Source organism: Silvimonas sp., from assembly GCF_031291215.1.
Classification (GTDB): domain Bacteria; phylum Pseudomonadota; class Gammaproteobacteria; order Burkholderiales; family Chitinibacteraceae; genus Silvimonas; species Silvimonas soli.
Genome location: NZ_JARLJK010000144.1, coordinates 1 through 56,912, shown reverse-complemented (window position 1 = coordinate 56,912; position 56,912 = coordinate 1). Strand labels below are relative to the sequence as shown.

Below are 56,912 nucleotides of genomic sequence, written 5' to 3'. Positions count from 1 at the left end.
AACAAGGGATTACCGGACAAGCGACTGGTGTACCAGGCGTAGCGATACACGTCGCTGCGCGTTTCCAGGATATTAGTCATCTGGGCCTGCTGCGCCAGTGCCTTGCTCAGGCTATCAATCTGCAGCCCGTCGTTGCCGGTATGAAAGTTGTCGAATTCGGTGACCCAGATCTGCTTGCCGTATTTGTCCATCCGGTCCAATGCCGCCGCCAGTCCATAGTCATACCAGTGAAAAGCCAGAAAATCGATCTTGGGATCGCGTTGATACAGTGCCCGAAAATCTTCGTAAAAACTGTCCAGCCAATACACCGGATCGCCATAGTGCAGCGTGTTGCCGTTAGTCATGGCCGGCCCGACCAGTTTCACACCGGTTTTGGCCGCAATGTTCTCAAACCGTGGCCACACCGCCACGGCTTGCCACGGCGTCATATTGGCTTGTGTGGTGCGGTTGGGTTCGTTGAGAACCAGCAGGAACTTGACCGAAGGGTGAGCCAGCAACCAGTTGATCACGTCGGCATCGACAAAGTCTCCGGTCTTGATCATGGGCACGAATTCCATGCCGTACATGGCCTGGTAGTCTGAAGGGAGATTACTGGTGGGGGTGAGATTCCAGTTGTACCACCAGCTCACGCCCGGCGAGACTGCGGCCAGATCGAGCATTGAATAGCCGCCGAGATTGTCGGCAATACCGCGTTTGGTGCTCTTGGTGGCGTTTTTCGGCACAGGCGTAACCGCGACGACTGGCTGTTGCGGCAGCACTGTGGTGGTCTGTTTGATGCTGGCGGAGGCAGTGCTGGGCATGGCGGAACTGCTGTTGTCCTGGCCATCGCCACAGCCGCCCAGCACCAGCGCGGCACCCAGTGCCAGCAGGGAGCCCAGGCAGCGCAAGCTGTCTCGTTGTTTCTGGATTGGCATAACCGGATTCCTCTTTTGCGAGCACGATGTGTGCGGAACCCCCCCAAAACAGCGGCACAGTGCAGCATCAAGCGCAGGCGGACATGCCCGGTACACCATATTGCCGATGCAGTTGACTGTGCTTATTCAGATCTTTATCTGGTTGTAGACCAACGTCATATTGGCGCGTTCTGCCAACAACGACAGGGCGCGCAAATTACCGACAAGCGTGGCTTTATGCAGAGTAGTCGAGTATTTGATCCTGAAGCCGCTGATCCGTGCCACCCACGTCAGCGCCTGTTTACCAAGGTTGGGTGAGGTACTTGCTACCCAAGTCGCTCAATATGCCACTGCCTGCCAGCAAGCTGTCGAAATGCGGATCTGGATTAATGCGCCCAGTGAACCAGGCATAGCGGAAAACATCGCTGCGTGTTTCGCAGGTGGCAACCATGTCGGCCATTTGCGCCTCTTGTTTGGCCAGCGTATCAATCTGCGCGCCGTCGTTTGAGCTATGCCAGTTGGCAAATTCGGTCACCCAGAATGGCTTGCCGTATTTGGTCAGCCGATCCAGCTGCGCGCCCAGGCCGTAGTCGTACCAGTGAAAAGCCAGGTAATCGATCTGCGGATTGCGATTGCCATTGGCCGCCTGGTAGGCCGCGTAAAACGCATCCAGCCACACCACCGGATCGCTATATCCGGCCATGGTGCCCCAGTTCATCGCCGGGCCAACAAGCTTGACGCCGGTCGCGGCGGAGATCGCCTCATACCGCGGCCACAATGCCGCCGCCTGAGCGGGCGTCATATTGGCTTGATCGACCAGATTGGGCTCGTTAAGCACGAGCAGATATTTGACCGACGGGTGTACTTGCAGCCAGCTAATGACATTGGCGTCGACAAAGTTGCCGTTCCACAGCATGGGATAAAAATCCATGCCATAGCGGGCTTGGTAATCCGTGGGAATGCCGCTGTTGGGAGTCTGCCCCCAGTTGTACCACCAGCTCGCACCCGTCGCGACAGCCGCCATGTCTTGCGACGAGGCCAGATCATAAGCAATACCGCGCTTGGCGCTTTTGCTGGCTGGCGCCGATGTTGGGGTGGGAGAGGGAGTTGGGGTGAGCGCCGGTGCGGGAGTGGGCGTGATTGGGACTGCATTCGAGCTATTGTTGCCAGTACTACCTGCAGACCCACCGCCGCCGCCACAACTTGTAAGACCGAGGCAAACGCTTACAAGCAGGAAGGCAAATGCGCGCCTGCAGTCACCAATCAAATTGAAATTAGGCATATGTGCTGTTTATTCCTGCTGCGGCGCTTTGCCGCACCCTGTCTGCTGTGGTGGGAGATAGAACCGTTCCCGATCGTTGTTGAATACTGATCGGAACGCATCCTGACATTTACCAGGCAGGGGCGGCAAGGCATAGCGCACGTGCAGTCATTTAGTCGCGATAAACGGTAAACAGAGCACAATTGCACTCAAAGTACACAATACTGCATCTTCGTCAGGCTCTTAGCGATAACAGGAAATCGTCACCATTGCGTGTTCCAGATTCCCGGAAATTGCGCTTTGCGAAACCGGCTGAGTTGCGGTGGCGATGAGTGGATCGATGTTGTATGCCTTCAGAAAGGCGATGATTTCGGTGTTTTTGATAGCTGGACTTTGATGGTCGGTACTCGATACATCTATGGTGTGCGAAGCGGTTTCGGTATTCGTGTTCACTCCAACCATGCCAATCAAGTGCCCGGCCTGGTCTAGTACGGGGCCGCCGCGGGCGCCCGGGACGATTTTGCCTGAGAGTTCAAACATATGCGGATCATTGCCTGCCGCCTTGCCCTGAACCTGCGCCGGACTAAGCAAAAAGCTATCTGTGGGCTGGTTGGGCAGCATGTAGCCCCCAACAAAAACCGGCTCACCCAAGACTGGTTCGTCTGAGCGGAACTTTATCAGCGAACCTGTACCCCAGCCGTCGCGCAACAAGGCCAGATCGCTGGCACCACTCAAGGCAACCTGCAAAGCGGCGCGCTGATTATTGATCATGACCTGACTGCAATCGTGTACCAGGTGTTTGCTGGTCACAATCAGGCTGTTGGCAACCCGAAACCCGCTGCCGGACGCGATAGATCGGCTTCTAACTTGATAGGTTTGCGTGGTCCGGTAACTGGCCCATGCGCCAAAACGGGAATAGGCATAGTTGGTTACCGTGCGTGTGGAACTTACAGTGCCACCCTGATTGCCATTGCCTGAGTAAACCTGGCCACCGCTAGAAGGATCAACATTGGAAAACGTCACATTCCCGGCTGCATCCTTTGATTTATAAACCTCGGCCGGGCAATGGGCAGAGAGGATCAAGAGGGCTAGAACGCCAGGCAACCGGATTTTCATGATTGATTTTATTATTGAAATGAGGGCTGCCATCATTTCAAATGGTAAGAATTGCGTCAACTTCATGATGGAAATTGACATAATCAAGATACATATTTGCAACGCAAATGCGGCTTGGGGTAATTGGGTTTAAGCCGTCTGGTTCCAGGCTGGAGGTTGCGAATCGCGGCAGCTGTGTTTGATTGGCGTGCCGGCTACGGGCACCGCAACATGAAATACCTTTCCCTTGGAGGGAATGAAGCCCTGGCTGCAGGGCAACACAGCATTACGCAGTACTAAAGCGGTCAGAGCGGGAGAGCCCACCCGCATCTGACCACACGGGCCAATCACAAGTGGAATTTACCCAGTTCGTTACGCAGGCTCTCGCCAATATTCAGCACTTCACGACTTTCGGCGTGGGCCGAAGCGGACATGTCGTTTACCTGATGCGCCAGCCGCTGGATGGATTCCACATTGCTGCTGATGCCAGAGATGGTGCGGCTTTGCTGTTCTGCGGCGGCGGCCACGTGCACGTTCATGTCGTCAATGATGTCGATATTGTCGCGGATGCGCTCCAGCGAAACGCCGGCTTCTTGCGAACGTTGCACGGTGTCATCCACGCGGGCGTGGCTGCGGTCCATCGCTTCACCGGCATTGCGCGCGGCCGATTGCAGTTTGTCGACCATCTCGGCGATTTCGCTGGTGGAAGCGCCGGTCAGTTGGGCCAGTTTGCGCACTTCATCGGCCACCACTGCAAAACCCCGGCCCGCCTCGCCCGCACGTGCGGCTTCGATGGCGGCGTTCAAGGCCAGCAGATTGGTTTGTTCAGCGATATTGCGGATCACGTCCAGCACGCGCGTGACGGCATTGCAGTCGTTGCGCAGATCAATAATGCGATCCCGCGTATCGGTAATCTCGGCACCCAGCTGGCCGACTTGTTCAACCGTGTTGGTGACCACGCTAACGCCGGATTGGGTCTGTTGCTTGGCCTCATGCGTGCTGGTGGCCGAACGCGTGGCGCTGCTGGCCACGTCTTGCGCCACTTTGGACATCTCGGCCAGCGATTGTGCGGTTTCTTCTGCGCCTTCCAGCTGTTTGCGGCTAGCGGCGGAGACTTCGCTGGTGCGTGCGGCCAGGCCATCTGCAGCCACTGACAACTGCTTGGCTGAACCCACCACCGTACTGAGCAGGGTGTGCAGGTTTTCCACAAAGCGGTTGAAACTGCCCGCCAGTTCGCCCAGTTCATCGTGACTGGAAATCGTCAGCCGTTTGGTCAGATCGCCACCACCGGCCGCAATTTCGCCCAGCGCGCGGTTGATGCGTTTGACCGGGCTGGTTACAAAGGTGCGCATCATGATGGCCAGGCTGAACATCACCCCTGCCAGCACACACAACACGGCGCCCACCACGTACAGCGAGGTAACGCGGATTTGCTGACCGACCGAATCGGTACGGAAATCCACCACCACCTGACCCAACGCATTGCCATCTTCGCCGACCAGTTTGATGGTCTGGCTTTGCAGCAAGCTGTCAGACACCGTTTGCTCTTGCTTGATCTCACCCAGCACCTTGCCGCGTTGATCTGCCACGTGCAGCCGGTAAACGTGATTCTGTTTGATGAACGACGCCAGAATCGCGCTGATCTGGCCGTTGTCGTAGGTGAACACCGGATCACGCAAGACGATGCCCAGCACGTCCGAGCTTTCGCCGATTTTTTCCTGCAGGTCTTGCTGCGCCTGGTGTGAAACCAGCGCATAGCTTACCCCCAGCACCAGGATGGTGATGACCAGCACCACGACGCTCACGGTGCCGATCAGGCGGGTACTGATTGATCTTGTTGTCATGCCCATAGACTTCCCCTCACTGGTAGTTGCAACTGTCACCTGCTTGCACAAGCGCTACGCTGCTTAGTATTTGGTGATATCCAGCCACAGTTCGGGCCGATTGACCGGGGTTTCCGGCGACATGTACGGATTGGGAATACGGAACACCAGCCGGTCTTTCAGATGCCCGCGTGACAGCGCATCGGACACCAGCGGGTTGCTGTAAAACAGCTTGTCGTAGCTGCCATCCTTGATGGCTGCTTCCATGCCGCGCGTGATGGCATCCGCCAGCGGTTTGTTGTCTTTGGCGACAAAGAAATACATGGCAAACGGGTAGACCAGCAGGATGTGTTTTTCCACTTCCAGATTCAGGTCTTTGTATTTTTCCACCTCGCTCCACGGTTCGTGGATGGCGCGGGGAAAGTAATCAAAGCGCTCGCCTTCCAGCATCGGGAACATGCTGGCGTATTTGACCGGCGTCACCACTGGGAGATTGGCCGATTTGAGCACTGCGGTATCGCCCCAGAAACGGCCCTGACCGGCTTTGAGTTTTTTCAGGTCGTCCAGCGTTTTCACCTGATCAAACTTGGGTTGATCGCCTTTGCGGATGATGAAAATCCGGTAGCCGAGCATGCCTTTTTCCAGCGGGATGCGGATCGGCGTCAGTTCTTGCTCGTACGAAGGTTGAGTGCCGGCCCACATCACCGACATCTTGCCTTCCTTGAGGTATTCGACCGAGCGCGCTTCTTCCGAGAACTGCGGCAGCGCCTGGAAAGTGGCATCCGGCATGGATTTGGACAAAGCCAGCTTGAGCACCGACAGCGCCAGTTGCTCTTTGGGCTCGGTGGCCGGATTGGTGATGATGACTTGTGCGGCGAGCTGGGGTGCCAGACACAGCAGTCCCAGCAACAAAAGCGCCCTTGCGGCGCGCTGGATATGCAAACCCATCAGATACTCCCCCATTGTCCTGCACTTGTTATACCGGACCGGCGTGTGCATCAGTCCGGGCAATGCAGTGTTACATGCACTGATACATTGCCGTTATAGGGTATGCCAGTTAGCTAAGCCACCTGACTTCGGCCCCATTGAAAGTACATACAGCCCAACCCTCAGGATTCGCTGCGAAAACCGGTTTTGACGTGGCTGCCGTCGCAGTACGGTTTGTTGCCAGAGTGGCCGCAACGGCATAACCAGGCATCGGTGACCCGGTTAATGGTTTTGCCGGTGCCGGTCACCACTTCCAGACAGCCGGTGACATGCAACGGGCCATTGGGCGTGGGTTCAATTTGCAGATCACCGTTGCGTTGCGCCAGCAGTTCGCTGGTCGCGGCGGGTGCTTCACCACTGGCAGTAAACCCGGCCCCGGCATGGTTGCCGTCACAGAATGGCTTATGGCTGGAAGCCCCGCAGCGGCACAATGTGGCGCGATAACCTTGCGTCTGACCGTTGATATAAATTGGCCCATGCATCGCCAAAGGGCCGTTCTCGCGCACCCGTACGGTGTTCACCAGCGGCGCCGCCTCCAGCAAAGTGCCGTCCAGACCTTGGCACTGAATGGCGCCGGACGGGCAGTTGCGGGCCAGCTCCAGTAGTTCGGCCGTGCTGGCCTGGTCAGGGTGTATCCATTCTCCGGCCACATTGGGCACAAAGACATCTGGCCTATCCAGTACGCAGTGGCGAGAGTGAATGCAACGCTCGCTATCAAACTCGATAACGGCACGGCTACCGCGAACGATTTCCTTGCTCATGTTGGTCTCCTGCTAAACCAAGGCGCGTGGGCGCGGTCGAACTGGTTTATCTGCCCTGATAACGGTGTTTGACCGGATTTACTGGCGAGCTTCAAAACTCATTCTAGGCGGCAACGCGCGCTTTGCCGGGAAGTGGCCTGCAGGCTGCTACCTGGCCACCTCAGCCGGGTGGCAAGGGAGAGCCATGCTGCGGGTGGTGTGTTCACAACATATTGATAAATATCAACTTATATCGGAGCCCGTTCGCAGAAATTTCTCATAAGTCTCATAATTCATGCACTTACCTTTTGTACTTTCACACGTTCAACAGGAGTGCATCATGGGCAACTTATCCGCCGGTACCACCCTTAAATCCCGAACCAAACCCGCCCCCTTGCCAGTCAACATGGCAACCCGGCCCGGCCGCCCGTCCTTTGCCCAACGCAATCCGGCCGCGTTCTCGTGGCTGTTGCAATTACAGGAACACAAATAAGTTCTACGGCACGGTGACGCCGGTTTGTTCCATCTGCCACCGAATGTCTCGTTTACCGAACGCCTGACCGCTTGCCGCTACTCAGACTGGTGCTCGCAAAGTAGGCTATTGCGCAGTATCGAGGGTGGTACATACCGGGCCTCGCGCTGGTGTGTACCCGGACAACGAGACAATAACCACTGGCACTGACCAGGGAGGCGGATGGAAACGCAAAATCAGACAACGCTACGGGTTGTGGTGGATCACGAATGGCGACGCTGGATTGCCGAAAACCTGCTGCTGGGCGGTGCGCCGCAGGATTTGATCCAGGTGATGGTGGCGGCCGGGGCCGACCCGGAAGACGCGCTGCGTGAGGTTCAGGCTGCGCTGGCCAGCCCGTATCTGGCGGGCGCCGAACGACTGAAAAACCGCCTCGCCAAGCACGATTGGGTGCTGGACAACCAGCGGCGGCTGGAGCAACTACGCTCGCCGGAAATCCCGCGGCGCCATCGACTATCCTGCGCCGAATTTTTCAATGATTACTACACCGCCGGGCGCCCGGTGATCATCACCGGCATGATGGATCAATGGCCCGCCATGCAGAAATGGAGCCTTGATTACTTTGCCGATCGCTGTGGCGAGCGCGCGGTGGAAGTCCAGTTTGGCCGCAACAGTAACGAGCACTATGAACTGGACAAACGCCGGCACGAAAAGAGCATGCGCTTTGCCGAGTTCGTACAACTGGTCCGCACCCACAGCCCGACCAACGATTTTTACATGACGGCCTATAACGATTCGCACAACCGGCAGGCCCTGGCCGAATTGTGGCGCGACATCTTGCCGTTGCCGGAATATCTGAATCCGGGCTCAACGGATCAAGGTTTCCTGTGGTTCGGCCCGGCGGGCACCATCACGCCGTTTCACCATGACCTGACCAACAACTTCATGGCCCAGGTGATCGGCCGCAAACGCATTTTGCTGGTGCCCGCCAACGAAATTGCCAGCATGTACAACCATGAACACTGTTTCACCTATGTTGACGCCCGCAATATCGACTACAACCGCTTCCCCGCCATGCGCAATGTGCAGGTGCGCGAGTGCATTCTGAACCCGGGTGAAATCCTGTTCCTGCCGGTGGGCTGCTGGCATTTTGTGGAAGGGCTGGAAGTCTCGGTAACGATGTCGTTCATCAACTTTCGCTGGGGCAATGATTTCACCAGCACTTACCCGGCGGCGCGTACTTTCTAGCGCATCCTGGCCTGGTCGCGACCGATCGTCGCGCCCTGCCGGATACGCAGGGGCGGCGATTTGCTTTATGGTGGACAGCTTGTTGTCCACCTGTGAGTAGTGCAAATGACTAGCAGCAATACCAACGAAGCGGAAGAGATCGTCGGCGGGCAGCTTGCGGCGTACAACGCCCGCGATATCGACGCCTTTATGGCGTACTGGCATGACGATGCTTTGTATTACGAGCACCCTGCAACATTGCTGGCCGAGGGCGCTGCGGCGATTCGCCAGCGCCACGAAATCCGTTTTGCCGAGCCGCTATTGTTTGGTCAATTGCTGACGCGGGTGTCGGTAGGCAATCTGGTGGTGGATCGTGAAGTAGTCCGGCGCACGTTTGCGGGCGGTGTGGGTACGGTGGACGTGATTGCGATTTATGAAGTGAGCGACGGCAAAATCGCCAAGGCGTGGTTCAAGCTGGGCACGCCAAAGCTGGATACGGTGACTGATCACTGAAGCAGCCAGACGATTGATCGTCCGCCTGGCATTTCGCTGTCCGATACCGCTGATAACAGCTTGAAATTGCCCACATTGCCGCCACAGTTAGCTGAACCTTCAAGGAGCAATCAAGCCATGGCAGTTTCGATGTATCGCCTTTCCATTCCGGTGTTTCAGCGCGGCCTGCGAGTGCTGTCCAGCTATCTGGATAAAGCGCTGGCCCACGCCCAAGCCACCGGCTTGCCGCCGGAAATGCTGGTACATGCCAGGCTGGCGACCGACATGCTGCCATTGGCCGGGCAGATTCAGCGAGCTTCAGACACTTCCAAAAACGCCATTGGCCGCCTTGCGGGCGTTGAAGTGCCGCGATTTATTGATTGCGAAAACAGCTTTGCTGAACTGCAAACGCGCATCCAGAAGACCTTGGCGTTTTTTGACAGCATTGCGCCCGAACAAATGGAAGGCACTGAAGCCACTGAAATCACGCTGGATTTCAGCACCATCAAAACCACGTTCAGCGGCGATGAGTATCTGGTGACCTTTGTGTTGCCCAATTTCTTTTTCCATATCGCGACGGCACACGACATCTTGCGCCAGCACGGGCTGGATATTGGCAAGACCGACTACCTGGGACCTTTTGGCGAGTAAGCACGCTAGCTGCCGCCGGGTTTGATTGGCAGCACCCCATCCCGATTAAGCTACGGTGAAATAATCGCCAGGGCTCGATCGGGATTTTCATTTGCGGCGTTATCGGCAAGGCAACGCCATCAACGCGTCACACTGGCTGGTTCGCCGCACTGCGCCCGTTCGGTCGCAAAGTACAACAGCGCAGCAATGGGCAAGGTTAAACCGATTGCCGAGGCCAGCGCCCAGCCACCGTGGGCAAAGGCCCAGCCTCCAGCAGCGGAGCCCACGGCGCCGGCGCCAAAAAAGGTCGCCATGTATAAACCGTTGAGCCGCCGGCGGTATTCCGCGCCCAGTGCAGCTGCTTTGGCCAGAACGCGCGGTACATCCTCGGCGGAGCGGGCGATATAGGCCAGTGCCATGGCAGAAAAACCGCTGCTTTCACTGGTGTCACTATGGGCATCCATCGCAAATGCCTTGCGCGACTGGATTCCCGGCACTACACCTCCAAGATCGAACTTGGCAAAGCCATCGTGACTGCTGTCCGCTTTGGGCCAGCCCAGCGCTTCGTAAAAAGCGACGGTTTTGGCGATAACGGCTACACCCAGCGAGATGAGATTAAGGCGGGGACGCATGGCGCTGCGGTCTCTGGTGACTAAGGTAGCCGATAAAGTACACGATGCCCGCGCCGGTCAACACCGTAACGAGCGGCGGCGCGGTAACCGTTGTATTTGTCTGCGCTTTGCCCTGGCGTTGATGCATTTGAATGCATAGGCAACGCCGACAATGTACGACTTGGGAGCACCGCAATGACTGAAGCAGAATCACCTGTCCTGCCGATACTGGCGGCATACAAGGCTGCGGTATACGCCAAAGATGTCGATGCCTTTCTGGCCATTTATGACCAGGACATCAGCATTTTTGATATGTGGGCCGAGTGGGAATATCGCGGCATTGTTGCCTGGCGCAAGATCGTTCAAGGCTGGTTCGGCTCCTTGCAAGAAGAGCGGGTGCTGGTCGATTTCTCCAATATCCAGACAACCTCAGACGCAGACATGGCAATGGCCTATCTGTTCGTCTCATACCAGGCAATCGCGCAAGACGGCACCCGATTGCGCGGCATGCAAAACCGCATGACGTTGGCGCTGCGCCGCAGGCAAGGCGTCTGGCAGATTGTGCACCAGCACACTTCGTCGCCCATCGAGTTCGAGACCACCAAGGCCATCTTCCTGCCTTGAGTTCGCACAGGTTTACCTTTATTCCCAACACGTGGGGTCACGTCCGCGTTGGGCAGGTGCACACCCGAAGTGTTGAAAAAATATGTAAAGTTAGCGAACCAATGCACTGTTCGCTAACATGATGAAAGCAGTAGTCTGACAAGACATATTGCATGTGCTGCACATATGCGGTGCCCAAGCCTTCGATTGGATTGATTCGGCAAAATAATTTTGCGATTTTCAGGTCAGGTTTGATTATGAGATGTGAAATCTGACGGCAGGTATTGGATAGTAGCGGCACAGTACAAGATCAAAACAAGATTAGAGGATAAAACGAAATGACATTGCGCCAGAAAGCGTGGGGATTAACCGCGATAGTGTTGGTGTTCTTGCTGGGCACCATGGTCACCGGGCTGTACGTATTGCGCAGTGCCAGCAATATCGACAACAAGGCGCGCATCCAGCAGTTGGTGAAAAGCACTTACAACACCATTGTGCAGCTGGAAAACCAGGCGGCCGCGGGCAAGATGAGCGAGGCCGATGCCAAAGCGCTGGCGACGCAGATTCTGCGGGAAAACAAATATCACGAGTCCGAATACGTTTACGTCACCGATGACAAACTGGTGTTTGTCGCCACGCCGCTCGACCCGCAGCTGAATGGCACCAGCTTTAACGATTTCAAAGATGCCAAGGGCAATAGCGTGGGTGCCATTGCGGCCAAAGCGCTGGACCAATCCGGTGGCGCATTTACCGAATACTGGTGGGATTCCACACGTAACGGCAAAACAGTAGACCTGTTGTCGGTGGCAGTGCGCACGCCGCATTGGGGCTGGGTAGTGGGCAGCGGCATCAGCTTTGCCGAAGCCGATGCCCGCTTCTGGAGTAACGCCCGCTGGCAGGTGCTGGTGTGTCTGGTGCTGGCCGGGATTGTCGGCGCCATGCTGGTGCTGGCTGTGCGCCGTTTGCTGCAAACACTGGGCGGCGAGCCCGAGCAAGTGGTGAATCTGGTGACGCGGGTGGCGCAGGGTAACCTGGCCGCAGATCGCAGTACGCACAATGCTTCTACAGACAGCATTCTGGGCGCGGTTGAGAAAATGCGGGCATCGCTCGGCTCGGTACTGGCCGAAGTCCAACGCGATGCGCGCCAGCTGGAACAGCATTCGGGCCTGATCGCCAATGCCAGCAAGGAGATTTCCTCCGCTGCCGGTCGCCAGTCCGACGCTACTGCCTCCATGGCCTCGGCCATGGAAGAACTCACGGTCAGCATCAATCATATTTCGGATAACACTGCCGATACCGAGCGCACCTCGCAAACGGCGACCGAACTGGCTGGCGAAGGCGTGGTGCAGGTCAACACGGCGTCAGTTGCCATGCAGGAACTGGCAGAAAGCGTGTCCAGTGCCTCGGCACGTATTCGCGACCTGGATACCAAATCGCGCGAGATTTCGTCCGTTGCGGCCGTGATCAAAGACATTGCCGGGCAAACCAACTTGCTGGCGCTGAATGCCGCCATTGAAGCGGCGCGTGCGGGCGAACAAGGTCGTGGCTTTGCCGTGGTGGCCGATGAGGTCCGTAAACTGGCCGAGCGCACCAGCGCAGCGACCGTGGATATCGGTCACATGCTCGAGTCCGTATTGTCCGAAACCGACGCCGCTGTGGCTGGTATGGAAGGTGCCTTACCGCAAGTGAACAACAGCGTAGCGGCGGCCAAAGCAGTGGCGGAGTCGCTCGGGCGCATTCATGAAGGTGCGCAGAACACCCTCAAAAGCTTGAGCGAAATGGCCATATCCACGCGTGAGCAAAGCAACGCCAGCACCAGCATTGCGGTGCGCGTGGAAGACATTGCGCAGATGGTGGAAGAAACCACGGCGTCGATTCACCGTTCCAGCGAAACCGCTAACGAAATTGCCCAGATTGCTCAGCGGTTGAACACGATGGTGCAACGCTTCCAGCTTTAATCTGATCAGTAGCTGGCAAAACAAACGGGATGCTCAATGGGCATCCCGTTTGTTTTTCAGCCATCCACCCGGTCAGGGCGAATGGCGAGAACGTCGACCTAAAAGATCAGAAGTGGCTGGCCACCACCGTGTACAAACGGTCCAGAATCAGCGCGCCAAACACCCACGCCAGATACTTGATCGAATACAAAAACAGATTGCGGGCGACGGCGTCATCGGCGGTGCGATACAGCTTGATGGAGCGAGCCAGAAAACCGCTGTTGAACCACACCGCAATGGCCAGATAGACCCAGCCGCTCATGCCAATCACAAACGGCAGCAAGGCCACGGCGAACAGCATCACTGCGTACAGCACGATGGTCTGGCGGGTGAACGCCGCGCCATGGGTGACGGGCAGCATCGGCAGGCCAGCTTTCTGATAATCCAGCTCGCGATACAGTGCCAGCGCCCAGAAATGCGGCGGCGTCCAGGTGTAGATCAGCAAAAACAGCACGGCGGCTTCGGCGGGCACGCTGCCAGTGACCGCCGCCCAGCCCAGCACCGGCGGCATAGCACCTGCTGCGCCACCAATTACGATGTTTTGTGGCGTGGCCGGTTTGAGCCAGCGGGTATACACCACGGCGTAGCCAAAGAAGGTGGCCAGTGTCAGCCACATGGCCAGCACATTACCGAAAGTCAGCAACAGCCACAGGCCCGAGAGCGTTAGCGTGGCGGCGTATAAACCGGCCTCCAGCGGTGTGAGGGTGCCTTTAACCAGCGGGCGACGCTCCGTGCGGCGCATGACCGAATCCCGATCGCGCTCCACCAGACAATTGACTGCCGCCGCCCCCATGGCCACCAGCGCAATGCCTAGCAAGCACATCACCACATTGGGCAAGGCCGACCATTGCGGCGTCGCCATCAAGGCACCCGCTGCCGCACAGAACACAATCAGACTGACGACTTTGGGTTTCCCCAGTCGCCAGAATTCAACGACCCGCGAAGGCGTGACGAGCGTTTGCGTAGACATGTTGCGTCCTTTGCCCGCTACTACGGGCGATCACACTGACGAGGGAAAACAGCAAAAGCGCAGCGCCACCGTTATGGGCGACGGCGAGCGGCAGAGGCAGCGAGAACAACACATTGGCAATACCGAGCAACACTTGCAGCGTTAGCGCCGCCAGTAACAGCAACGCCAGCCGCCGCTGATATCCAGCCAGTTTCAATGCCAGAACCACGGTGAGCAGCGTGACGATCAACGCGCCGACACGATGCAACCAGTGAATCGCCGCCAGGTTGGCGATGGTCAGCGGCGCGCCTTCGGCCGTCAGCCCCAACTGGCGATCCGGTCGCAACATTTGCGCCAGGCCATCCGGGGCCGCAAAGCTGCCGCGGCAGGTCGGGAAACCATCACAGGCCAACCCGGCGTAATTGCTGGACACCAACCCGCCCACCGCCAGTTGCGCCAGCAAGGCCGCCAGCGCAATCCACGCCAGCGTGCGAGTAGCGCCTCTGATATTGATGCTCGGGAGCGTGCCTTTCACCGCAATCGCACCCAGCAAGGCCAGCATGGTCATGCCGCCGAGCAAATGCGCGGTGACCACAGCGGGCATCAGTTTGAGCGTGACCGTCCACATCCCCAGCAGTGCCTGAAACACGATCACCAGCAAAGGCGCAAAGACCAGCAAGGCCGGAATGCGATATTTGCGGCGATTACGCGCCAGCAACACGGTGAGCGCCAGCACGATCACTACCAAGCCACCGGCTACGTAACGGTGGATCATCTCTTTCCAGCCTTTTTCCGGCTCCACCATCGCGCCGAATGTGGCGGCGGCGTGCGCCAGTTCGTGCGGTTTTTCCGGCACGGTCAGATGACCGTAACAGCCAGGCCAATCCGGACAGCCCAAGCCCGCATCAGACAAGCGTACAAACGCGCCCAGCATCACCAGGGCGAAAGTCCAGATCACGGCTAGCCAGACCAGATAACGCAAACGTGAGTTCGCCATGATCAGCCCAGCGCTTCGTTGTTTTTGAGGATCTTGCCGATCTCCGCCATCGCTTTTTTGCGGCCTTCGTTGTCGTCGATCTGGCCGGGGCGATACCGCATCACCAGATTGCCGTGCGGGTCGATCAGATACAGGCCGCTTTCCTGCAAATGGGTGGTTGGCGCCAGCACCGCCACGTCGCTATCCAGCGCCGGGCAAACAGTGGTGGAACCACGCTGAATACGATGGCTTTCCTGACCTTGTGCCAGGCGCATCTGGCGGGTGGCAAACAGCAGTTGTTTCTGGTTGTCGGTGCAGCCGGATGGATCGGCCGCCACCAGCCGCCAGAAACCGTTGGCCGGGACCACTGACTCGGTCGCCAGCAATTCGCCATAGCTTTTGACGTGATTGGGTTGCCACCAGGAATAAAACGCCTGCGCGGCGAGGATGGGGGCGAGCGTAATGCCAAACATCGTGAGAAGTGTTTTTTGCCCGCTATTCATATTCGTATGTCTCCGTGCGATCTTGTTGATCTTGTTTTATTTGGACTGCGATTGCGGTTGAGTCGAACGGCGAAAATGTCGCCACAGAAAGATTCCGGCAATGCTCATGCCCCACCAGGTCAGCATGTAACCGATATGGCGGGCGGGGTTGAAGTCAGGCGTGGCGCTGTCGTGGGCCAGGCCATCTTGCGCGGGCGAGCGCAAACGGCCGTACCACAGCGGCTTGGGTAGATGCGACCACTCGGCAAAGCGGGCGGCGGTGATGTTCTGGAACAGATTGCCTTGCGGCGGGGTTTTGGCCAGTTCAAAGAAGCGCGGCCAGGCGAGCACTTCCACTTGGGGCGCAATCAGCGCGGGGGCGCTTTCGACGGTATTGTGTGCTTTCCAGCCGCGATTGATCAGCGCAATGCCGCCATCATCCAGCTGAAACGGAGTGATGACTTCCACGCCAATCTCGCCCTGGTAATCCCGGTGATCCAGATACAAGGTCTGGCCGGCGAGCCAGTGACCTTTGAGAGTGAGGCGCCGGAACAACGGTGGTTCATCGTTGCTGCCCCATGGCAAAGCGGGCGCAGCGATGCTGGCGGCGTAGTGATCGGCCAACCGTTGCTTGTAAACCGCGCGAGCGGCTTGCCAGCAACCGAGTGCCACAGTCAGCAACACCAGCCCGGCCAGACCGAGCAAAGCACCGCGTCGCTGGTGGGCGACCGGCAGCTTTATGACGTTTGTGCTACCGTTGCCAATATCAGGAGGAGATGCCATGAAAATCGTCATAGTGCTGTTTTTGCTGATCATTCTGGTTGCACTGGGCCGTGCTTTGCTGCAACTGGTACGCGGCCCGGCAGGGTCTGAAAAACTGGCGAAATCGCTCACTTTGCGGATCGCGGTTTCGGTCGCACTGTTTATCCTGTTGTTGCTGGCGTGGTACTTCGGTTATCTGCAACCCCACGGCCCTGCTGTGTGAGGGATAGGGAAAGGCATCCCTGCCTTTCCCTTCTCCTCTTATAAGCCCCTGCACTGCACCCGCCTGCCGTACAACTGGTTGTGTGAGGTACCTCGCCGCCTTTATCCCGATAAATCGGGGCAAGCCTCACAAGCAATAAACAAACACGAACAAACCCAGCCACACCACATCTACAAAGTGCCAATACCAGGCGGCGGCTTCAAAGCCGAAATGATGCGCGGGGGTGAAGTGGCCCTTGAGCACGCGGCCCAGCATGGTGGACAGCATCAGCACGCCCACCAACACATGCATGCCGTGAAAGCCGGTCAGCATGAAGAAGGTCATGCCATACGCGCCAGAGGCCAGCGTCAGGTTCATCTGCGTATAAGCGTGGTGGTATTCAAAACCCTGCAAGAACAAAAAGCAGATACCCAAGGCCACGGTGAACGCCAGGCCCAGCGCCATTTGCGTGCGGTTGTTCTTGAGAAAGCCCCAGTGCGCCCAAGTCACGGTCACGCCAGACGACAACAACAAGCCGGTGTTGATCGCCGGAATGCCAAAGGCTTCCATGGGTGTGTAGCCGCCGGTCTTGGGGCCGCTTACCGCGGGCCACGCAGCGTTGAACTGCGGCCATAGCAAGGAGTGCGTGTCCGAGAACCAGCCCAGTTCCGGTACCGAGATCACCCGGGTGTAGAACAGCGCGCCAAAGAACGCGGCAAAGAACATGACTTCCGAGAAGATGAACCAGCTCATGCCCCAGCGGAACGAGTGGTCCACTTGCTGGCCGTAATCGCCGTGTTGGGACTCTTGAATGACATCATGAAACCAGCCGAACAGCATGCGAATCAGGATCAAAAAGCCCAGCAGCAGGACCCATTTGCCGAACTGCATGTTGTTGATCCAGAACGCGGTGCCGCAGGTCATGCAGAACAGCGCGATAGAGCCGGTTATAGGCCAGCGGGAAGGCTGCGGCACGAAGTAGTGCGGATCGTGGATGCCGTTTTCTACGTTCATGTTTCTCTCCAGGGCTGCCACCGAAGTGGCCTTGCGTGGTGCTTGTGAGTGGCGGGTTAGCCCGCCTTTTATTGGGTTGCAACCATGGGTTGCAGCCTCCTCCAGTAATGCGTTTGCCGGTATTTCTGTCTGCTTTCAACTCATCATGTAGCCCGGATGAAGCGTTAGCGAGAATCCGGGGCTGCGACGTTTACCATTCATTGCGGTGCGATTCTTTTACGCATTGCTCCCGGATTCCCGCTGCGCTTCATCCGGGCTACGAACTCTCGGGCTTGAATGTCCACTACGTCCTGCTTGTCACCAGAAAATGCACCAGCGTAAATACGCCCAATGCCAGTAATAGCGCCAACACAATCGCCGTCACAATCAGCTGCCGGGGCTTGAGTTTTTCGGCCTCGGCGCCTTTACGGCCACGGACGCCAAAAAATGCGGCCAGCACGGTTTTGATGGTGGCGATCATGAGCCACTCACCTTGCCGTCTGCCGAGCTATCTGCGGCGTTGAACAGCGTGTACGACAAGGTGATCGGCCCTAGCGACTCGGGTAGTTCTTTTTTCAACAGCATCACCACCGTGACATCGCGTGTTTCATGCGGGGCCAGATCGATGGCATCAAAACAGAAACATTGCAGCTTTTGCACAAACCGTACCGCGTTGCTGGGCGCGTAGCTGGGAATCGCCCGTAACTGCAACGGCTTGTCGGTCGGGTTTTCCAGCCGGAAATGCGCTTTCACCAACTGGCCGGCTTTACCGCTGGCGGTGTGATCCAGCGGAACCAGCTTCGCCAACACGCCAGGCGCTTCATTGGCATCCAGATCAATGCGTTGCGACCACGCTGGCACCACGTCGTTTTCATTGACGATGCGGTCTTGCTGAATGCCCACGGCGCGGCAGAACACCTCATACATCGGCACCATGGCAAAGCAGAACCCGAACATCGCCAGCACGATCACCCCCAGCTTGATCGCCGTTTTGCGATTGCCTTGCCGGGTTTGATTGAGCGTGGCGGTATTCATGGTGTCAGTTACCAAACAACCAATGCCGCACCATGATCCCGGCAAAAAACACCAGGGCAATGCTGGCCAGGATCAATGCCGTCCGGATGTTGCGACGGCGCTCAGGTTGTTCGTGGGTCATTGCGTTCTCCATCTCATTCATCCCCGCTCAGCGCCGTAGGGTTTGCAAGCTTCGCTTGCGAACGCGTTCAGTTGCTGTTGCCCTCATGGTGCGCATGAATGCGCACCCTACAACTACACATCCTCACGCCTCAGTTATGTTCCAACCCTTGCGCCACCAGACCACGCTGGACCAGTGCTGCATCCGGCGGGGTTTCCCAGGTGTGGTGCGGAGCGGGCGAGGCGACTTCCCATTCCAGCGTGGTGCCGCCGTCCCATGGTTTGGCCGGAGCAGGGCCGACGCCGCCACGAATGGTGTGGATCACGTTGTAGAGGAAGAAAATCTGTGCAAAGCCGAACAGGAAGGCGCCGACCGAAGCCACTTCATTAAAGAAGGTGAACTGCAGCGCGTAATCCGGAATCCGCCGTGGCATGCCGGCCAGTCCCAGAAAGTGCATCGGGAAGAAAGTGATGTTGAAAGCAATCATCGACCACCAGAAGTGGATCTTGCCCATGCGCTCGTTGTACATATAGCCAGACCATTTGGGCAGCCAGTAATAGGTGGCGCCAAACAGGCTGAACAGCGCACCGGCCACCAGCACGTAGTGGAAGTGCGCCACCACGTAGTAGGTACCGTGCAACTGGATATCGACCGGCGCCAGCGACAACACCAGCCCGGACATGCCGCCAATGGTGAACAGGCACAAGAAGCCAATCGCAAACAGCATCGGCGTTTCCAGCGTCATCGAGCCCTGCCACATGGTGGCGATCCAGTTGAACACTTTCACGCCGGTCGGCACGGCAATCAGCATGGTCATGAACATGTAGAACAACTGCGCCGTGGCCGGGAAGCCCACCGCGAACATGTGATGGCCCCACACCATAAAGCTGAGAATGGCGATGGCACACACGGCGTAGACCATAGACACATAACCAAACAGCGGCTTGCGGCTGAAAGTCGGCAGAATCTGGCTCACCACGCCGAACGCGGGTAGCGCCATGATGTAGACCTCGGGGTGACCAAAGAACCAGAACACGTGCTGGAACAGGATCGGATCACCACCGCCAGCGGCGTTGAAGAAGTGCGTGCCAAAGTGTCGATCCGTCAGCAGCATCGTCACCGCACCAGCCAGCACGGGCGCTACGGCAATCAGCAAATAGGCAGTGACCAGTGATGTCCAGGCGAACATTGGCATTTTCAGCAGCGTCATGCCCGGTGCGCGCATGTTCAGGATGGTGGTGACGATGTTGATCGAGCCCATGATGGAAGACAGCCCCATCAAGTGAATGGCGAAGATACCGAAGTCCATCCCCGCACCCAGTTGCACCGACAGCGGCGGGTAGAAGGTCCAGCCCGCGCCGGGGCCGCCGCCTGGCACAAACAGCGAGATGATCAGCAACAGCGCCGCCGGTGGCAGCAGCCAGAAGCTCCAGTTGTTCATGCGGGCAAACGCCATATCCGGCGCGCCGATCATGAGCGGAATCATCCAGTTCATCAGCCCGGTAAACGCCGGCATGATGGCGCCGAACACCATGATCACGCCATGCAGCGTGGTCAGCTGGTTAAAGAACTCCGGTTGCCAGAACTGCAAACCTGGCTGGAACAACTCGGCGCGGATGCCCAAGGCAAAGGTGCCGCCCAGCAAGAACATGCTGAAGGCAAACCACAGGTACATGGTGCCAATGTCTTTATGGTTGGTGGCGTACACCCAGCGACGCCAGCCTGCTTGCGCGCCGTGGTGATGATCTTCATGGCCGGTGTGGCCATGCGCGGTGTCATGAGGAGCGGCATCGCGCGGTAGAACGTGTTCAGTGGTCATGGTGTTGTGTCCCTGATTCCCTGATTACTTGCGGGCCGCTTTGACTTCAGCCGGCAACACAAAGTCGCCGTCCGTATTGCCAAAGCTGTTGCGTTCGTAGGTGATGACGGCGGCGATCTCGGTGTCGGACAAGCCCGCCCACGAAGGCATCGCATTTTTGCCAGTCAGCACGATATGGATGTGCCCGTCTTTCGGTCCGGTGGCGATCTTGCTGCCAGCCAGTGCCGGGAACGCGCCACCGCCCTTGCCGTCAATCTTGTGACACGCCGCGCAGTTGGATTCGAACACCGTTTTGCCGCGAGCCATCAACTCGTCTTTGGTCCACTTCTTGTTCGGGTCATCCGCTGCTGCTTTGGCTTTTGCCTGTTGTACGCCTACCCACGTCTTGAAGTCGGCGTCGCTCACCACTTTCACGACGATCGGCATATAGCCATGGTCACGCCCGCACAGCTCGGTACATTGGCCGCGATAGGTGCCAATGTGGTCGGCAGTGAACCAGGTGTCACGGATAAACCCGGGAATGGCATCTTGTTTGACACCCAGCGCCGGCACATACCAGCTGTGGATCACATCGTTGGCGGTGGTCAGCACACGTACGCGCTTGCCGACAGGCACCACCACCGGTTCATCCACTTCCAGCAGGTATTGCTGGTTTTTGGCGACGTCCCCGGTGTAGTTGTCGATCTGCAACCGCGGCGTAGCCAGATGGCTGCGAAAACCGAAACCGTAGTCCAGATAGTCGTAGCCCCATTGCCACTGGTAGCCGGTGGCCTTGATGGTGACGTCCGGGTCGCGGGTGTCTTTCTGGTCCAGCACCAGTTTGGCGGCAGGCCAGGCCATAACGGCCAGGATCAGCGCCGGAATGATGGTCCAGGCAATTTCGACGGCGGTGTTTTCGTGGAAATGTTTGGCAGCGTGGCCAGTCGATTTCCGGTGTTTGAAAATCGAGTAGAACATCAGACCGAACACGATCACGAAGATCACAACGATGATCAACATGATCCACGTGTGAAGGTCGCTGATGCGGCTGGCGATGGAGGATTGCGGAGTCTGGAACGTGTACAAACTTTCAGCAAATGCAAACGCCGGCGTACAGGCCAGCGCGACACAAAGTCGCCTGAGCAGCATCTAAAACCTCCAGTAGTGCGTTTCTCGCCTGATGGCAGATGAATGGCAAAGCAACTGAAGGTAATGAGTGTCTCAGTAGAGCAACAGCTCACTGCGCTGTTACCGAACTTTAAAACGGGCACTACTACCGATGGTTCGTGCTTGCGTTCACTTGCGGACAGGCTCTTGTAGGTACTGACTTTGTTTTCAGCCAGCTTTCCCGGGTTTTGTTTACAAAAGGTAGCAAATTTTTAATCTGCCGCAAACCATTGATGCAAAACGCACCTTTTTGCTGCACCGCTCATCGGACAAGTGTCTCTTTTTGTGCGGGGTTGACGTAATCATGAATTACGGGTGAAGGGAAATGCCCGCAAAGAGGAGACAAAAATCATGGACTTGCACTTGCACGGACTCGACGATCATTTCTCCATGCCCGAAACCGGCAAGGTGGGTGCGTTGCGGTCTTTTTACTGGTTAAAACAAGGCTGGATCGACTTCAAGGCGCACCCGCTACCCAGTTTAGGTTACGGCGTCGTAATTGCACTGATTGGTTTTCTTGTGATGAAAATTGCGGCGAACTACGCCTATTTGTCGTCAACTGCGATTACCGGTTTTCTGCTGCTGGCACCGTTGGGTGCGGCGGGCATTTACGAACTCACGAAGGAACGTGAAGAAGGACGGGAGACCTCCTTTGCGCAATCCATTCGTGATCTGCTGCGCAACGTGGGCCAGATTGCCTTCATGGGCGTCATTCTGGGTTTTATCGCCATGTGCTGGGAGCGCATTTCGGCCATTCTGTTTGCGCTGTTTTATGGTGGTGAAGCGGTTGGCATGCAGTTCTTCACCCATGCGCTGACCTCGGAATACCTTGGGTTCACCATTGCCTGGTCGCTGACCGGCCTGGTGCTGGCCTGTGTGGTATTCGCCATCGCAGCCGTGTCGATTCCGATGCTGGCTGATCGTGAAGTCGACAGCATTACCGCTCTGGTGACGAGCGTACGGGTGGTGGCAGAAAACATCCCTGCCATGCTGGTCTGGGCCGCGATCATTGTGGTGCTGACCGCCATCGGATTCGCCACTTACCTGGTAGGTCTGGTCGTGATTTTCCCGCTTTTGGGGCACGCAACCTGGTGTGCTTATCGCGATCTGGTGCACTGATCTGGTGCGTTTTTGAGGCGGGTTCACCGGGATTTTCCCGGTTGGCTCGCGACTTCACGCGGTAACTAGTGTCATGAAGATGGAAAACCGTGGTAAGCCTGCTGGCAGCCACGGTTTTTTGCATTTGCTCCTGCCGCTGCTAGTCTGGTTTGATAACCATCAACAAATATTGCCCAATAGGGGTTATTCCGAATGGTGTCGTAGCGCTGCGTGTCTACGATTTGCGCCCACTGTCCTTGTTATTGGGGCTTTTCTTTTTAAACCGGAGGTGGAGCTAACATGAAGCAGATCAAAGCAGGTATTGCACTTGCATCGGTGCTGGCACTGAGCGCAGGTGGCGTAATGGCCGCAGGCAAAACACTGATTTACTGCTCGGAAGGCAGCCCGGCGGGCTTTGATCCGGCGCGCTACACAACCGGTACCGACTTTGATGCCTCGGCTGAAACCATCTACAACCGTCTGGTTGAGTTTGTGCCGGGTTCCACCCAGATTCGCCCAGGCCTGGCGGACAAATGGGAAGTCAGCAGCGATGGGCTGACTTATACATTCCAGCTGCACAAGGGTGTGAAGTTCCATACCACCAGCTATTTCAAGCCCACGCGTGACTTCAACGCGGACGACGTGATTTTTACCTTCGCCCGGCTGACCGACAAAAACCTGCCTTTCAACAAGGCGACTAACGCCTCATATCCTTATGCATCTGACATGGGTATGGATACCAACATTACGAAGGTAGAGAAGGTTGACCCGTACACGGTCAAGATCACGCTGAAGAAGGGTGACGCCGCTTTCCTGCAGAACATTGCAATGTCTTTTGCCTCGGTGGTGTCGGCTGAATACGCTGACCAGTTGCTCAAGGCAGGCAAGGCAGACCAGATCAACACCCAACCGATCGGTACCGGCCCGTTCATCTTCAACGCTTATCAAAAAGACAGCGTGATCCGTTACAGCGGCAATACCGAATACTGGCGTAAAGGCGAAGTGAAGCTGGACAAGCTGATCTTTGCCATTACCACCGACCCGTCCGTGCGCTATCAGAAGCTGCAAAAGGGTGAGTGCCAGATCATGTCTTACCCGCGTCCGGCTGATCTGAAAGCCATGCAAGCCAATACGGCGCTGAAAGTGCCAAGCCAGGCTGGTTTCAATCTGGGTTATGTGTCGTACAACGTAACCCACAAGCCGCTGGACAAGCTGGAAGTGCGCCAGGCGCTGGATATGGCCATCAACAAGAAAGCCATTATCGACGCCGTCTATCAAGGTGCTGGCCAGCTGGCTACCAACCCGATGCCGCCGACCCAGTGGTCTTACAACAAGACCCTGAAAGACGCGCCGAACGATGTGACCAAGGCCAAGGCGCTGCTGGCCAAGGCGGGTATGCCTAACGGTTTTGAAATCACCCTGTGGGCCATGCCGGTACAACGCCCGTACAACCCCAACGCCAAGCTGATGGCCGAAATGATCCAGAATGACTGGGCCAAGATCGGCGTCAAAGCCAAGATCGTGACCTACGAATGGGGCGAATACATCAAGCGCGCTCACGCTGGTGAAGACGATGCAATGCTGATCGGCTGGACTGGTGACAATGGTGATCCGGACAACTGGCTGGGAACATTGCTGGGTTGTGAAGCGGTGGATGGTAACAACTTTGGCAAATGGTGCGAAAAAGACTTCAACGATCTGATCGTGAAAGCCCGTACCGAACCAAGCCAGGCCGCACGGACCAAGCTGTACGAGCAAGCCCAGGTGATTTTCAAGCAGCAAGTGCCGTTTACCCCGGTGGCCCACTCGACTGTTTATGAGCCGATGCGCAAAGAAGTGGATGGCTTCAAAATCAGCCCGTTTGGTCTGAATTCGTTCTACGGTGTGAGCCTGAAGTAACGGCTTTGGGTAATACGCGACAGGCCGGCCCGGTGCTTCTGCGGGGCCGGCTTTGTCGTCCATGGGCCGCCCGAAAAACCTGTATAAATGAATTGAACAAACTCATATGACAGCGGGCGGCCAACCGGCTATAACCCGACGTTCTGGTTAGTCAGCGATGTTGAAAAAACGCTTTGTGCTGGCCGGATTTCCGGTTTCTGTATTTTCTGTATCTGCGAGTACGCACACATGATCCGATTTTTGCTGCGTCGCATAGGCGTGGTGATTCCGACTTTTCTGGGCATCACCTTGCTGGCGTTTTCGCTGATTCACCTGATTCCGGGCGACCCGATTCTGGTGATGATGGGCGAGCGTCACGTTGACCCGGTGTTCTACCGCGAGGCCATGCAGCGCCTCGGGCTGGATCAACCGCTTTATCTTCAATACTGGCATTACCTGGTCCATGCCGTGCATGGTGATCTGGGCCTTTCGGTACGCTCTCAAGTGCCGGTGATGCATGAGTTTCTGACGCTGTTCCCCGCCACGGTGGAGTTATCCATTTGCGCCATGATCTTTGCACTGATCGTGGGCCTGGCCGCGGGCATCATCGCCGCAGTACGTCGTGGCACGGTGGCGGACCATGGCGTGATGGGCGTGGCGCTGGCCGGTTACTCCATGCCTATTTTCTGGTGGGGTCTGATCCTGATCATGCTGTTCTCGGTGCAACTGGGCTGGACGCCGGTTTCGGGCCGCATCGATCTGCTCTATGACGTGCCGCCAGTCACCGGCCTGATGCTGGTCGACACTTTGCTGGCGCACGACATGGACGCCTTCAAATCTGCGCTGGAGCATTTGATCTTGCCGTCGATTGTGCTGGGTACGATCCCGATGGCGGTGATCGCCCGCATGACGCGTTCATCCATGCTGGAAGTGCTGCGTGAGGATTACATCCGAACCGCGCGCGCCAAGGGTTTGTCGATGACCCGCATCGTGCTGGTTCACGCACTGCGCAATGCACTGATGCCGGTGGTGACGGTGATTGGTTTGCAGGTCGGCACATTGCTGGCCGGTGCCGTACTGACCGAAACCATCTTCTCCTGGCCGGGTGTGGGTTCATGGCTGATCAACGCCATTGGCGCCCGCGATTACCCGGTGGTACAGGGCGGCATCTTGCTGATCGCCACACTGATCATTTTTGTAAACCTGCTGGTTGATGTGCTGTACGGCGTCATCAACCCGCGCATTCGCCACGCGAGGTAACAGGGCATGGCCGAAACAACAACTCAAACCGTGGCAGAAACCGCAGCAGCGGTGCCGGTGGCAGAGGTACTGCACCACCCCACGCCAATCCGCGAATTCTGGCTGGCCTATAAAGCCAATCGCGGCGCGCTGATTGCGCTGATCTATCTGGTGATTCTGGTTCTGGCCGCTGTGCTGGCGCCGCTGATTGCACCGCACAGCCCCAGCGAACAATTCCGCGATTTCATGCTGACCCCGCCGTCGTGGACGCACGATGGCCATGCCACGTTCTTCCTCGGTACCGATGAATTGGGTCGCGACATCCTCTCGCGCTTGATGCACGGCGCCAGGTTGTCGCTCATGATTGGTCTGGTGTCGGTGGTCGTCTCGCTGATCCCGGGCATTGCGCTGGGCTTGCTGGCGGCGTTTTATCCGGGCTGGCTGGGCACGGCCATCATGCGCTTGATGGATATCATGCTGGCGCTGCCGTCTTTGCTGCTGGCCATTGCCATTGTGGCTGTACTCGGGCCGGGGTTGGTCAACACCATGCTGGCGCTATCGATTGTGACCTTGCCATCGTATGTGCGGCTGACGCGTGCGTCGGCCATGACTGAACTGGGCAAGGATTACGTGGTTGCGGCGCGGTTGTCGGGCGCGGGCAAGCTGCGGTTGATGTTCAACACTGTGCTGCCCAACTGCATGGCCCCGCTGATCGTGCAGGCCACGCTGGGTTTCTCTTCCGCCATTCTCGATACCGCTGCGTTGGGTTTTCTGGGCTTGGGCGTGCAACCGCCACTGCCGGAGTGGGGCACCATGTTGGCCGCCGCGCGTGACTATATCGAGCGCGCCTGGTGGGTGGTGACCATGCCTGGTTTGTCCATTCTGATTACCGTGCTGGCGCTCAATCTGATGGGCGACGGTCTGCGCGATGCGCTGGACCCGAAACTGAAGAGGCTCGCGTAATGGCACTGCTTGAAATCAAAAATCTGTCTGTTGAATTTGGCAGTGCGGCCAACCCGTTCCGCGCCGTATCCAACGTGAGCTTGAGTGTGGATGCGGGCGAGATCGTCGGCATTGTCGGTGAATCCGGTTCCGGCAAGAGCGTGACCATGCTGGCGCTGATGGGGCTGATCGACGCTCCGGGTCGCGTTACTGCGGATTCACTGGTGTTTGATGGCAAAGACCTGCTGAACATGAAGCCGCGCGACAAACGCAAGATTGTCGGTCGCGATATCAGCATGATCTTCCAGGACGCCCTGTCGAGCCTGAACCCGGCCTACACGGTGGGTTATCAGATTATCGAAACGCTCAAGCAACACACCGAACTGCGGGGCGAAGCGCTCAAGAAACGCGCGCTGGAGTTGCTGGAACTGGTCGAAATCCCCGACGCCAAATCGCGCCTGACCGCGTATCCGCATCAGTTGTCCGGCGGCATGAGCCAGCGTGTGATGATCGCCATGGCCATCGCCTGTAATCCCAAGTTTCTGATTGCGGATGAACCAACCACCGCGCTCGATGTGACCGTGCAGGCGCAGATCATGGAACTGCTGGTGAATCTGCAAAAGAGTCAGGGCATGGGTCTTATTCTGATCACCCACGATCTGGCCGTGGTGGCCGAAGTGGCGCAGCGTGTGGTGGTGATGTACGCCGGTGAAGTGGTCGAACAGAGCCCGATTCCGACCATCTTTGACTTGCCGCGCCATCCATACACTCAGGCGTTGCTGTCATCCATTCCAGAACACAGCCAGGGTGCGGCGCGTCTGAACACGCTGCCCGGCGTGGTACCCGGTCAATATGATCGCCCGGCTGGCTGTTTGTTGTCTCCGCGCTGCCCGTATGTGCAAGACCGTTGCCGTGCCCAGCACCCGGAGCTTATTCCCGCCCAAGCTGCGTTAACGCGCTGTTTCTTCCCGCTTGATGACGCAGGAAAACCGATTTATGGCTAATCAACTCACTCAAACCTGGCATCAATCGCATCCAGGCGCACCCGCCCCCACTGGCGAAGCGCCGATTCTGATCGCGCGTGAACTCTCGCGGCATTACCAGGTATCACGCGGCTTTTTGCGCGGTCACGCGACAGTGAAAGCCCTCAATAGCGTGAGCTTCGAACTCGCAGCGCATCGTACGCTGGCGGTGGTTGGCGAATCGGGCTGTGGCAAATCCACGCTGGCGCGGCAGCTGACCATGGTGGAAACGCCGTCGGCCGGATCGCTCAATATTGCTGGGGTGGAAGTCGCAACTGCCGACAAAACCACCCTGCGTGGCCTGCGTCCACGGGTGCAGATGGTATTCCAGAACCCATACGCGTCGCTCAATCCGCGCAAGAAGGTGGGCACGCAACTGGAAGAACCGTTGCTGCTCAATACCAGTCTGGATGCCAAAGCGCGTGAAGCCAAAGTGCGCGACATGATGCGACGGGTTGGTTTGCGCCCGGAACACTATCACCGCTATCCGCATATGTTCTCTGGCGGCCAACGCCAGCGTATCGCCGTCGCCCGCGCGATGATCCTCAACCCGGCAGTGTTGGTGGCCGATGAGCCGACCTCGGCGCTGGATGTCTCCATTCAGGCGCAGATTCTCAATCTGTTTATGGATCTGCAAGAAGAGTTCGGCACCGCGTACGTGTTTGTCAGCCACAACCTGGCTGTGGTGGAGCACGTAGCTGACGATGTGATGGTGATGTACTTCGGTTCTACCGTGGAATACGGTGCCAACGCGGCGGTCTTTGACAACCCGCTGCACCCGTACACCCGCGCGCTAATGCAGGCCACCCCGGCCATCCGCCATGAAGATCGGCAGACGCGGGTGAAGCTGACCGGCGAGTTGCCCTCGCCAATCAACCCTCCTGGTGGCTGCAGCTTTCATACCCGCTGCCCCTATGCCCAGGCGCGTTGTAAAGCAGAAGTGCCGCTGCTGCGCCCGTTTGCCGGTCGGCAGATTGCCTGTCATCGGGTAGAAGAAATTTCTGCGGGAACGGCTAGTCCAAACACATAAGGGTGGAGGCGTTGAACAAGAGCTATAAAACTAAAAGTCATGTAGGTGTTGACGCATTGCAATATCCATGACATACTCTTCTTCTCTGTCGCGGGATGGAGCAGTTGGCAGCTCGTCGGGCTCATAACCCGAAGGTCACAGGTTCGAGTCCTGTTCCCGCAACCAGTATTATCAAGCACTTAGCCCAGCCCTCAAGGTTGGGCTTTTTGCTTTCTGGCGTTCATGTAGGCACTGTGTAGGCTTTTCACGGACCCCACAAAGCGTAGCCCGACCCGGGCACCAACAAAAAGTGCCACGTTAGTTTGGTGGCTGGGGTGAGATAGCAGGGGTCAGATTAAACGGTCAGTACATGACCGAACCAGCGCCCGTAGTGTGCGTAGTTCATCCTGTATCGCCCGTGAGCGCATGCCGTGTTTCCAGGCATTGCAGGCACTGACCTGTTTGCCGGTCACTGTCTGTGGCCCTGTGGCGTGTTGCCATGGCTTCCACTGCCGTATCAACGCAGCCCGCAAGGCCCGGTGTTCCGGGGTTCGCTTGTAGCTCACGCCCACCTCCTGATAGTTCGTTTGATACTTTTTCTGTTTTTCCGTGCGCGAACCCTTCGCCACCATCAGCGCCAGCATGGGCGGGTTCAGTCGCAGCGGTGTCGTGGGGTGGGGCGTTGTTTACCTGTTGCGGGCCGTGGGCGATGTTAGCCTGTTTCACGAACGCTACCGGGCGCGGGTTCTTGATGTCGGCCAGTGCTTCCAGGGTGGAGCGGCATTGTGACTGTGCCTTAAGTGCCAACCGCATCAGCGTGTCCATCTGCTGCATCAGCGGGTTTTGCACGGCCTGCAGCGCCAGCCGGTTGAAAACCATGTCCAGCGTATTGGCCTGGGTAACCAGCATAGTTTCAATGCCCGCCGTATCGCCCGCTTTCACCGCATCGGCCTGCTGCTGCAGCGCCCCCATATAAGCGGTCAGGTCTGTATCGCTGCCAAACATGGGTAGACTGAACTCGCGGCCAGTCATTGAACCCCGGACTATCGCACTGGAGGCGGTTCGTGCCAGCGCAGCGATATCCGTTTCGCCGGGCTGACGCACCATCTCCAAGCCGTTTTTGCGAGCTGCGGGTCCACTGCTGCATCCGCTAATGGTCGTTCCGGAAGTCTGCGCGGGAACATCGCGCGATACGCCGGGTTTGCTATCTGCAGACATGCGATTGCCCCTCATTGCACAGGGCAGGAAGCTACTTTGCCCTGATTGTAAAAAATGCAATTTCTATGATGCTTGGGGTGCGACGAGTGTTGCCGGTTTATGAGCGCCATTCTAAATGCTGCGGCTGCTCTGAGGGCTCCCGAACCGGCATCAACACTAGATTGCCGCAATAGCCTCATATTTCGACGGTGCCTTCAGACTTAGAACATGACGGATTAGACGCGGAGCTGCACTGCCGCTCATCACCACCCTGTTGAGGCAAATATTTACAGCGCTGCGATAGTGCAGCGATATCACTGTATCGTCGCTGTTTAGGTGGTAAAACCACACGAATTTCAAAGACGTTAACAATGCAACGATTTACATACTTGACCATGGCAGCTGTTCTGGGCCTGCTGCTGGCAATGGTATCAGCTGCATACGCGGCCCCTGACACTGAATTTGGTTTCACACCCCCGAGCGAATCAGAGTTGAGCCAGCGTGTCACAGCCGCCGAGCGTGAACGTTACGCTGCGGAGTCGCGCTACGTGTTGGTCAACGACGAAAACGGCCCGCGCATGGCGCGCACTGCGTCCGGCAGCGAATCAGACCCCGACCCATTTGCCGAAGCGACAGACAAGTTCATGAATGAAGATGGCTACCCTGCCCGAATGGCTTCGCGGGCTCTTGAAGCGCAAAAATACGAGGAAAATGCCCAGGCCGCTAAAGACGCGATAGATAAAATCATCAAGAAAGAGATTGAAGAACAGACGGGCCCGGAAGCACAAAAAAAATATGCCGACAATGCCGCCGCCGTCGCGGCGATAGCCGCCCAGCATAAAGCCAATACGCCTTATCCCTGGGTTTGGGTGGTGCTAGGGCTGGTAGTGGCGGCGGCGCTGTTTTTGGCATTCATGTATATTTTTATGGTGCGCGTATTCCCCGTGCTACTGGTCTTTGCCATACCGCTATCAGCCATCTGTCTGCCATTTCTAATCTTGTGGGCTTTCTGGCACTTCGTTCTGTAGGTTTTCTGGGCCAGTCGCATTAAAGCTACTATCTGCCTCTTTGGCATGCGTCGAAACCGGGGGCTTATCTGCCCTGCCTGTTCGGGCTTTATAAGCAGAGCGAAAAGCGGAACGGCCAATCTTAGTCCCCGAAATTCCCGCCCCCCCTTCAGGGGCGGGAATTATTTCGGTTTTCGGTGATTACGCCGAAACGCACCGAAATTAACCGTTTCGAGCGTTTTCGGTAATCCGGCAAAGCCACAGCCAGTTATCGTTAGAGGCCGACGTCCTCCCGGATTAGCGCGCCTTTGCTCAGAGTTCTGTTTTGATGGCGCAATGCAGATGTTAGGTACGGGAAGTGGGTGTGAGTGCAGGGCGAACAGCACGCAGGTCACGCTGGAAGGTGGCGAGGGGTGGCGTGTCACTGCCCACCTTGCCCGTGGTGTGGTGTTGAGCAGCGCCAGCACATTACATATTGAAGGCTAACCAACGACGTGATTGGCCAGTCGGGCGAGCTTCAATTCAAACCAAAAAACCATTTTCCCTATAAGAAGTATTTTTTTGGTTAAACCTGCAACATCACCCAAAAAACCAAAAAGACGCTTTTTTGGTTTTTTGGGTGACTCACGGCAGGCTAACATAGTCAGCATCAATAATTAGGTGTCGCTGCGCTTTCAGGTTCTTGATGATGCTTTTGGCTTGGGCATGGGCGCGTGAGGGGTCACCGCCAATAACCTTGGCGGCAAGGGCGTGGACATCCTCTAGCGCCATGCGGTTTTTTGAGCCTGGCTCATTGGCTTGGTCTAGTGGTAATGCTGCAAGCGCCTGGCCTATAGCATCGAGAATCAGTTTCTGGTTTTTGCCCCCTGGCGGTTTCACGCTGGGCTTGCCTTCCACGGTCTGCTCTTCCACGACGGCACAACTTGTCAGCGGTTCGCCATCTTCATCAAGACCCACTTCAATTTCCGCCAGCGAAAATGCGCCGGAGATACCGTCTTTGCCATCCTTGTTTTTCATCAGCGTCCAGGTGTGCAGCGTACCCGACACCGCAATTTCAACGACCACATCAAGCGAAGCATACAGGCTGCTGTGGCCCCGCAAGCCCTTGCTGCTGTCTTTGCCCGTGTGATGCACCAGCAAGACCAGCCCGCCAATACGCTGCTGCAATTCCTTGCAGGCCTGAATGATGCGGCCCATGTCGGTACTGGTATTTTCATCAGCACCCGGTGCCGCCCGGTTGAGCGTATCGATAACTAGTAGGCCGTTATTCAAACCGGCAGACAGGAGGCATTCTGCGAGGGCGTTAACGTAAATGGGGGACAGCAGGTCAAAGGGTTGTGTGATGAATAGCAGCCTTTTTTCAGGTGCGACCCCGTCGTTTTGTATCTGCCAAGCTTGTACCCGCTGCTTCAGACCTGCCTCGCCTTCCAGCCCCAGATAGACAACGGGTACTGCTTTGGTTCTTCGGCCAAACCAGTCACGGCCTGCTGCTATCGCATGGCACAAGTCCAGCAGCATGAACGTCTTGCCGCAACCGGACGCGCCGAAGATGGCACCAAACCCGGTCGTGGGCAAAACGTTACGTATCAGCCAGGTGAGCGGCGGCAAGTCTGCCAGGTCCGAAGCCGACAGTAAGCGATAGCACGGCACTTTTTCTGCTGGGTTGCCTGCCCGCACCTGTGGACTTGGTGGTTGTGCAGTGGGTGCCGGTTCGACGTCGAGAATGAACGCCCCATTCAGCGCCCCGTTATGTGGCTTGGCAATCTTGTGCGGCGGTACCGGAAAGGCTGGTGTAGAGTCACAGTTGTCACCCGCGCTCGTCTGTGCTGTTTGAAGGCGGGCGCTTTTCATTTCAGCACCTCGCCATTAAACAACTTCGCAATTTCACTTACTGGCCAAAGCAGACGGCGACCAACCTTTACCGGGCGGATGCCAAAGCACTCCCCCGTCAAATGGTAGGTTTTGCGGATGGTTTGGCTAGCGTGGGAGGTGACGCAGCCATATTCAGCCGTGTTGATGTGGCCCCGGCCTTTGGCAATTTCCGCCAGGAAGTGGGGTAGAGGTGTTAAAGGCATTTTAAGCACTCCGAATCAACCCGCCGATGCGGTATGGAATGCATTTCAATCTGCCAACTATCATCCACCACAAGTATCTACTCTCTACCAAAGTGGTGGATGACGGTTTTAGCCTACGTCTTTAATTACGTTACGGTCGCGTAAACGCTGCCACGTTTTGTCAAATACAGAGGTTTTAGCCCACATCCCACGCGTTCCCAACGCTTCGCGCACTTTGGCTTTCACGCCCTTTTTGCCTGACGTTCTTTGCGGGAGGGCTGCCGGGTCGTAGCCCATGTTTTCCAGGCACCCAAGCACAGCGGTTTCTTGAGCTTTCGTGGCTGAAACAGGTGATGCCTTTTCGGGGATGTCTTTGGCAGAAATTGAAGATAACTCTGCCTGAGCAAATGCAAGTAGCTCAGAGCCTTTGCAGTAAAAAGTCAGCACGCCGTTTGCGCTGGCGCGCAATGTCTGGCCGTGTGCAAGTCTGACGCCGTTGATATCCCGGGCCACCACTTTTCCCGTTTTCACGTATTCCAGCAACTGTTCGCGTGCGCTTATCCACAAAAGCTGATGAAGAAGGTCAATTTCTGCGCTATCAACAGGCTTTGAGCTGCAAACTGCATCCGCCCAAGCTTGGCAAAATGCGTCGGCGAATATGCGTGGTAACGAAAAATCGATACCCGCTATCACGTACCCTGGTAAGCAGGCGGGCGTAGAATTGCTCGTAGCCATGATGCAAGCTCCAGATAGCTTGTTGACTGGTTAGGCGGCACCATGTGTTCGCGCACAGGTGCCGCTGGCTTTATAACGATGACTATCTGGAATGTACAACTTTTAGCTTCTGTTCTGCTCTTCCACTGAGATATTCAACCCCCGCTTGCTCCAATATCCAGGCTTCATATTTGCAGTGCCAGATAGCTAGTAGTTCTAACGGGCGGTTAATATAGTGTTTCTCCGCCGTTGCTCGGGGGCTATGCCCCATAATTTGAGCCACGACCCCACGTGGCATTTCCACCCATTCGGCAAGGCTAGCGAAGGTACGGCGTAAACCGTGCACGGTTACATGGTCAAGACCAGCTATGGATAGAGCGCGATTGTGAGGGCCGCGAGGTTCCACTATCCGGCCACTAGCCGAGGTTGGGCTGGAAAATACCCACTCGTTCTGGTGCGGTAGTGATTGCAGCAGACTTGCAAAATAGGGAGTGAGCGGTACCTTTCGCCCTTCATTGGCTACCTTATCTTTTATCCAGATAGCGTTCCATCTGAAATCAACATCCACCCAGCGCAGTTCAGCAAGTTCGTCTCTCCGGGCACCAGTCAATAAAAGCCCTTGTAGGTATGCGCTATGAACCGGGTTGGAAAGGCCGCGAACCGCGCTAAACCAACCAGCAAGCTTGGCTCGTTCAAGCACATCAAACCGTTTGTTCTTGCGGGTTGGAACTTCAGCCCGTAAGTCGCGGCTATCCAGTGCGGCTGTATCGATGAACTCACGATATTCAGAGCGGCTGCCACACCAACGCCAAAATGCCCGGAAAAGCTCATAACCCTGCCGCGCATTATTGGCCCTTGTTCCTACCTCTCCTGATTGCCATTCGCTGAGCTTATCGGCGTGGATGTTGCCCATGCGCATTTCCAGTAGCGGATAGATGACACCCTGCACTGTCAATCCCGCGCCTCTCTTTTTCAACTGGCCACCAGGTTGCGATAAATTGATGTGGTCAGCCATATGGCGCGCACCCCAGCGGCTGGAGTGATGTTCGAGGTAATGCGACCATGCTTCACCGACAAGCATTGACTTCAATTTGGCCTGTTGGCGTTGGTTTTCTTGTATGACAGCCTGCTCAGCCTCAGCTTGCCTGGGGTCTTTCCCCTGGTCCGTCATGGTTTTAAGACGGGTTGCTTCTGCTTGCGCTTTGATAAGCGTCCAGGTTCTGACATCGCCTATGGTTTTGCGGATGGTTTTGCCGTGCAACCGCGTTTCAAAGAAATACGACTTTGCGTTAGCGGCGGTGACCCTAAGCCCAAGACCGGGCGTCTTGCCATCCCAGAACAGGCTTTGTTGCTTACCCGGTGCGCACTCAAAGCCATCTATGCGGCTTGCAGTAAAGTTTCCGTGTTTTGCCACGCCGTTGTCTCATGTAGGCACTGTGTAGGCAAATAATATCAACTCTATGGAATGTAGGGGAACATAAAGTTTGGATAATTCTCGTAAAAATGTATAAATAACAGCCGTTTATATGGTTTGTGTACTTTCAGGGAATATAACGGAATATTGGTTTTTTCGGGCTCATAACCCGAAGGTCACAGGTTCGAGTCCTGTTCCCGCAACCAGTTTCAAAGCGAAAGCCCAACCAGTGATGGTTGGGCTTTTTGCATATCTGGGTCCGTTATCGCTGGTGTGGTAACAGGGCTCCGGATCAGAGAGATGCTGTCCGAAGCCATTACTACGGTCAGCCTACTGGCCCTTGGTGGCGGCGGGAGTGACCGATATCGCGATCGCTTCGGTGACCACGGCGACGATCTGATCGCCTTTTTTCACTACCTTCATGACTTCCGGGTCTTCTACCGCGGCGTCAATGACGTGTCCTTGCGGCCCCTTGAGGGTGATCGTATGTGCTTTCTTGTTTACCGCCAGCACGTCGCACACCACGGTATGTTGCCGGACCTCACTACCACCCGGTTTTTCACCCACTTCAGCTGTGCTGGAGGCCATGGTCGACATAACGGTGCGGGCTTTGCCGCCGCCTTTTTGCAGGGTGAGCGCGATGGAGCGTTGGTAAACCACGCCCACCAGGTCACCGACATGCAGCTGATCAAAATTGCGCACCCTGTCGTCTGCCACGATATCGAAGACACGTCCGCGGTCGCCTTTGATGGTGACTGTGCGGGTAGCTGCATCAATGGCGGTGATAGTGCCGGTGGCGTGAGCGCTGGCGGCCATGAACTTGGACGGGGCGCTCGCCGCTGCCGCGGTGTCTTCGGCATGAAGTGGTGCTGACAAGAAGCCAAACAGCAATAATCCAGCAGGTATCAGCGCGAGACAGGCTTTCATGATGTTCTCCTGATGCAGGTAGCAAGAGCGTGTGGGAAATGGGCTGGGTGGCGGCCGGGACCAGCTCCGGTTTTCATCCCTTGAGTTATTCGTTATCGGCTTTATGGGGCTATGGGCTGTTCTTGAGTTCGCTCCAGCCTTCGCCTGGATTGAAAGTACGAATGCCACGGGCAAGCCGGTCTGTGGCCGAGCCAAGATTGGCCTCGTAAACCACTCCGTCCTGATTGACCATAAAGCTCATGATGCTGGTTTTGCCATAGCTGGCAGGCCAGGCGATCAGGGCGAACCCGTCCACCATCCTGCCATCCTTGATGTAGTTCCTCGCGCCACCGGCAGCGGCATCACCTTGCGCCGTCAGAATGCGGAACCGGTAACCATGGTACGGCTCACCTGCTTTGGCATCAGCAAAGCGCGGACCCAGCGGGCAGGGATCTTCGCCGGGCTGGGTGGGCCAATACAGGCCATCTTTTTTGCCAGGAGTGGACAACAGCTTTTGGGCGTAGGCGGCCTGGCCTTGGGCTTGCGACCAGTTCCAGTAGTCATGCTGGGCATCGGCGTACGCCAGCGTTGCCTGGATGGCGGCCAGCTCGTTGCGGCCTATGGCCCGCGTGCGCATTTCGTCGGCACCCGCTTTGGTATCGAAATACCAGCCAGCTTTGCCGTGGACGATCGGCACTGGCAAAGTCCAGCCCGCCGTGCCCGCAGACAGCAGCGCCTTGTGTTCATCCACCTGCACGATCTCATGCGCTTGCGCCCAGGCCGCCAAGAAGCGGGTGATGTCTTCAGGCGCTATGCCGCCAGTGGGCACAAACGTCCGGTAGTTGCTGCCAAGAATGATGCTGAGTGCGTCATCGTCATGGGTGGCGATGCTGTCAACCAAGGCGTCTGCAGCGGCCTCTGGCGTTGGAAAAATACGTGGTGCTGTTGCTGCCATGGCCCCGATCGACGCGCAGAGCATGATCTGGACCAGCACAGCCTTGAATAGACGCGTTGCATGCATGATTAACCCTCGTTATTCAACGACCACGGCCACCGCCACCACTGCGCGCCGGGCGACTGGTGGAGGAGCGGGCTGCCGGAGCAGAGCGGTTTGAAGCGCCAGCTCGGCTGGTGCCTTGCATGCTGGGCGAGGCGCGGCTTTCCCGACCGCGCGAGGACTCTGTTCGTGATTGCATATCGTTGACGCCGGTGAGGGCATTGTTACGTGATCCCGCTTGGCTGCGGTTGTCGCCACGGGCCCCATTGTTATTGCCCAGGCCGCTGTTGGCGCCACCGCGATTGTGATCCATTTGCCCGGCCTGTGCCCCGCCGGTTCTGCCGCCACGCGACGAGTTGCTGATGCCGCGGCTTTCCATGGTGTTCGCAGCTCGCTCGCGGTTAGCGTCACGGGTATTTGCCCGACCGTTATCGCGTCCATTGTCTCTGCCATTATCACGACCGTTGTCGCGTCCGTTATCGCGTCCGTTATCGCGTCCATTGTCCCGGCCATTATCTCGACCGTTCTCACGCCCATTGTCCCGACCTGCGTCATCACGACCACGGAACTGTTCGCGCTGGTTGGTTTTGAAATCGTTGTTCAGGCGATCACGTTCGGCAGCACCGCCGCGGTAATCCGATGTGCGATGGCCGGGGTCGTGTTTCCAGGATGCGCGATCACCGCCACCTTCAAATTTGCGATTGGAGTTGATGTTGTTGTACTTGTTTACGTTGATGTTGACGTTACTTGAACCCCAGTTGCAGCCGCCCCACAGCGCGTTGCCCACGGCAATGCCGACACCCCACGCCAGGCCAGTCATGACCGCAGTGGAAAACCAGTAACCGGCAGGTGGTGGGTAGTAATAGGGAGGATAGGTTGGGTAAGCCCAGGGACCGTACACCACGGCGGGGTTATAAGTCGGCACATACACCACCGAGGGTTGGGCCGGCTCGATCACAATGACTTGCTGTTTGGGGCCAGGTTGCGTGGTCACGGTAACCTGCTCGTTGGATTGGAGATTGCCCGCTTTTTGCGCCTGATTCCGCAAGCGCTGGACCGCGTCCATCACGTCGGCAGTCTGGGTCAGAAAGGCATCGCCCATGTCCTTTACCCATTTGGGCTGACCGCCAAGCGTGATCAACACCTCCGGGAAAGCCACCATGGAGGCAACGGCTGGGTCCCAGTTTTGGGCTTCAACCATTTTTACGGCGGAATCGCCCTTGGAGTCGGGGTGGGCTTTGGACCACTGATAGGCTTTTTCAAACTCGTCAGGATATGTCGTTGCCATCAGCAACTGGGAAAGCAGCGAGTCCGGATATAAAGCGATGGGCGCCACCAGCTGATCAAGCTGGGCATTGGACAACGGTGGATCATCTGCGGCCAGCGCTGGCCAGGCGGCACAGAGCAACCATAGGGGTAACGCCAGCATCAATGCGTACTGACGCAGAGTCTTGAGCACTGCCACCATTGCAGAGGTCCCCGGGCGGAATCATGCAGATCACTGATCTGCTGGTTATGACTTCATTTTTAGATGTCCGGGTTTCCTCGCTTGGCGGCTGAGCCAAAGCACTGATACCGGATTATCTTGCCCTTTAGCAAAGAGGAGTCTTGCGTTGTTAGCAAGTTTTTCCCGGACAGACGGCGGTCTGCTTTCGCTGCTTAACTGCTCGTGCCAGGATTCGGTCGCTGGCAACTGGGGCGCATCAAATGGGCAACAGCCCTTCCAGCCCGGGCAAATAGCGCAGCGAGAAAAACACGCTGTCACCGCCGCATGCCGCGCGTTGCCTGAGTAGGTGCCCCGCTTCCTCCTCTGTCCGGCGCTCGGCGGTAAAGTTGTCGTCGGTGCCGGTCTGGCGGAACAATTCAAATACGATGCCTTGGGCCGCCGGGCTGTCGCATTGCATGACCGCGCCAACGTACAAGCCGCGTTCAGCCTCGTTCAGTTTGGCGGTGCCAGCACCATCTTGAACCCAGATATGCACGCCACTGCCGTGACCGAGTTGCTCCAGCATGGCGGCGTATTGCGTGGGTGCCATATTGCCGGCAAAAAAACTGCTGACATACACCGGCTTGTCACCCTGCGCGTGCAGCAGTTTCTGACTGCGATTGAGCCAGTTTTGCAACTGGCTGCGGCTGTCCGGTTCGCGCCAGCGCACGTCGTCAATTTCCGACCCTAAATACCAGCCGCTAATGGCATCAGTCCCCAGCTGTTTGATCCAGTATTGCGCGAGTTTTGCATCGGTTCTGGCCATGCCGTTGAAGTAGCTATCCAGCAAGCGTGCGGGTTGTTGCTGCTTGATGAAAAAATCAGGATCAGAACTCAAGCCGATAACCAGTTTCAAACCGGCGGCGTGCGCCTCGTTCAGGCGAGCGGTGAGCCAGGCTTGCTGTTCCGGCGCCGTAAAGGCATCGCCCTGGCGGGTCCACTGCATGACCAGCGTATCAAATCCGCTCTGCCGTGCCGTAGCAAAGATGCGCGGCCAGTTGGCGGCGGCGATGCTCAGATCGCGTAACTGCGGCTGATAAAAAATGGCGTTCATGGCTTGGGCCAGCCCCGGCAAGCACAGCAGCCCGAGCAGCAGAAGTTTTATCAGACGCATCACCAGAGTCCTCCAAAAGTCAGGAACACGGTGTTGGTGTCACCGAGATAAGTTTCGAAAGCGTGCTGAAACTCCAGTCCGACGCTGATCTTGCTCGGATAGGCATCGTAACGGGTTTCGCCATACCAGTGATTCCAGCGCATACCCAAGCCCGCCCGTACATCGCGGCTATACCCTTGCTGGTCCAACAGGTTGTATTGCATATGGGCGTACGGCTCGAGCGTCTGGCCCCGCACCAGTTTCTTGTGATAACTCAGGCGATAGTCCGCAGTGGCGGCAGCGCGCTCCTGATGCAGGTAATAAGCGGCGTCCAGATACAGGTTCTGCGCCATCCAGCCCGTGCCGGATTCGTGCCATTCATCACTGAACTTGCCATCGTTGAATAGCGATGCGCTGGCCCGGAACATGACGTCCGAAACCGTATCCTGGCTGCGATCCAGTGGCGTCTGATATTCGGCGGCCAGGTAGAAGGTCCAGTCACGCAAGGGTTTCCAGCGCAGGCCAGTGCCCAACATCGGCGCGTAAATGGGTAAGGCGGCATATTGGTCGCCCTCGGTACCACTACCGGCAAAAATGCGGGCATAGGCTTCCAGCGTTTTGCCGTCGCGAATCGCCGGGTCACCCAGGCGGTAGTCTGCTTCCACCTGCGAATAACTGCGGTAAGCCGTGCCAGGCTCCGGCGAGTTGGCAATTGAACCGGCGTTGGTCCCCATAAACGCACCAGCGGAAAAGCTCCAGCGACGGCCCAGATCTTCATGCAGGCGTCTGAAGCCAAATTGCTGCTCCAGATCGGCGTCGGTTTTATCGGCAGGATCAATAGTCAGGTCGTAATCGATCACCTCGCGGGCATAGGCGCGAGCGGCCGTGTTATCGCTCATGCGCTGGCTGGAATAAACCAGTTGCCGGGTGATGGCAATGTCGCCTGGCGCTTGTTGATGCGCGGCCTGCAATGCTGTTCGCGATTTGGCCGCGTCTCCGGCAAACCACCAAGCGTAGCCCAGTGTTGCCTGTAACTCGGCATCGTCTGGAGCAAGCGCCTGGGCCCGCTGCAACGAGACCACAGCCTCTTGATATTGCTTGTCGGCGCTCTGCAGCGTGGCCAGTCGCTGGTAATAGCGGGCGTCTTCGCGCTGGGCCAGAGCACGTTCCAGCGCTGCACGTTCGGCGGTGGCATCGGGGGCGGTTTGTGCGCGCAACCACCAGTATTCATCGTCACGCACGGCGCCGCGGTCTTCGTATTCATCTAGCCATTGCGCCGCACCGGGTTTGTCGCCAGCGGCCAGGTCGGTGTTGGCGGCGGAGATCAACTCGCCGGGCAGCAAATCTGCCTTGCGCAGCGAGCGCCACGCTTGTGCCGCGCTGGCGTAGTCTTTGGTGGCGAATGCCTGGTAGGCTACGGCGCGCGTCGCATAGCCATCGTCGGGTTGCCGCTGCCGGGCTTGCTGATAGCTGTATTGCGCCAGACCCGGCAGGTTTTCACTGCTATAGCAGTCGCCCAGCCGCATCCAGTCGTCATGGCTGTAGCCGCTGGAAAGATCACCCAGCAAATCATGGACTTGTTTGCAGTCCTTGAGGCCGGCAAACAGCGCTGCCTGATGCCCGCGCTGACCCGGTGTAGCCAGAGGATTTGCCAGCCGGGCCTTGTCTTCAGCGGTCAGCAATGCCGGGGTTTCGCCGATCAAGCCGGTGAGGCGTTGCAACAAAATCCCACGGCGTGCGGGCTGCGCGGCGGTGAAGGGATAGTTATCCAGCAACAAGCGGGCGGCTTGTGCCTGGCCATCATGGGCAATCAGTTGCCAGGTCAGTGAATCCAGTAACGCCGGATCGTCATCGTGTTGCCGTAGCAGGGCTGCTGCCTGCTTTTCGGCCAGATCAAGCTGATTGGCTTTCACACTCAGGGTAAAACGCTCGCGGAGCATTTCGTCGGCGGGCAAACGTTCCAGCATGCGCTGGGCGGCGTTGTCGCTGCCGCTGGCGATCAGGCGCGGTACCAGCGCCTGCGCCTGGGCGCGGCGGTTGACGCTAAAGGTGGGTGTGTATTCCGCGTAGAGCGTGTCGCGTTCTATGCCCGGCATTTGTTCCAGCAAGCTCAGCCATTGTTGTTCGTCTGCAGCGTTCTGGAAGTCAGGCTGTTTGCCGACCATGTAACGGACGAGCGCTGCGCGCTCACCACGCCGGGCCAATGCCTGCGCATAGGCCAGCTGATCACGTCCACGTACGGCAGGACTCTGGTTCAGCAGACGCTCGGCATCGTTCAGCCGGCCCTGCGTCAGCAACAGGTTGAGCCACTGGCTGCGCTCGTTGGCCGTGAGTTGGCCTGCGGCATTGAGTGCGGCAAACTGGCTTTCGGCTCGCGGCCAGTCGCGTAAAAAGATCGCCCGTTGTGCCAGTGAGTGGCGCAGCTCCAGGCCTTGCGGACTGGCCGCAAAACCATCGTCAGCATCCAGTTCGGCTTGCGCCTTGGCCAACTGACCCGCGCGTAATGCGGCATTGCCGGCTATGGCCTTGCACACTGGCGTTTCTTTGGGCTGGCAAGTGGTGTCTGTAGCGGCTGGGGCTTGCGCGGCGCCCCCGGCTTCGCTGACCTCTTCGGACGCCTGCGTTGTCTGTGCACCTTGCAGCGTCGCCAGTGCTTCGGCAATGCGCATGTCTTTGGGCGTGTGCTGGGCCGCTTGCTTGAGCACCGCTTCGGCCCGATCAGGCTGGCCATTGCGCTGATAGGCATCGGCCAGATAAAGCGCAACGGTGGCATTTTTAGGTACCAGCTTTTGCGCGGCCAGGAATTCGCTGATGGCTTGCTGGTTTTCGCCGCGCTGCTGCAGCGCGAAGGCCTTCTGCAAATGCGGATAAATAATGAATCGCCGGTACCCGCTCACTTCGTCGCCAAGGTCCAGCCTGCTGTCCGTTGCACTCAACGCCGGTGCCGCAAGGGCCAGTGCCAACAAGGCAGGGAGTACTCTCAAAGACGTATTCATACGGCCGCCGCCGGGCGCAGGTGGTCCAGCTGTTCCATGGTCACGCCAGCGCGTTGCAGCAGTTGCGGCATTGAGGGCTGCAGCTGATCTTGCAGCTGCAATGCCTCCTGCAGGGTGTGCTGGCTGATCACGCCCTCATCCACCAGAAATTCACGCAGACTTTGGCTGGAGCGCTCATGGCGCAGCAGCAGGGCTTTAAGAGCAGCGGTATCCAGATGACCCAGTGACATCAATATCTCGGCAAATAATACTTGTTGCGGTACGTATTCCTGCCAGATGGCCTGGCCTTGCGCGGGTGTGATCAAACCTTGGTCGATGGCCGCGTCCAGCAGTTCGCGCGGGTCGGCTTGCAGTTTGGGCAGATACCAGCGGCGCAATCCTACCGTGACCTCACCACGGCGGGCGATCACATAACGTACCGGGCGTTCCAGCTTGCGTTCCAGCGCCGCCAGCGATACCGGGTCAATATCGGATTCACTGGCCACCACCAGGGTTTTGCCCTCTTCGCGCAGCGGCAAGATGGCATAGTGCATGGCCATTGCGGCGGGAACGCGGCCAATTAGCTGGGGCGACAGACTGTAGGCATCGACCGCTTCGGTGGTGACATGGCTTTGCTCGGCAACCGCTTCTGCCAACGCTTGCGCGCTAACGACCCCTGTTTGTACCAGCCAGCTTCCCAGGCGCAGACCCTGGCTGCGGTGTTGCGCCAGAGCGCTGGCCAGTTGGGCTTCGGTAATGGCGCCTTGCTCGATCAGGATGCTGCCCAGCGGTCGGCGGGCGCGATTTTCGCCACCCACACTGGGGAAGTCATGCGTGGTTTTGTCCCACGCCACGCGGCGCGGATCACCTTGGGCAATGATCTGGCTGAGTGCACGCCAGTTCGCCAGGAAGTTGATGATGTTGCCCCAGAACAAGCGTGGAATCGCCATCAAACCTTGGCCAATGCCGTAATAACCAGAGACAAAAATGATCCGCTGCAGCATGCGGTTGGCCATCAGGAAGAAGTTGACCCACAGCAGCAGCACCAGTCCATGGTCGCCTTCAAAAATCGACAAGAAGCGGTAGGCATTTGGCCAGTAATGCTGGTACAGCCATAACGCCGACAACTGGATCAGGATCAGCGAAGCGATAAAGCTCACAAAGTTACTGATGGCGCCTTTGCGGTCACGCCAGAGAAAATAATTGAGCGTCCAGTTGCCGGTCCAGCCGTGGGTTTTGAAGCCCTGATAAACAATGCCGATAATCCAGCGCGATTTTTGCCTTACCGCCGTGTGCAAGGTATCCGGAAAATACTCGCGTACGCAGATCACCGTGGACGAGCGCCGGCTTTGCCCCAGCAGGCGTTTGCCCAGCGAATGCGTAGGCGTATCGCGGATCACCGGGAAGCGCACAAACACCTCGGTCATGCCCTTGGCTTTCAGCCGAAAGCCAATGTCGTAGTCTTCGGTCAAACTTTGCACGTCAAAGGCAATGCCGTCGCCATCGGCCAGCAAGGCTAGTACTGCACGGCGGCTGAAACACGTGCCAACGCCAGCGCTGGGCACCTGACCGGCCACCGCTTCGCGCACCGGCACGTCTTTACCATGCAGTTCGGCAAACTCATCCAGATAAGACAGGCTGGTGAAGTTGGTCCACGGCCGTTCAAACGGATAAACCGGAATCTGGATCAGATCTTTACGCGCCACCAGAAAATTGAACAGCCGCAATTCCATATCCGAGATCACATCTTCGGCGTCGTGCAGGATGAATCCGGCAAATTCGAAATTGGCTCGGCGCTCGAATTGCAAAATGGCGTCGAGTACGTTGTTCAGGCAATCGGCCTTGCTGGTTGGCCCGGGGCGGGCGCAGACCACTTTATGTACATTGGGAAAGCGCGCACAGACTTCATCCACGTCGCGCTGGGTATCCGGATCATTGGGATAAGTGCCGACAAAGATGTGGTAATTCTCGTAATCCAGCGTGGTGGCGGCCAGTTCGGCCATCTTGCCGATCACTCCGGTTTCTTGCCACGCGGGCACCATGATGGCCAACGGCTTTTCGTCCGGCTCGTACAGCGCGGTGTAATCCAGATACGGGTGGTTGCGATAAATGGTCAGCAGGCGCCAGATACGGCGGCCCCAGTAAACCACATCGATAAACAAATCATCGATGCCGCTGACCAGCATCATCACCGCCACCGCAATGGCAAGCAGCTTCAGGCCGTAAAGATAGGTTGAAAAAATATCCAGCAAAGACATCAATGCACTCCCGGCTTAGGCAAAGTCCGGAGCCGGATCGGCTTTATGCGCGAGGCCTTTCTTGAGTGTCGCCACAATGTATTCGCACGACTTGCCATCGCCAAACGGATTGCCCGCCTGCCGCATGGCTTGATACGCCGCTTTGTTCTGCCACAGTGCTTCAACCTGCTCGACGATGGTCGCCCGTTTAGTACCCACGAGCCGGGCGCAGCCTGCATCAATGGCTTCGGGACGCTCGGTTTCTTCACGCAATACCAGCAGCGGTACGCCAAATGTGGGAGCTTCTTCCTGCAAACCACCGGAGTCAGTCAGTACCAGCCAGGCATCGACCAGCGCTTGCTGCATCTGCAGGTAATCCAGCGGCGGCACCAGTTGCACGTTGGCAATATGGCCAAGGATGTCATGCACCGGTTTTTGCACCACCGGATTCAAATGCACCGGAAACAGTACCGGTAGATCCGGATGCGCAGTGGCGATGTCGGCAATGGCGTGGCAGATTTCCTCAACATCGTGACCCCAGTTTTCGCGCCGGTGCACGGTGACCAGCATATGCCCGCGACCGCTGGCCTGGCGTGAAATGCCGCGATGGGCAATGACCCACTGCTGGGCATCCACCACGGTATTGCCACTAAGCGTGATGTGACTGTTGGCGATGTTCTCTTTCAACAAGGCATCGCGTGCCCGTTCGGTGGGCGCAAAGTGAAAGCGCGCCACCCGGCCGATCATCTGCCGCAAGCCTTCTTCCGGGAACGGCCGGTCCGGATTGTAAGTGCGCAAGCCTGCTTCAACGTGAGCCACCGGCACCCGGTGGTAAAACCCGGCCAGCGCTCCCAGAAAAGCACTTTCGGTATCACCTTGCACGACTACCAACGACCAGGCGCGGCTAAGCATCACCGCCTCCAGTTGCTCCCGACAACCGATGCTGAAGTCGGCCAGACTGCTGCCACGGCGCTCCAGCGTGATATCGGGCGTGATGTCAAAACACGCCAGAATCTGCTGCGCCATTTCACCATGCTGCCCGGTATGCAACCAATACACACGTGCCCATTGCTGTGAGCGCAATGCATGATAAAGCGGGGCAATCTTGATGATTTCGGGACGGGTGCCGGAGACAAGCAGGATGTCACGCATGGTTACTTCCAGTGAAAGCGTTATTGATAAAGCTCTACATATATAACCGCATCGCTGACAAATAACCAACAATATGAAGTCAGGGTATTGATAGGTATTTTTTGACTTTACAAGAAATTGGCGGATGACAATTACGAGAAGGCAGCGTGACCTTGATGAACGCGCAAAAAAAAGCGTCGTGGGTGGTTCAACTTATTGCCAAGAGACGGTCTGGCTCCGGTCTGACCATATACGACGACGCTCCCAAGCTAGATATTTCGCACAATCAGCAATAGCCCCCCCACGACAGCGACGATGCCAATTGCGTATGCCACCGTTTTGCCACGTGCGGCCAGGCGTTCGGCGCTAATGGCGGCAGTGACGATGGCCATCATGCGCATGTCCATTACACCGCCGACCAGCAAGATTGCGGTGAGTCCGGCGCAGCACTGGCAGCAGTGGCTACCCAGTTGCAGGCCATAGCGCCACGCATTGCTGGCATTGGCCGGCCCGAACTCGCCGCCATGGCCGGAGCTGCCTCGGCAGCAGGCCAGCAAATGCGCTTTCCAGCGGGTGAATTGCAGCGCGCCAGCCATCAGCACCACGGTTCCTGCCAGACTTGGCACGGCGCGCGCCAACACGGGTTGCTGCATCGCCAGGGTTGCCAGCGTGATCCCGACCAGGAAGGCAGCCAGACCAACCATCGTCCACACGCTAAAGTAAGCCAGACCCACCAGGATGGTGAGCCGGGCTGGCCGGGCATGGGCTGAACGGCTTGCCCATTGCTGGTAGCGCCACAGCACGGGGGCGAGCGCTGGCAGCATCATGGCCACCATCATCATCACCCACATGCCAAGGAACACCGCCCCGGCGCGCAACCAGGTCTGGCCCGGCATGCGCATCCAGGTCATGGACATCGTCCAGTCGCCTGGCATAGTCATGCCATCCATATCCGCCATCGAACGGCACCAGATGATGGTCATAGCCGCGCTCACCACAAACAGCAGTGCCAGGCTGCCGAAGAAGACACCACGGGAAGCGGGAACGGGAGGTGGGCGGGTTGCAGCCGCCCGCTTCCCGCGTACGGCCACAACGCTGCTGCCATGCCTTAGCACTTTTCGTACTCGTCATGACGGCGCCACCAGATGCCCGTCTCGTTGCGGCCCAGCGGCGCGCGATCGAGCCATTGGTACATGCCCCAGATGCCGTCCAGTCCGCGGGCGTAGGTGGAATAGGTGTGATAGATCACCCCATCTTCCATGACGAAGGCGCTCAATCCCGGGCGATCGCGCGCATACGTAACCGCGTCGGTACCGCAACTGTTGGCAAACTGCACCACCGGTTCTGGTGCCGGAACGGCGTCCATGGCATGCGCACCGCGCATATAGTTGTATTCAATATCGCCCTTGCGTTGTTCCTCCTCAGTGAATGACACGTTGAAGTCAAAGTTGAAATCGCCGCCCTGCGAAGAGGCCCACGGAAACGACCAACCCATGCGCTCTTTGTAGGCGCTCAGTTTGGCAATCGGTGCGCGGGAAACCGCCGCCAGCGTCACGTCGTGATTGGCCAGATGCGACACGAAGCCATCGAAGCTATCGGCAATGGCCGAGCAAGACGGGCAACCGGCGGTGTAGTCCGGCCCGAACATGAAGTGATACACCAGCAATTGCGAGCGACCCTGAAACAGGTCTTTCAGTGTTGCGCTGCCCTTGTCGGTTTCAAAGCGGTAGGTCTTGTCCACGCGAACCCACGGCAGTGCCTGGCGTTGTTGCGCCAGCAGATCGCTGTGATGCGTGAGCTGTTTTTCAGCCGCCAGCAATTTCAGTCGCGCGGCCAGCCATTCTTCGTGAGTTCCAGTTACGTGCGTCGTCATCATGATGATCTCCGTTGAGAAGCCTCGCCGTTCGGTCAGAACTGCCTGCGACAAGGTGGTTGAGTGACGTGTGCTAGATTAGTACCGGGCCTGAAACGCGAGGGAGTGACAAGTTTGGCGGGATTTGCATGGACTCACTGATCACGGCGGCGGCGGGCGCGCTGGCGGCGGGAGACCCGCTGGGTGCTCTGAATTTTGTGGCCTTGCGCAACGACCCACCGGCGTTGGCGCTGCGCGGAATTGCTCTCGCGCAATTGGGCGATTTCGTGCGGGCGAAGGCGCTGGTGCGTAGTGCAGCGCGTGCATTTGGCGCGAAAGAGGCAGTGGCACGGGCGCGTTGCGTGGTGGCTGAGGCAGAAATCGCACTCGCCTCGCGTGATCTGGGCTGGCCCGCCAAGGCGCTCGCCACCGCGCGGGCAACGCTGGCCGCACACGGTGACCAGATCAACGCCGCGCATGCGCAGTATCTGGAAGTGCGACACCAATTGTTGATCGGGCAACTGGACGCCGCCGAGATGCTGCTAGCCAGCCTTGATCCAACCGGATTGCCGCCGGTTTTAAGCACTGCACATGAACTGATGGTGGCGGGCATCGCCATGCGGCGGCTGCAGGCGACCGCTGCCCGCGCTGCGTTGGCCCGGGCTGAAAGCGCCGCCCGCCGCGCCCGTATTCCCGCTCTGTCGGCAGAAGTGGGCAGTGCAATGTTTATGCTGAACACACCTGCCGCCCGCTTGATCGTGCGAGGTGAAGAACGGCCCATCCTGCTCGATGAGGTCGAAGTATTATTGGCTTCAAAGGCGCTGATCGTGGATGCCTGCCGCCACGTGGTGTGCGATACCAACACAGTAATCGCGCTGGCAAGGCGTCCGGTGTTGTTCGTGCTGGCGCGCGCGTTGGCTGAAGCGTGGCCAGGCGATGTGCCCAGAGACACGCTGGTCGCGCGGGCGTTTCGGGCCAGGCATGCCGACGAATCACATCGGGCGCGGTTGCGGGTTGAAATCGGCCGCTTGCGAGCAGTGCTGGGCACACTGGCAGAGGTTAGCGCCACACCGCGCGGATTCACGCTGGTGCCGCACTCGTCGGAGGTGGTCGTGTTGGCGCGGCCGGTAGAAGAGAGGCATGCGGCGGTGCTGGCCTGCCTGGCCGATGGCGAAGCGTGGTCCAGTTCTGCGCTGGCGCTAGCACTTGGGGCGAGTCAGCGCACAATCCAGCGCTCGCTCGACGTGCTGTCAGAGGCGGGCAAGGTGCAGGCCTTGGGCCACGGTCGTGCCAGACGCTGGTTGACGCCGCCCGCACCGGGATTCACGACAACGTTGTTACTCTCCGCGCCGTTGCCAGGTGGCTAACATGGTACTCATCCGCACCCAGTAATCAGGACACAAACATGAAGCGACTACCAGCAGAAATCATCCGCGAGTACGGCCCTTTTCCTGGTGTGAGCCAGATTGGTGGGGTGACGTACGACGGCCAACAAGTCTGGATTGCGACCGGTGAAACCCTCACCGCGCTGGACCCGGCCAGTGGCGAGCCCAAACGTGCGCTGAACATCTCCGCCCACGCGGGCACGGCGTTCGATGGCCAGCATTTGTTCCAGATTTCCGGCGACCGCATCCTCAAGCTTGACCCGCAAACGGGCGACACCCTGGCCACCATTCCTGCGCCGGGCGGCGGTGGTGACTCGGGCATGGCCTGGGCCGAGGGCACGCTGTGGGTAGGCGAGTATCGCGAACGCAAAATCCACCAGATCGACCCCGAAACCGGTGCGATCTTGCGCAGCATTGAATCCAACCGTTTTGTGACGGGCGTAACCTGGGTGGATTCCGAACTGTGGCACGGCACCTGGGAAAACGACGCCAGCGAACTGCGCCACATCGACCCGCAAAGCGGCGAAGTGCTGGAACGGCTGGAGATGCCCGAAGGCATGGGCGTGTCTGGTCTGGAATCAGATGGCGCGGACCAGTTTTTCTGCGGTGGCGGCGGCAGTGGCAAGTTGCGGGCGGTACGGCGGCCCAAGCGGGCCGCTGGTTGATCTTTCAGCTCAGACTCAGATGTAGCCCGGATGAAGCGAAGCGAGAATCCGGGGCCAAATATTGGCAAAGGCGAATGCCAGTTATTGGTTAATGCATTGCAATCCCCCGGATACTCGCCACCCTGCGGCAACCGTTATATGTGATATCCAGGAGCCTTGTGGGGTACCCGGAGGGGCACGGGTCATCCGGGTTACATGATGGCAATCGGCGCAGCTGGGCCCAAGGCTAAATGCGTGCCGATTCGATCCGGTTCCGGCCATTTTGTTTGGCGCTATAAAGGCATTTGTCTACGGCCTGAATGAAGTCCGTGGCTTCCATGCCTGCGCTCGGGACGATAGTTCCGACGCCCATGCTGACCGTGAGCACCTGACCGTCGTCCGCTTTCTCATGCAGGATCTGCAGTTTTTCAATTAGCCGCTGACACCGCTCCGCCACCTCGCGTGCCCCGTTTTCGTCGGTTTCCGGCAGCAAAATCACGAACTCCTCACCGCCAAACCGCGCCGCAATGTCTCTGGGGCCAGCAATGGCCAGGCTCAATGTCTGCGCCACGCGGGTCAGACATTTGTCGCCCAGGATATGCCCGTAACGGTCGTTGTATTGTTTGAAGAAATCGATATCCAGCAAGATGAGCGAGAGCGGTTGCCCGGTACGCTGGGCGTTGGTCCATTCCACGTCCAGGCTGGAGTCGAACCGGCGGCGGTTGGCGATGCCGGTCAGGCCGTCTTTGAATGACAACGCTTCCAGTTCTTTTTGCAGGCTGATCAGTTTTTCTTCAGTCTTTTTGCGCTCGCTGATATCAAACATGAAGCCGACCAGCGATTGCGCCTCGCCATTCTCGTCTCGCACCACGTGCACGACATCGCGTATCCACACGTAGCCGTTGTCTTTGGTCAGCGCGCGGTAGTCTGCTTCATGGTCTATCCCGGCTTTGGATTGCGAAATGCAGAAGTTCACCACGTAATCGCGGTCATCCGGGTGAATGCGCATCGCCCAGTCTTCGGCGGAAACCCAGCTGTCCTGGCTCCAGCCCAGCAATGGCTCAATCTGCGGCCCGATATAGGCAAATTGCATGCTGGCCCAGTCAATTTTCCAGGGAATAGCCTGGGTCGACTCCAGCAGTGTTTTGTAAACCGCGCTATCACTATCAAGATCGTGGATATCAGACATGCCGGGTTTTCCTGAATTGTTTGTTGGACCGAATGGCGGTTGTTTTGATTAACGCACCGCGGCCAGATTGGTATGCACCGTAGGCGCGGCGTTCCAGTACCAGTAAAAGAAGCCGTTCTCGGTTTGCAGCAGTGTTTTGGTCACCACCGAACCGTGTTTGATATCGCCCCAGCATGCCCGGGCCGAGTTACGGTTGTTATGCAGATCAATGCATTCGGGGTTGTTGTGGGCCGGTTTGGGCGGGATATAAAGCGCACAACCACGCCGTACCCACAAGTCTGCCACGCAGATTTTTGAGAGCTTTGGCCAGTATCTGGCTACCGAAATCACCAACGGAAATTCGGGATCGGTAGAGGCAAAAACATGCGGAAAGTCGTGATGTTCCAGGTCTGTGCACACCACGGTGAGTAGATTGTTGCCGGTGTTCTGATAAGGCGACCAATGTCCGGCAAAGACGCCGTATTCATATTCGACTTGGGAGAGCGTGTGTACCGGGCTACTTAGCGGAACGCCCTGACCGGGTTCGACCAGCGTGATGCCAAATGCGGCGGCAATATCGCGCGTGGCCCACATCGGTTCATACACCACTTCTTTGGCGATAAATCCCAACTGGGTTTCCACGCCATAGGGCGGCGTCGGTTTAATGGCCATAACCTCGGCGACGATATATTCATTGCCAATAGCTACGGCCGGGTTGGTTGTCGCCGGTTCCAGCGGTGTGACCCCGGCTGGCAGCGCATTCAGATAAACCGGCTGTCCGCCATCGTTATAGAAGAAGGGGGTATCTGTGATGTTGACCGTTGTTTCATACAACTCCTTGATAAACACCGGCGCATCAAAATGTCCTTCTGCCATGGTCCAGCCAACCCATAAGTAATTGATAAAAGACTGATATTCTAACCACGGCCCGGCATTGCCGTGGTCAGGAAGCTCTGAACGGATATCTAGCTGTATGTTGAAAGCGACAATGACCGGGTTTGGGCAGCAAAAACGCGATCGGCATTGCGCTCAGTCACAGGTGTGCAGTGACTTGTAGCGGGATGGCGAAGTGCCGCTTTGCTCGGAGAAGAACCTTGAGAACACGGATACCGACGAAAACCCCAGCATGTCGCTGATGTTCGAGACTGACATCTCGTTTTGCAGGAGCAATTCTTTGGCCTTTTCGAGCCGGACCTGATTCATGATCCGCCGAAGGTTGGTTCCTTCTTTTTGCAGCCGCCGATGCAGGCTGAAGCGCGACATATTCAAGCCGCCGCATACCATTTCCAGCGTGGTGTGTTCCTCGGCCAGGAACGACATATTGCGGGCCTGTTCTTCGACCAGTCCTTCAACTCGGGCAGCAAACGAGTGCCGTTTATAAAGTGCCTTGAGATCGTGAACGGCCTGGCCGTGAATGGCATCAAACGCGGTGCGATTGTGCAGGTGATAGCGGGCATTGGCCGTCGGCAGATTCAGAACCAGCCGATTGTGGCTTTGCCCGAAGCGCACTTTGCATTTTTCAACATCCTGCAGCTTTTGTTCAGAGGCAAAGGGCTTGCCAGTCAGTTCAAGCATGACGGGCAGATCGTCGTCTTCAGTGTATTGGCGGGCCAGCTTGGCCATCGTTATGAGATTGCCAAAAGCACTCAGGGAAGTGCGGTTATGATCGCCGTCCAGCACGTATTCAAATTCGAAGCGGCCGTTTTCTTCCTTGATGCGCAGATCGTCAACATCGCCAATCAATGCCCTGAAGCGGAGGTAATTCAGATAGGCATCTTTGAGCGTGGGCGAGTTGGCAACGATGCCAATCACTGTGCTGAATGGCGCGGCCAGGGGAATAGCCAGCAGGCTTTGATTTTCTGAGGTCGATGGCAGCGAACGCTCCATCAGATTCAGCATCGCGATATGTTTGGCTGCGGCAATCCGGCCTTGCGGATCTTTGGTTTCGAGTTCTGTGATGCCGGTGATACGGCGAAACTCGGCCGGGCTGATGCCTCTGGCTTTTGCGGATTCCAGACCAAGAAGTGCCAATCGGCTGGTGACTGTTTTAGGCCAAACTGCCATTTTTAACCTCACAACGCATGCTGGCCGCGCTTGCGGAGCGGCGCAACGTCGCGCTCATTCCCCAAAGAGGCAAACGCGAAGTTGTATTCCAGCAGTTATGGAATGATTGATGCGCTGGCAATGCCCATACGCAGGCGTTACACAGACATACAAAGCATCTGGTACATCGGGAACGTGATGGCAGCACGTACCTGAAGCCCGGCACTGTCTGGCCGGGAGATCATGCGGCAACGATTTCCACTCGTTGCGCATGACGGTGTTTAATCTAACACAGCTTGTTACATCGTCCTGGCAGGGTTTACCCCACCTTCATCCTGCTCTGGCCTGACCGCTAACACGGTGTTTGGTCAGTTGTTTCTATCAAGCCTTTTTATAAATGCACGCAGCGAAAACCGGGATAAACCGCGTCTTGCAACAAACGCAGCGGTTTATCCCGGTTGAACCGACGTTAGTGCGTCAGCGCAAGCACTTTTCCGGCAAAGGCTTGTTTGCTTGCCAATGCCAGCGGGTCACGCGAGGAGCCGCCCACGGTAAACGAGAACGTCCCCGCCGGAATGCGCCACTGATGCAGCGTGATATCCCAGATGGCAAGGCGTTCAGCCGTTGCGCTCACAGTGACCTTGGTGCTGGCGCCTGGCGCCAGTTGCACCTTTTGCCAGCCAATCAAGCGTTGCGGTGGTTCACCCGCAGCGGCAGGCAGCGCGGCGTAAATCTGCGCGACCTCAGCCCCGGCTACCAAGCCGGTGTTCTTGAGCGTAAAGCTGGCTGTGAGATTGCCATTGGCATCCACTGCGGTGGTCAGACCGGAATACGCAAAGCTGGTGTACGACAAGCCGTGCCCAAAGGGGAACAGTGGCGTAATGTTTTGCGAGTCGTACCAGCGGTAGCCCATGTTCAACCCTTCGCTGTAAACCACATTCAGATCAGTCGAGGAAATCGCCTTTTGCGGTTGATCCGTGTCGTTAACCGGGAAGGTGATCGGCAACTTGCCCGACGGATTAACCGTGCCAAACAACACATCGGCAATCGCTGCGCCACCCTGAGTACCAGGATACCAGGCCTCAAGCACGGAGTGGACATTGTTCACCCACGGCATGGTCACGGCTGTGCCGCTTTCCAGCACAACCACACTGCGCTTGGCGCTGGCCGCTACGGCAGCAATCAGGGCATTCTGGTCGTAAGACTGGTTGGCCGGATCGGCTACAGCGTCAGGCAGGCTGAGCGAGGCCAGATCACCCCCTTCGGTTTCCCACTGTGTACCAAAGACGATTGCGACATCTGCGTTGGCAGCAGCAGTTGCGGCGGCCGCAGCGTCGGAGCCATCCAGATAAGTAACGGTGGCGTTCGGTGCCTTGGCCTTGATTGCATCCAGCGGCGACGATTTATACCAGGTGGCGCAGCCGGTCACTTGCCCGCCGATCATGGCTGCCGGGTTCAGGCACGTTACTGCATTGCCGCCACGGGGAGGAGTCAGCGCTGAACCGCCGCCGGCCATTACGCCGACGTCGGCATGACCGCCAATAACCACAATCCGCTGGATAGTTGCGGCGTTCAGCGGCAGCGCGGGGGTGGTTGCCCCGGCTGGTGTGGCGTTTTTCAGCAAGACCATGGATTGCTCTGCCGCCGCCTTGGCTGCGACATCGCCAGCAGCTTGATCAATGGTGCCGCCCAAGGGTGCGGGAGAATCCATGATGCCCAGCCGGATCATCGTGCGCAGCTTGCGTTGCACCATGTCGTTAAGACGTGAAAGGGGCACGGTGCCCGCGGCGATGGCAGCTTTCAGTTTCTGGTTAAAGAAGGTCGGCACGCCGTAGAACCCGGCGCTATCGTCGGTCGAACCGCCTTCTTCTTCATCCAGCCCGGCGTTGGCACCGCGTACCGTGTCGGTCAGCGCCATGAACCAGTCAGATTGCACCTTGCCCTGGTAGCCCCACTCGGTCTTGAGCACATCGGTCAGCAGGTAGGTGTTTTCGCAAGACTTGATCCCGTTGAGCAGGTTGTACGCGCACATCACGTTGCCCGGCTTGCCCTGTTTGATGCCAATTTCAAACGGCAACAATTGCAGCTCGCGCAGCGTGCGCTCGTCAATAATTGAATTAGAAGTAAAGCGATTGGTTTCCTGATCGTTGGCGGCAAAATGCTTGATGGTCGCGACCACCTTTTGATCTTGCGTACCGGTAGTGCGGGAGGCAATCAGATAACCCGCCAGTACCGGGTCTTCGCCCATGTATTCAAAAATGCGGCCATTGCGCAATTCGCGCGCCAGATCTACGCCGCCACCCAAACCTTCGGTATATCCGATGGTTCTCAATTCTTTGCCAATCTGCGAGCCGTAGTTGTAGGCCAGTTGCGTGTCCCAACTGGCGGCCAGCGCGATATTTGATGGCATTGCGGTAGCGCCGTTATCCACCGTTACGCCGTTTTTGGCCTGGTAAACACCAGTGGCCGAATCCGCAGTGTAGTAATCAGGAATGCCCAGGCGCGGAATACCGGGGATATATCCGGCGCCACCCAACGGCCCCGTTTGGGTACCGACGCCATGAACCAGCTGGATTTTTTCATCCAGCGTCATTTGCGCTACCAACGCCGATGCGCGCTGATCCGCAACCGTATCTGGATCGGTCACCGTGGTTACTGTCGCGGGTTTGTTATCGTCGCTGCCGCCGCAGGCAGACAGCAGACCGGCCGCTGCAAACAGCAAGGCCAATGTTGTGCGAGTCGTCATGTTTATCTCTACTCCATACTCCCTGTCGGCCGATTTATTACTCGGTCGCGGGATTTGTTATCGGAGCAAACATGGTAGTCGGGTCATCCAAAACGCTCTTTGCACGCCGTTGCGGCATTTGGCACCCGGTTGCGCAAAATTGCGTAAAGGTAGCCAGAAAAAGACGAAATGTGACCCGCGCGTGACGACTCTAGGGTGAACCAGGTAAGGGTTTGATATTACGGTTACTGCTTGAAACGGCTGGGTTTTTCTGAGAGGCGACAAGATGTGGCGCGGATAACCCGCCACCTTCTGGTTTTCGCAGATGGCCGCATCGGGTGGAGTTAAAACACACCTCTTCGAGGGGAGGAACATCACGCCGGAGGTTGTGAAAAAAGGGAAGGAAAAACCGAAGAGCCACCAGATGCGGCTTTTGTTGAGTGCAGCGGCAAAGCCACTGAAAGAGTGTGAGTTTCGCGGCAACCACAGCGGGCGGGGCCTGTATTTGTTCGTCCCGGAATTGGTCAGGCAGAACTCGCTGCGCCAGTCATGAACCTGTTTACTTGAGCTTGCTCAGAACATCGTTGATGTTGATTTCATCTTCCGAAAAGCAATAACTGCCATTCTGGCTCGTTTCAATATGCAGGTATTTTTTTGTGGCGGATCGTCTTTGTTTTCGTGCGAGATAAGCACTGACCACACCGGCAATCAGCAACGAAAACATGCCTCCAAGATAGTTATTTTCTTGCTGGCTAGTCCGGATTTTCTGTTCCTCTGCGGACTCACAATCAACCCAGTATTTTTTTATATCATGCAAATTCAGATGCCTGCTGCCAATTTCCAAAACATGATTATCCATACCAACGTCCTTGATCATCAGGTGTTTTCAAGCTTTCGTTTTTGGCCGACTGCTGGCTGTCGCTGGCCAATTGTCTGCCCGTTCACCAACTGACACAAAAGTAAGATAGCAGGTGTTGGCACAGACGCACAGGAGTGGTGGCTTTGGTTCGCCAAGAAAAGTCCCGAGCGAGCCGGGCGTTTTTTCTGAACCGGTCGAACTTTGCGTCTTTCTAAGCTAGCTCGTGGTTCGTAGCGCGGATGAAGGCCGATTCTCGGCATAAACGTTAGCGGAAATCCGGGGGCGCAATATATCACTCGGACCAGTGAAGGTGTTTTGCGATATGGCTCCCGGATTATCGCGCCGTTTCATTCAGGCTCCTTGCCGACCAACTGGCCACGCCTAAGTAACAGCAAAGCAATCTGGTCTGGCCCGGCCTCGATGGACACTGACTTAAGGTGGATAATGCCCACCCAGGAGTTGTGTTCATGACCAAGACCAGACGTACTTACCCCGAATCCTTCAAACGTGATGCAGTAAACCAGGTGCTGGCCGGCACCCCG

The 56,912-nt window shown here is 57.4% G+C and carries 55 protein-coding genes and 1 tRNA gene (1 of these 56 running past the window's edge); 19 read left to right on the top strand and 37 right to left on the bottom strand.

Annotated features, from left to right (window positions below; translation table 11 throughout):
- The 6 genes from P4L78_RS19495 to P4L78_RS19470 all read right to left on the bottom strand — a co-directional run.
- Nucleotides 1-914, bottom strand: the 5' portion of a protein-coding gene (locus P4L78_RS19495) for a glycosyl hydrolase (RefSeq protein WP_309330062.1). Its footprint begins 70 nt before the window's first position; the window shows 914 of its 984 coding nt (coding positions 1-914); it begins with the start codon at nt 912-914; the stop codon falls past the left edge of the window.
- 280 nt (nt 915-1,194) lie between these two features.
- The gene (locus P4L78_RS19490; protein WP_309330060.1) at nt 1,195-2,175 is read right to left on the bottom strand and encodes a glycosyl hydrolase; all 981 of its coding nucleotides are present in this window, start codon (nt 2,173-2,175) and stop codon (nt 1,195-1,197) included.
- Between the two features lie 222 nt (nt 2,176-2,397).
- Nucleotides 2,398-3,351, bottom strand: a complete 954-nt coding sequence (locus P4L78_RS19485) for a trypsin-like peptidase domain-containing protein (RefSeq protein ID WP_309330058.1) — start codon at nt 3,349-3,351, stop codon at nt 2,398-2,400.
- A gap of 245 nt (nt 3,352-3,596) precedes the next feature.
- Nucleotides 3,597-5,093, bottom strand: a complete 1,497-nt coding sequence (locus P4L78_RS19480) for a methyl-accepting chemotaxis protein (RefSeq protein WP_283151206.1) — start codon at nt 5,091-5,093, stop codon at nt 3,597-3,599.
- Nucleotides 5,094-5,156: 63 nt separating this feature from the next.
- Nucleotides 5,157-6,020, bottom strand: a complete 864-nt coding sequence (locus P4L78_RS19475; RefSeq protein WP_309330056.1) for a transporter substrate-binding domain-containing protein — start codon at nt 6,018-6,020, stop codon at nt 5,157-5,159.
- Between the two features lie 161 nt (nt 6,021-6,181).
- Nucleotides 6,182-6,820: a CDGSH iron-sulfur domain-containing protein gene (locus P4L78_RS19470; protein ID WP_309330054.1), complete on the bottom strand. Its 639-nt coding sequence runs from the start codon at nt 6,818-6,820 to the stop codon at nt 6,182-6,184.
- Between the two features lie 319 nt (nt 6,821-7,139).
- Between P4L78_RS19470 and P4L78_RS19465 the strand changes: the two genes are divergently transcribed.
- The 4 genes from P4L78_RS19465 (at nt 7,140) to P4L78_RS19450 (ending at nt 9,641) form a co-directional block, all read left to right on the top strand.
- Nucleotides 7,140-7,292 (top strand): hypothetical protein, encoded by a 153-nt coding sequence (locus P4L78_RS19465; protein ID WP_309330052.1) that lies wholly within the window; start codon nt 7,140-7,142, stop codon nt 7,290-7,292.
- Between the two features lie 201 nt (nt 7,293-7,493).
- Nucleotides 7,494-8,519, top strand: a complete 1,026-nt coding sequence (locus P4L78_RS19460) for a cupin-like domain-containing protein (protein ID WP_309330050.1) — start codon at nt 7,494-7,496, stop codon at nt 8,517-8,519.
- Between the two features lie 105 nt (nt 8,520-8,624).
- Nucleotides 8,625-9,011: a nuclear transport factor 2 family protein gene (locus tag P4L78_RS19455; RefSeq protein ID WP_309330048.1), complete on the top strand. Its 387-nt coding sequence runs from the start codon at nt 8,625-8,627 to the stop codon at nt 9,009-9,011.
- Between the two features lie 117 nt (nt 9,012-9,128).
- Nucleotides 9,129-9,641 (top strand): DUF1993 domain-containing protein, encoded by a 513-nt coding sequence (locus P4L78_RS19450; RefSeq protein ID WP_309330046.1) that lies wholly within the window; start codon nt 9,129-9,131, stop codon nt 9,639-9,641.
- A gap of 119 nt (nt 9,642-9,760) precedes the next feature.
- Here P4L78_RS19450 and P4L78_RS19445 read toward each other — a convergent pair whose 3' ends face one another.
- Nucleotides 9,761-10,252, bottom strand: coding sequence for a hypothetical protein (locus tag P4L78_RS19445; RefSeq protein WP_309330044.1), 492 nt, complete (start codon nt 10,250-10,252; stop codon nt 9,761-9,763).
- On the opposite strand from P4L78_RS19445, the gene P4L78_RS19440 reads away from it, so the two are divergent.
- From P4L78_RS19440 to P4L78_RS19430, 3 genes are all read left to right on the top strand, one after another.
- Complete coding sequence (locus tag P4L78_RS19440; protein ID WP_283151197.1) at nt 10,251-10,391, top strand: hypothetical protein; 141 nt, start codon at nt 10,251-10,253, stop codon at nt 10,389-10,391. The two genes, P4L78_RS19445 and P4L78_RS19440, sit on opposite strands and share 2 nt — an antisense overlap.
- Nucleotides 10,392-10,426: 35 nt before the next feature.
- Nucleotides 10,427-10,855, top strand: a complete 429-nt coding sequence (locus tag P4L78_RS19435) for a nuclear transport factor 2 family protein (protein WP_283151196.1) — start codon at nt 10,427-10,429, stop codon at nt 10,853-10,855.
- A 317-nt stretch (nt 10,856-11,172) separates the two neighbouring features.
- Nucleotides 11,173-12,792, top strand: a complete 1,620-nt coding sequence (locus P4L78_RS19430; RefSeq protein WP_283151195.1) for a methyl-accepting chemotaxis protein — start codon at nt 11,173-11,175, stop codon at nt 12,790-12,792.
- 106 nt (nt 12,793-12,898) lie between these two features.
- Here the strand turns inward: P4L78_RS19430 and cyoE are convergent, their stop codons facing one another.
- From cyoE to P4L78_RS19410, 4 genes are read right to left on the bottom strand one after another with little or no spacing between them, the layout of a single operon-like run.
- Nucleotides 12,899-13,801 (bottom strand): heme o synthase, encoded by a 903-nt coding sequence (gene cyoE / locus P4L78_RS19425; protein ID WP_283151194.1) that lies wholly within the window; start codon nt 13,799-13,801, stop codon nt 12,899-12,901.
- Nucleotides 13,761-14,777: a COX15/CtaA family protein gene (locus P4L78_RS19420; protein WP_309330042.1), complete on the bottom strand. Its 1,017-nt coding sequence runs from the start codon at nt 14,775-14,777 to the stop codon at nt 13,761-13,763. Before P4L78_RS19420 ends, cyoE begins: the two co-directional genes overlap by 41 nt.
- 2 nt (nt 14,778-14,779) lie before the next feature.
- Nucleotides 14,780-15,259: a hypothetical protein gene (locus P4L78_RS19415; RefSeq protein ID WP_283151192.1), complete on the bottom strand. Its 480-nt coding sequence runs from the start codon at nt 15,257-15,259 to the stop codon at nt 14,780-14,782.
- 36 nt (nt 15,260-15,295) lie between these two features.
- Nucleotides 15,296-16,021: an SURF1 family protein gene (locus tag P4L78_RS19410; protein WP_283151191.1), complete on the bottom strand. Its 726-nt coding sequence runs from the start codon at nt 16,019-16,021 to the stop codon at nt 15,296-15,298.
- Between P4L78_RS19410 and P4L78_RS19405 the strand changes: the two genes are divergently transcribed.
- Nucleotides 16,020-16,223, top strand: coding sequence for a twin transmembrane helix small protein (locus P4L78_RS19405; RefSeq protein WP_283151190.1), 204 nt, complete (start codon nt 16,020-16,022; stop codon nt 16,221-16,223). The two genes, P4L78_RS19410 and P4L78_RS19405, sit on opposite strands and share 2 nt — an antisense overlap.
- Nucleotides 16,224-16,349: 126 nt before the next feature.
- Here P4L78_RS19405 and P4L78_RS19400 read toward each other — a convergent pair whose 3' ends face one another.
- The 6 genes from P4L78_RS19400 to coxB all read right to left on the bottom strand — a co-directional run bounded on the left by P4L78_RS19400 (nt 16,350) and on the right by coxB (nt 21,277).
- A complete protein-coding gene (locus P4L78_RS19400; RefSeq protein WP_283151189.1) occupies nt 16,350-17,216 on the bottom strand; it encodes a cytochrome c oxidase subunit 3 in 867 nt (288 codons plus the stop codon).
- Nucleotides 17,217-17,499: 283 nt separating this feature from the next.
- A complete protein-coding gene (locus P4L78_RS19395; RefSeq protein WP_309330040.1) occupies nt 17,500-17,676 on the bottom strand; it encodes a DUF2970 domain-containing protein in 177 nt (58 codons plus the stop codon).
- Complete coding sequence (locus P4L78_RS19390) at nt 17,673-18,230, bottom strand: cytochrome c oxidase assembly protein (RefSeq protein WP_309330038.1); 558 nt, start codon at nt 18,228-18,230, stop codon at nt 17,673-17,675. The genes P4L78_RS19395 and P4L78_RS19390 overlap by 4 nt, the downstream gene beginning before the upstream one ends.
- Nucleotides 18,231-18,234: 4 nt before the next feature.
- The gene (locus P4L78_RS19385; protein ID WP_283151186.1) at nt 18,235-18,351 is read right to left on the bottom strand and encodes a cytochrome oxidase small assembly protein; all 117 of its coding nucleotides are present in this window, start codon (nt 18,349-18,351) and stop codon (nt 18,235-18,237) included.
- Between the two features lie 130 nt (nt 18,352-18,481).
- Complete coding sequence (gene ctaD / locus P4L78_RS19380; RefSeq protein ID WP_283151185.1) at nt 18,482-20,149, bottom strand: cytochrome c oxidase subunit I; 1,668 nt, start codon at nt 20,147-20,149, stop codon at nt 18,482-18,484.
- 24 nt (nt 20,150-20,173) lie between these two features.
- Nucleotides 20,174-21,277, bottom strand: coding sequence for a cytochrome c oxidase subunit II (gene coxB / locus P4L78_RS19375; protein WP_283151184.1), 1,104 nt, complete (start codon nt 21,275-21,277; stop codon nt 20,174-20,176).
- Between the two features lie 369 nt (nt 21,278-21,646).
- Between coxB and P4L78_RS19370 the strand changes: the two genes are divergently transcribed.
- The 7 genes from P4L78_RS19370 (at nt 21,647) to P4L78_RS19340 (ending at nt 28,669) form a co-directional block, all read left to right on the top strand.
- Nucleotides 21,647-22,414 (top strand): DUF2189 domain-containing protein, encoded by a 768-nt coding sequence (locus P4L78_RS19370; RefSeq protein ID WP_283151183.1) that lies wholly within the window; start codon nt 21,647-21,649, stop codon nt 22,412-22,414.
- 279 nt (nt 22,415-22,693) lie between these two features.
- A complete protein-coding gene (locus P4L78_RS19365) occupies nt 22,694-24,292 on the top strand; it encodes an ABC transporter substrate-binding protein (RefSeq protein ID WP_283151182.1) in 1,599 nt (532 codons plus the stop codon).
- 228 nt (nt 24,293-24,520) lie between these two features.
- Nucleotides 24,521-25,531, top strand: a complete 1,011-nt coding sequence (locus P4L78_RS19360) for an ABC transporter permease subunit (protein ID WP_309330035.1) — start codon at nt 24,521-24,523, stop codon at nt 25,529-25,531.
- A 6-nt stretch (nt 25,532-25,537) separates the two neighbouring features.
- Nucleotides 25,538-26,473, top strand: coding sequence for an ABC transporter permease subunit (locus P4L78_RS19355; protein ID WP_283151180.1), 936 nt, complete (start codon nt 25,538-25,540; stop codon nt 26,471-26,473).
- Nucleotides 26,473-27,456, top strand: a complete 984-nt coding sequence (locus tag P4L78_RS19350) for an oligopeptide/dipeptide ABC transporter ATP-binding protein (RefSeq protein ID WP_309330033.1) — start codon at nt 26,473-26,475, stop codon at nt 27,454-27,456. The genes P4L78_RS19355 and P4L78_RS19350 overlap by 1 nt, the downstream gene beginning before the upstream one ends.
- Nucleotides 27,449-28,504: a peptide ABC transporter ATP-binding protein gene (locus P4L78_RS19345; RefSeq protein WP_309330031.1), complete on the top strand. Its 1,056-nt coding sequence runs from the start codon at nt 27,449-27,451 to the stop codon at nt 28,502-28,504. The genes P4L78_RS19350 and P4L78_RS19345 overlap by 8 nt, the downstream gene beginning before the upstream one ends.
- A gap of 89 nt (nt 28,505-28,593) precedes the next feature.
- Nucleotides 28,594-28,669 (top strand) — tRNA-Met (locus P4L78_RS19340).
- 216 nt (nt 28,670-28,885) lie between these two features.
- On the opposite strand, the gene P4L78_RS19335 is transcribed toward P4L78_RS19340, so the two are convergent.
- The gene (locus P4L78_RS19335) at nt 28,886-29,701 is read right to left on the bottom strand and encodes a hypothetical protein (RefSeq protein WP_309330029.1); all 816 of its coding nucleotides are present in this window, start codon (nt 29,699-29,701) and stop codon (nt 28,886-28,888) included.
- A gap of 350 nt (nt 29,702-30,051) precedes the next feature.
- Between P4L78_RS19335 and P4L78_RS19330 the strand changes: the two genes are divergently transcribed.
- Nucleotides 30,052-30,708 carry a hypothetical protein gene (locus P4L78_RS19330; RefSeq protein ID WP_309330027.1) on the top strand — a complete coding sequence of 219 codons (657 nt, stop codon included), beginning with the start codon at nt 30,052-30,054 and terminating at the stop codon, nt 30,706-30,708.
- Between the two features lie 603 nt (nt 30,709-31,311).
- Here the strand turns inward: P4L78_RS19330 and P4L78_RS19325 are convergent.
- From P4L78_RS19325 to P4L78_RS19265, 13 genes are all read right to left on the bottom strand, one after another.
- Nucleotides 31,312-32,538 carry a helicase RepA family protein gene (locus tag P4L78_RS19325; RefSeq protein ID WP_309330025.1) on the bottom strand — a complete coding sequence of 409 codons (1,227 nt, stop codon included), beginning with the start codon at nt 32,536-32,538 and terminating at the stop codon, nt 31,312-31,314.
- Nucleotides 32,535-32,771 (bottom strand): hypothetical protein, encoded by a 237-nt coding sequence (locus P4L78_RS19320; RefSeq protein ID WP_309330023.1) that lies wholly within the window; start codon nt 32,769-32,771, stop codon nt 32,535-32,537. Before P4L78_RS19320 ends, P4L78_RS19325 begins: the two co-directional genes overlap by 4 nt.
- 99 nt (nt 32,772-32,870) lie before the next feature.
- Nucleotides 32,871-33,476 carry a hypothetical protein gene (locus P4L78_RS19315; protein WP_309330020.1) on the bottom strand — a complete coding sequence of 202 codons (606 nt, stop codon included), beginning with the start codon at nt 33,474-33,476 and terminating at the stop codon, nt 32,871-32,873.
- 82 nt (nt 33,477-33,558) lie between these two features.
- Entirely contained in the window at nt 33,559-34,869 is a 1,311-nt protein-coding gene (locus P4L78_RS19310; RefSeq protein ID WP_309330018.1) for an integrase family protein, read from the bottom strand.
- Nucleotides 34,870-35,199: 330 nt separating this feature from the next.
- The gene (locus P4L78_RS19305; protein ID WP_283151177.1) at nt 35,200-35,796 is read right to left on the bottom strand and encodes a hypothetical protein; all 597 of its coding nucleotides are present in this window, start codon (nt 35,794-35,796) and stop codon (nt 35,200-35,202) included.
- A gap of 109 nt (nt 35,797-35,905) precedes the next feature.
- Nucleotides 35,906-36,796, bottom strand: a complete 891-nt coding sequence (locus tag P4L78_RS19300; RefSeq protein WP_309330016.1) for a DUF2950 domain-containing protein — start codon at nt 36,794-36,796, stop codon at nt 35,906-35,908.
- A gap of 16 nt (nt 36,797-36,812) precedes the next feature.
- Nucleotides 36,813-38,231, bottom strand: coding sequence for a DUF3300 domain-containing protein (locus P4L78_RS19295; RefSeq protein ID WP_309330014.1), 1,419 nt, complete (start codon nt 38,229-38,231; stop codon nt 36,813-36,815).
- 244 nt (nt 38,232-38,475) lie between these two features.
- Nucleotides 38,476-39,372 carry a DUF4434 domain-containing protein gene (locus tag P4L78_RS19290; protein WP_309330012.1) on the bottom strand — a complete coding sequence of 299 codons (897 nt, stop codon included), beginning with the start codon at nt 39,370-39,372 and terminating at the stop codon, nt 38,476-38,478.
- Complete coding sequence (locus P4L78_RS19285; RefSeq protein WP_309330010.1) at nt 39,372-42,347, bottom strand: NfrA family protein; 2,976 nt, start codon at nt 42,345-42,347, stop codon at nt 39,372-39,374. Before P4L78_RS19285 ends, P4L78_RS19290 begins: the two co-directional genes overlap by 1 nt.
- The gene (gene nrfB, locus P4L78_RS19280) at nt 42,344-44,584 is read right to left on the bottom strand and encodes a cyclic di-3',5'-guanylate-activated glycosyltransferase NrfB (protein ID WP_309330008.1); all 2,241 of its coding nucleotides are present in this window, start codon (nt 44,582-44,584) and stop codon (nt 42,344-42,346) included. Before nrfB ends, P4L78_RS19285 begins: the two co-directional genes overlap by 4 nt.
- 15 nt (nt 44,585-44,599) lie before the next feature.
- Complete coding sequence (gene wecB / locus P4L78_RS19275; RefSeq protein WP_309330005.1) at nt 44,600-45,715, bottom strand: non-hydrolyzing UDP-N-acetylglucosamine 2-epimerase; 1,116 nt, start codon at nt 45,713-45,715, stop codon at nt 44,600-44,602.
- Nucleotides 45,716-45,963: 248 nt separating this feature from the next.
- A complete protein-coding gene (locus tag P4L78_RS19270) occupies nt 45,964-46,677 on the bottom strand; it encodes a DUF2182 domain-containing protein (protein ID WP_309330003.1) in 714 nt (237 codons plus the stop codon).
- A 125-nt stretch (nt 46,678-46,802) separates the two neighbouring features.
- Complete coding sequence (locus P4L78_RS19265; protein WP_309330000.1) at nt 46,803-47,570, bottom strand: DUF899 domain-containing protein; 768 nt, start codon at nt 47,568-47,570, stop codon at nt 46,803-46,805.
- Between the two features lie 125 nt (nt 47,571-47,695).
- Between P4L78_RS19265 and P4L78_RS19260 the strand changes: the two genes are divergently transcribed.
- Both P4L78_RS19260 and P4L78_RS19255 read left to right on the top strand, forming a co-directional pair.
- Nucleotides 47,696-48,913: a hypothetical protein gene (locus P4L78_RS19260; protein ID WP_309329998.1), complete on the top strand. Its 1,218-nt coding sequence runs from the start codon at nt 47,696-47,698 to the stop codon at nt 48,911-48,913.
- A gap of 38 nt (nt 48,914-48,951) precedes the next feature.
- Entirely contained in the window at nt 48,952-49,596 is a 645-nt protein-coding gene (locus P4L78_RS19255; RefSeq protein WP_309329996.1) for a hypothetical protein, read from the top strand.
- Between the two features lie 226 nt (nt 49,597-49,822).
- Here P4L78_RS19255 and P4L78_RS19250 read toward each other — a convergent pair whose 3' ends face one another.
- From P4L78_RS19250 to P4L78_RS19235, 4 genes are all read right to left on the bottom strand, one after another.
- A complete protein-coding gene (locus P4L78_RS19250; protein WP_309329993.1) occupies nt 49,823-50,764 on the bottom strand; it encodes a sensor domain-containing diguanylate cyclase in 942 nt (313 codons plus the stop codon).
- A gap of 48 nt (nt 50,765-50,812) precedes the next feature.
- On the bottom strand, nt 50,813-51,619 hold the full coding sequence (locus P4L78_RS19245; protein ID WP_309329991.1) for a hypothetical protein: 807 nt from the start codon (nt 51,617-51,619) through the stop codon (nt 50,813-50,815).
- Nucleotides 51,620-51,772: 153 nt separating this feature from the next.
- The gene (locus tag P4L78_RS19240) at nt 51,773-52,807 is read right to left on the bottom strand and encodes an AraC family transcriptional regulator (RefSeq protein WP_283151164.1); all 1,035 of its coding nucleotides are present in this window, start codon (nt 52,805-52,807) and stop codon (nt 51,773-51,775) included.
- A 448-nt stretch (nt 52,808-53,255) separates the two neighbouring features.
- The gene (locus P4L78_RS19235) at nt 53,256-55,532 is read right to left on the bottom strand and encodes a glycoside hydrolase family 3 C-terminal domain-containing protein (protein ID WP_309329988.1); all 2,277 of its coding nucleotides are present in this window, start codon (nt 55,530-55,532) and stop codon (nt 53,256-53,258) included.
- Between the two features lie 304 nt (nt 55,533-55,836).
- On the opposite strand from P4L78_RS19235, the gene P4L78_RS19230 reads away from it, so the two are divergent.
- Nucleotides 55,837-56,064, top strand: coding sequence for a hypothetical protein (locus tag P4L78_RS19230; protein ID WP_309329986.1), 228 nt, complete (start codon nt 55,837-55,839; stop codon nt 56,062-56,064).
- Between the two features lie 6 nt (nt 56,065-56,070).
- On the opposite strand, the gene P4L78_RS19225 is transcribed toward P4L78_RS19230, so the two are convergent.
- Both P4L78_RS19225 and P4L78_RS19220 read right to left on the bottom strand, forming a co-directional pair.
- Nucleotides 56,071-56,388 (bottom strand): hypothetical protein, encoded by a 318-nt coding sequence (locus P4L78_RS19225; RefSeq protein ID WP_309329984.1) that lies wholly within the window; start codon nt 56,386-56,388, stop codon nt 56,071-56,073.
- A 329-nt stretch (nt 56,389-56,717) separates the two neighbouring features.
- Nucleotides 56,718-56,912: hypothetical protein (locus tag P4L78_RS19220; protein ID WP_309329982.1), on the bottom strand; the 195-nt coding region annotated here is incomplete at its 5' end.

Coding starts and splice junctions, on each gene's coding strand:
- P4L78_RS19420 (WP_309330042.1), bottom strand. CDS start 14,777: ATGGCGAACTCACGTTTGCGTTATCTGGTCTGGCTAGCCGTGATCTGG.
- P4L78_RS19410 (WP_283151191.1), bottom strand. CDS start 16,021: ATGGCATCTCCTCCTGATATTGGCAACGGTAGCACAAACGTCATAAAG.
- P4L78_RS19490 (WP_309330060.1), bottom strand. CDS start 2,175: ATGCCTAATTTCAATTTGATTGGTGACTGCAGGCGCGCATTTGCCTTC.
- P4L78_RS19365 (WP_283151182.1), top strand. CDS start 22,694: ATGAAGCAGATCAAAGCAGGTATTGCACTTGCATCGGTGCTGGCACTG.
- P4L78_RS19245 (WP_309329991.1), bottom strand. CDS start 51,619: ATGGCAGAAGGACATTTTGATGCGCCGGTGTTTATCAAGGAGTTGTAT.
- P4L78_RS19355 (WP_283151180.1), top strand. CDS start 25,538: ATGGCCGAAACAACAACTCAAACCGTGGCAGAAACCGCAGCAGCGGTG.
- P4L78_RS19290 (WP_309330012.1), bottom strand. CDS start 39,372: ATGCGTCTGATAAAACTTCTGCTGCTCGGGCTGCTGTGCTTGCCGGGG.
- P4L78_RS19260 (WP_309329998.1), top strand. CDS start 47,696: ATGGACTCACTGATCACGGCGGCGGCGGGCGCGCTGGCGGCGGGAGAC.
- P4L78_RS19430 (WP_283151195.1), top strand. CDS start 11,173: ATGACATTGCGCCAGAAAGCGTGGGGATTAACCGCGATAGTGTTGGTG.
- P4L78_RS19270 (WP_309330003.1), bottom strand. CDS start 46,677: ATGACCATCATCTGGTGCCGTTCGATGGCGGATATGGATGGCATGACT.
- cyoE (WP_283151194.1), bottom strand. CDS start 13,801: ATGTCTACGCAAACGCTCGTCACGCCTTCGCGGGTCGTTGAATTCTGG.
- P4L78_RS19440 (WP_283151197.1), top strand. CDS start 10,251: ATGGCGCTGCGGTCTCTGGTGACTAAGGTAGCCGATAAAGTACACGAT.
- P4L78_RS19235 (WP_309329988.1), bottom strand. CDS start 55,532: ATGACGACTCGCACAACATTGGCCTTGCTGTTTGCAGCGGCCGGTCTG.
- P4L78_RS19435 (WP_283151196.1), top strand. CDS start 10,427: ATGACTGAAGCAGAATCACCTGTCCTGCCGATACTGGCGGCATACAAG.
- P4L78_RS19385 (WP_283151186.1), bottom strand. CDS start 18,351: ATGACCCACGAACAACCTGAGCGCCGTCGCAACATCCGGACGGCATTG.
- P4L78_RS19255 (WP_309329996.1), top strand. CDS start 48,952: ATGAAGCGACTACCAGCAGAAATCATCCGCGAGTACGGCCCTTTTCCT.
- P4L78_RS19405 (WP_283151190.1), top strand. CDS start 16,020: ATGAAAATCGTCATAGTGCTGTTTTTGCTGATCATTCTGGTTGCACTG.
- P4L78_RS19285 (WP_309330010.1), bottom strand. CDS start 42,347: ATGAATACGTCTTTGAGAGTACTCCCTGCCTTGTTGGCACTGGCCCTT.
- P4L78_RS19475 (WP_309330056.1), bottom strand. CDS start 6,020: ATGGGTTTGCATATCCAGCGCGCCGCAAGGGCGCTTTTGTTGCTGGGA.
- P4L78_RS19480 (WP_283151206.1), bottom strand. CDS start 5,093: ATGACAACAAGATCAATCAGTACCCGCCTGATCGGCACCGTGAGCGTC.
- P4L78_RS19455 (WP_309330048.1), top strand. CDS start 8,625: ATGACTAGCAGCAATACCAACGAAGCGGAAGAGATCGTCGGCGGGCAG.
- ctaD (WP_283151185.1), bottom strand. CDS start 20,149: ATGACCACTGAACACGTTCTACCGCGCGATGCCGCTCCTCATGACACC.
- P4L78_RS19470 (WP_309330054.1), bottom strand. CDS start 6,820: ATGAGCAAGGAAATCGTTCGCGGTAGCCGTGCCGTTATCGAGTTTGAT.
- P4L78_RS19370 (WP_283151183.1), top strand. CDS start 21,647: ATGGACTTGCACTTGCACGGACTCGACGATCATTTCTCCATGCCCGAA.
- nrfB (WP_309330008.1), bottom strand. CDS start 44,584: ATGTCTTTGCTGGATATTTTTTCAACCTATCTTTACGGCCTGAAGCTG.
- P4L78_RS19360 (WP_309330035.1), top strand. CDS start 24,521: ATGATCCGATTTTTGCTGCGTCGCATAGGCGTGGTGATTCCGACTTTT.
- P4L78_RS19240 (WP_283151164.1), bottom strand. CDS start 52,807: ATGGCAGTTTGGCCTAAAACAGTCACCAGCCGATTGGCACTTCTTGGT.
- P4L78_RS19315 (WP_309330020.1), bottom strand. CDS start 33,476: ATGGCTACGAGCAATTCTACGCCCGCCTGCTTACCAGGGTACGTGATA.
- P4L78_RS19460 (WP_309330050.1), top strand. CDS start 7,494: ATGGAAACGCAAAATCAGACAACGCTACGGGTTGTGGTGGATCACGAA.
- P4L78_RS19415 (WP_283151192.1), bottom strand. CDS start 15,259: ATGAATAGCGGGCAAAAAACACTTCTCACGATGTTTGGCATTACGCTC.
- P4L78_RS19395 (WP_309330040.1), bottom strand. CDS start 17,676: ATGATCGCCACCATCAAAACCGTGCTGGCCGCATTTTTTGGCGTCCGT.
- P4L78_RS19335 (WP_309330029.1), bottom strand. CDS start 29,701: ATGTCTGCAGATAGCAAACCCGGCGTATCGCGCGATGTTCCCGCGCAG.
- P4L78_RS19265 (WP_309330000.1), bottom strand. CDS start 47,570: ATGATGACGACGCACGTAACTGGAACTCACGAAGAATGGCTGGCCGCG.
- P4L78_RS19325 (WP_309330025.1), bottom strand. CDS start 32,538: ATGAAAAGCGCCCGCCTTCAAACAGCACAGACGAGCGCGGGTGACAAC.
- P4L78_RS19300 (WP_309330016.1), bottom strand. CDS start 36,796: ATGCATGCAACGCGTCTATTCAAGGCTGTGCTGGTCCAGATCATGCTC.
- coxB (WP_283151184.1), bottom strand. CDS start 21,277: ATGCTGCTCAGGCGACTTTGTGTCGCGCTGGCCTGTACGCCGGCGTTT.
- P4L78_RS19390 (WP_309330038.1), bottom strand. CDS start 18,230: ATGAATACCGCCACGCTCAATCAAACCCGGCAAGGCAATCGCAAAACG.
- P4L78_RS19400 (WP_283151189.1), bottom strand. CDS start 17,216: ATGAACGTAGAAAACGGCATCCACGATCCGCACTACTTCGTGCCGCAG.
- P4L78_RS19305 (WP_283151177.1), bottom strand. CDS start 35,796: ATGAAAGCCTGTCTCGCGCTGATACCTGCTGGATTATTGCTGTTTGGC.
- P4L78_RS19445 (WP_309330044.1), bottom strand. CDS start 10,252: ATGCGTCCCCGCCTTAATCTCATCTCGCTGGGTGTAGCCGTTATCGCC.
- P4L78_RS19330 (WP_309330027.1), top strand. CDS start 30,052: ATGCAACGATTTACATACTTGACCATGGCAGCTGTTCTGGGCCTGCTG.
- P4L78_RS19345 (WP_309330031.1), top strand. CDS start 27,449: ATGGCTAATCAACTCACTCAAACCTGGCATCAATCGCATCCAGGCGCA.
- P4L78_RS19450 (WP_309330046.1), top strand. CDS start 9,129: ATGGCAGTTTCGATGTATCGCCTTTCCATTCCGGTGTTTCAGCGCGGC.
- P4L78_RS19350 (WP_309330033.1), top strand. CDS start 26,473: ATGGCACTGCTTGAAATCAAAAATCTGTCTGTTGAATTTGGCAGTGCG.
- P4L78_RS19485 (WP_309330058.1), bottom strand. CDS start 3,351: ATGTCAATTTCCATCATGAAGTTGACGCAATTCTTACCATTTGAAATG.
- P4L78_RS19465 (WP_309330052.1), top strand. CDS start 7,140: ATGGGCAACTTATCCGCCGGTACCACCCTTAAATCCCGAACCAAACCC.
- wecB (WP_309330005.1), bottom strand. CDS start 45,715: ATGCGTGACATCCTGCTTGTCTCCGGCACCCGTCCCGAAATCATCAAG.
- P4L78_RS19225 (WP_309329984.1), bottom strand. CDS start 56,388: ATGATCAAGGACGTTGGTATGGATAATCATGTTTTGGAAATTGGCAGC.
- P4L78_RS19250 (WP_309329993.1), bottom strand. CDS start 50,764: ATGTCTGATATCCACGATCTTGATAGTGATAGCGCGGTTTACAAAACA.
- P4L78_RS19230 (WP_309329986.1), top strand. CDS start 55,837: ATGGCCGCATCGGGTGGAGTTAAAACACACCTCTTCGAGGGGAGGAAC.